Annotated in this window: 53 protein-coding genes, 1 pseudogene and 1 other annotated feature (2 of these 55 cut by a window edge); of the genes and pseudogenes, 29 read left to right on the top strand and 25 right to left on the bottom strand. The window is 38.8% G+C overall.

All coding sequences use genetic code 11. The features are described from left to right. Positions 1–912: the 3' portion of an SLAP domain-containing protein gene (locus tag FC27_RS04585; protein ID WP_010625272.1), read on the top strand. 90 nt of this gene lie to the left of the window's left edge; 912 of the gene's 1,002 nt are visible here — the last part of the coding sequence; its start codon lies beyond the left edge, outside the window; the stop codon is at positions 910–912. 60 nt (positions 913–972) lie between these two features. Here the strand turns inward: FC27_RS04585 and FC27_RS04590 are convergent, their stop codons facing one another. Next, a complete protein-coding gene (locus FC27_RS04590) occupies positions 973–2,259 on the bottom strand; it encodes a uracil-xanthine permease family protein (RefSeq protein ID WP_010625271.1) in 1,287 nt (428 codons plus the stop codon). 324 nt (positions 2,260–2,583) lie between these two features. Between FC27_RS04590 and FC27_RS04595 the strand changes: the two genes are divergently transcribed. Beyond that, positions 2,584–3,192, top strand: coding sequence for a histidine phosphatase family protein (locus FC27_RS04595; RefSeq protein WP_010625270.1), 609 nt, complete (start codon positions 2,584–2,586; stop codon positions 3,190–3,192). A 71-nt stretch (positions 3,193–3,263) separates the two neighbouring features. Next, on the top strand, positions 3,264–3,977 hold the full coding sequence (locus FC27_RS04600) for a demethylmenaquinone methyltransferase (RefSeq protein ID WP_010625269.1): 714 nt from the start codon (positions 3,264–3,266) through the stop codon (positions 3,975–3,977). A 997-nt stretch (positions 3,978–4,974) separates the two neighbouring features. On the opposite strand, the gene FC27_RS04610 is transcribed toward FC27_RS04600, so the two are convergent. The 6 genes from FC27_RS04610 to FC27_RS04635 all read right to left on the bottom strand — a co-directional run bounded on the left by FC27_RS04610 (position 4,975) and on the right by FC27_RS04635 (position 10,279). Further along, the gene (locus FC27_RS04610; protein WP_010625268.1) at positions 4,975–5,802 is read right to left on the bottom strand and encodes a hypothetical protein; all 828 of its coding nucleotides are present in this window, start codon (positions 5,800–5,802) and stop codon (positions 4,975–4,977) included. A gap of 520 nt (positions 5,803–6,322) precedes the next feature. Next, positions 6,323–6,760 (bottom strand): Hsp20/alpha crystallin family protein, encoded by a 438-nt coding sequence (locus tag FC27_RS04615; RefSeq protein ID WP_029508233.1) that lies wholly within the window; start codon positions 6,758–6,760, stop codon positions 6,323–6,325. 93 nt (positions 6,761–6,853) lie between these two features. Beyond that, positions 6,854–7,522: an ABC transporter permease gene (locus FC27_RS04620; RefSeq protein ID WP_010625266.1), complete on the bottom strand. Its 669-nt coding sequence runs from the start codon at positions 7,520–7,522 to the stop codon at positions 6,854–6,856. After that, on the bottom strand, positions 7,522–8,445 hold the full coding sequence (locus tag FC27_RS04625; protein WP_010625265.1) for an osmoprotectant ABC transporter substrate-binding protein: 924 nt from the start codon (positions 8,443–8,445) through the stop codon (positions 7,522–7,524). The genes FC27_RS04620 and FC27_RS04625 overlap by 1 nt, the downstream gene beginning before the upstream one ends. Positions 8,446–8,447: 2 nt before the next feature. Beyond that, a complete protein-coding gene (locus FC27_RS04630) occupies positions 8,448–9,083 on the bottom strand; it encodes an ABC transporter permease (RefSeq protein WP_010625264.1) in 636 nt (211 codons plus the stop codon). Beyond that, complete coding sequence (locus tag FC27_RS04635; protein ID WP_010625263.1) at positions 9,080–10,279, bottom strand: betaine/proline/choline family ABC transporter ATP-binding protein; 1,200 nt, start codon at positions 10,277–10,279, stop codon at positions 9,080–9,082. Before FC27_RS04635 ends, FC27_RS04630 begins: the two co-directional genes overlap by 4 nt. Positions 10,280–10,357: 78 nt before the next feature. On the opposite strand from FC27_RS04635, the gene FC27_RS04640 reads away from it, so the two are divergent. The 3 genes from FC27_RS04640 to FC27_RS04650 all read left to right on the top strand — a co-directional run bounded on the left by FC27_RS04640 (position 10,358) and on the right by FC27_RS04650 (position 12,946). Continuing rightward, on the top strand, positions 10,358–10,720 hold the full coding sequence (locus FC27_RS04640; RefSeq protein ID WP_010625262.1) for a DUF488 domain-containing protein: 363 nt from the start codon (positions 10,358–10,360) through the stop codon (positions 10,718–10,720). Between the two features lie 82 nt (positions 10,721–10,802). Then, entirely contained in the window at positions 10,803–11,657 is an 855-nt protein-coding gene (locus FC27_RS04645; RefSeq protein WP_010625261.1) for a helix-turn-helix domain-containing protein, read from the top strand. A 65-nt stretch (positions 11,658–11,722) separates the two neighbouring features. After that, positions 11,723–12,946: a DUF2075 domain-containing protein gene (locus FC27_RS04650; RefSeq protein ID WP_010625260.1), complete on the top strand. Its 1,224-nt coding sequence runs from the start codon at positions 11,723–11,725 to the stop codon at positions 12,944–12,946. Positions 12,947–12,995: 49 nt separating this feature from the next. Here the strand turns inward: FC27_RS04650 and FC27_RS04655 are convergent, their stop codons facing one another. Next, on the bottom strand, positions 12,996–13,769 hold the full coding sequence (locus FC27_RS04655) for a TerC family protein (RefSeq protein WP_010625259.1): 774 nt from the start codon (positions 13,767–13,769) through the stop codon (positions 12,996–12,998). A gap of 130 nt (positions 13,770–13,899) precedes the next feature. Then, entirely contained in the window at positions 13,900–14,673 is a 774-nt protein-coding gene (locus FC27_RS04660; protein ID WP_155802166.1) for a TerC family protein, read from the bottom strand. 260 nt (positions 14,674–14,933) lie between these two features. Here FC27_RS04660 and FC27_RS04665 point away from each other — a divergent pair, with 260 nt between their 5' ends. From FC27_RS04665 to FC27_RS04680, 4 genes are read left to right on the top strand one after another with little or no spacing between them, the layout of a single operon-like run. Further along, positions 14,934–16,022: an ABC transporter ATP-binding protein gene (locus tag FC27_RS04665; RefSeq protein WP_010625257.1), complete on the top strand. Its 1,089-nt coding sequence runs from the start codon at positions 14,934–14,936 to the stop codon at positions 16,020–16,022. Next, complete coding sequence (locus tag FC27_RS04670; protein WP_010625256.1) at positions 16,015–16,959, top strand: carbohydrate ABC transporter permease; 945 nt, start codon at positions 16,015–16,017, stop codon at positions 16,957–16,959. The genes FC27_RS04665 and FC27_RS04670 overlap by 8 nt, the downstream gene beginning before the upstream one ends. Next, on the top strand, positions 16,959–17,789 hold the full coding sequence (locus FC27_RS04675; RefSeq protein WP_010625255.1) for a carbohydrate ABC transporter permease: 831 nt from the start codon (positions 16,959–16,961) through the stop codon (positions 17,787–17,789). The genes FC27_RS04670 and FC27_RS04675 overlap by 1 nt, the downstream gene beginning before the upstream one ends. Then, positions 17,789–19,141 carry an ABC transporter substrate-binding protein gene (locus FC27_RS04680; RefSeq protein WP_010625254.1) on the top strand — a complete coding sequence of 451 codons (1,353 nt, stop codon included), beginning with the start codon at positions 17,789–17,791 and terminating at the stop codon, positions 19,139–19,141. Before FC27_RS04675 ends, FC27_RS04680 begins: the two co-directional genes overlap by 1 nt. Before the next feature lie 60 nt (positions 19,142–19,201). Here the strand turns inward: FC27_RS04680 and FC27_RS04685 are convergent, their stop codons facing one another. Beyond that, positions 19,202–20,371, bottom strand: a complete 1,170-nt coding sequence (locus tag FC27_RS04685) for an iron-containing alcohol dehydrogenase (protein WP_010625253.1) — start codon at positions 20,369–20,371, stop codon at positions 19,202–19,204. A gap of 498 nt (positions 20,372–20,869) precedes the next feature. Here FC27_RS04685 and FC27_RS04690 point away from each other — a divergent pair, with 498 nt between their 5' ends. The 8 genes from FC27_RS04690 to FC27_RS04725 all read left to right on the top strand — a co-directional run bounded on the left by FC27_RS04690 (position 20,870) and on the right by FC27_RS04725 (position 30,744). Beyond that, entirely contained in the window at positions 20,870–21,337 is a 468-nt protein-coding gene (locus FC27_RS04690) for a hypothetical protein (protein ID WP_010625252.1), read from the top strand. 189 nt (positions 21,338–21,526) lie between these two features. Then, positions 21,527–22,723, top strand: coding sequence for an NADH-dependent flavin oxidoreductase (locus FC27_RS04695; protein WP_010625251.1), 1,197 nt, complete (start codon positions 21,527–21,529; stop codon positions 22,721–22,723). 209 nt (positions 22,724–22,932) lie between these two features. Then, positions 22,933–23,481, top strand: a complete 549-nt coding sequence (locus FC27_RS04700) for an SLAP domain-containing protein (protein WP_010625250.1) — start codon at positions 22,933–22,935, stop codon at positions 23,479–23,481. 35 nt (positions 23,482–23,516) lie between these two features. Continuing rightward, positions 23,517–24,167 (top strand): signal peptidase I, encoded by a 651-nt coding sequence (gene lepB, locus FC27_RS04705; protein ID WP_010625249.1) that lies wholly within the window; start codon positions 23,517–23,519, stop codon positions 24,165–24,167. Between the two features lie 132 nt (positions 24,168–24,299). Continuing rightward, complete coding sequence (locus FC27_RS04710; RefSeq protein ID WP_010625248.1) at positions 24,300–26,408, top strand: M13 family metallopeptidase; 2,109 nt, start codon at positions 24,300–24,302, stop codon at positions 26,406–26,408. 129 nt (positions 26,409–26,537) lie between these two features. Beyond that, positions 26,538–27,818 (top strand): cation:dicarboxylate symporter family transporter, encoded by a 1,281-nt coding sequence (locus FC27_RS04715; RefSeq protein ID WP_010625247.1) that lies wholly within the window; start codon positions 26,538–26,540, stop codon positions 27,816–27,818. Positions 27,819–28,005: 187 nt separating this feature from the next. Beyond that, positions 28,006–29,238 carry a C39 family peptidase gene (locus FC27_RS04720; protein ID WP_010625246.1) on the top strand — a complete coding sequence of 411 codons (1,233 nt, stop codon included), beginning with the start codon at positions 28,006–28,008 and terminating at the stop codon, positions 29,236–29,238. A gap of 15 nt (positions 29,239–29,253) precedes the next feature. Then, positions 29,254–30,744 carry a peptidoglycan-binding protein gene (locus FC27_RS04725; protein ID WP_010625245.1) on the top strand — a complete coding sequence of 497 codons (1,491 nt, stop codon included), beginning with the start codon at positions 29,254–29,256 and terminating at the stop codon, positions 30,742–30,744. A gap of 59 nt (positions 30,745–30,803) precedes the next feature. On the opposite strand, the gene FC27_RS04730 is transcribed toward FC27_RS04725, so the two are convergent. The 3 genes from FC27_RS04730 to FC27_RS04740 form a co-directional block, all read right to left on the bottom strand. Beyond that, positions 30,804–31,433, bottom strand: a complete 630-nt coding sequence (locus tag FC27_RS04730; RefSeq protein ID WP_010625244.1) for an endonuclease III domain-containing protein — start codon at positions 31,431–31,433, stop codon at positions 30,804–30,806. A 110-nt stretch (positions 31,434–31,543) separates the two neighbouring features. Further along, positions 31,544–32,815 carry a threonine ammonia-lyase IlvA gene (gene ilvA / locus FC27_RS04735; RefSeq protein ID WP_010625243.1) on the bottom strand — a complete coding sequence of 424 codons (1,272 nt, stop codon included), beginning with the start codon at positions 32,813–32,815 and terminating at the stop codon, positions 31,544–31,546. A gap of 90 nt (positions 32,816–32,905) precedes the next feature. Then, positions 32,906–33,586: a hypothetical protein gene (locus tag FC27_RS04740; RefSeq protein ID WP_010625242.1), complete on the bottom strand. Its 681-nt coding sequence runs from the start codon at positions 33,584–33,586 to the stop codon at positions 32,906–32,908. Between the two features lie 562 nt (positions 33,587–34,148). Here FC27_RS04740 and ilvB point away from each other — a divergent pair. The 9 genes and pseudogenes from ilvB to FC27_RS04785 all read left to right on the top strand — a co-directional run bounded on the left by ilvB (position 34,149) and on the right by FC27_RS04785 (position 43,661). Then, positions 34,149–35,858 carry a biosynthetic-type acetolactate synthase large subunit gene (gene ilvB, locus FC27_RS04745; protein WP_010625241.1) on the top strand — a complete coding sequence of 570 codons (1,710 nt, stop codon included), beginning with the start codon at positions 34,149–34,151 and terminating at the stop codon, positions 35,856–35,858. Between the two features lie 29 nt (positions 35,859–35,887). Further along, positions 35,888–36,910, top strand: coding sequence for a ketol-acid reductoisomerase (gene ilvC / locus FC27_RS04750; protein WP_010625240.1), 1,023 nt, complete (start codon positions 35,888–35,890; stop codon positions 36,908–36,910). Between the two features lie 95 nt (positions 36,911–37,005). Beyond that, positions 37,006–37,800 (top strand): ABC transporter ATP-binding protein, encoded by a 795-nt coding sequence (locus FC27_RS04755; RefSeq protein WP_010625239.1) that lies wholly within the window; start codon positions 37,006–37,008, stop codon positions 37,798–37,800. Between the two features lie 18 nt (positions 37,801–37,818). After that, positions 37,819–39,588: a dihydroxy-acid dehydratase gene (gene ilvD / locus FC27_RS04760; RefSeq protein WP_010625238.1), complete on the top strand. Its 1,770-nt coding sequence runs from the start codon at positions 37,819–37,821 to the stop codon at positions 39,586–39,588. A gap of 5 nt (positions 39,589–39,593) precedes the next feature. Continuing rightward, positions 39,594–39,938 carry a metal-sulfur cluster assembly factor gene (locus tag FC27_RS04765; RefSeq protein WP_010625237.1) on the top strand — a complete coding sequence of 115 codons (345 nt, stop codon included), beginning with the start codon at positions 39,594–39,596 and terminating at the stop codon, positions 39,936–39,938. A gap of 27 nt (positions 39,939–39,965) precedes the next feature. Continuing rightward, positions 39,966–40,928, top strand: a complete 963-nt coding sequence (locus FC27_RS04770) for a bile acid:sodium symporter family protein (protein ID WP_010625236.1) — start codon at positions 39,966–39,968, stop codon at positions 40,926–40,928. 224 nt (positions 40,929–41,152) lie between these two features. After that, positions 41,153–41,425: a hypothetical protein gene (locus FC27_RS04775; protein ID WP_010625235.1), complete on the top strand. Its 273-nt coding sequence runs from the start codon at positions 41,153–41,155 to the stop codon at positions 41,423–41,425. 206 nt (positions 41,426–41,631) lie between these two features. Then, a pseudogene (locus tag FC27_RS04780) lies at positions 41,632–43,224 on the top strand (Nramp family divalent metal transporter). After that, positions 43,224–43,661, top strand: a complete 438-nt coding sequence (locus FC27_RS04785) for a universal stress protein (protein WP_010625234.1) — start codon at positions 43,224–43,226, stop codon at positions 43,659–43,661. The pseudogene FC27_RS04780 and the gene FC27_RS04785 overlap by 1 nt, the downstream one beginning before the upstream one ends. 42 nt (positions 43,662–43,703) lie before the next feature. Here the strand turns inward: FC27_RS04785 and cls are convergent, their stop codons facing one another. The 11 genes from cls to FC27_RS04840 all read right to left on the bottom strand — a co-directional run bounded on the left by cls (position 43,704) and on the right by FC27_RS04840 (position 54,667). After that, positions 43,704–45,173, bottom strand: a complete 1,470-nt coding sequence (cls, locus tag FC27_RS04790; protein ID WP_010625233.1) for a cardiolipin synthase — start codon at positions 45,171–45,173, stop codon at positions 43,704–43,706. 102 nt (positions 45,174–45,275) lie between these two features. Then, positions 45,276–46,061 (bottom strand): tryptophan synthase subunit alpha, encoded by a 786-nt coding sequence (gene trpA, locus FC27_RS04795; protein WP_010625232.1) that lies wholly within the window; start codon positions 46,059–46,061, stop codon positions 45,276–45,278. Next, positions 46,054–47,259, bottom strand: coding sequence for a tryptophan synthase subunit beta (gene trpB, locus FC27_RS04800; RefSeq protein ID WP_010625231.1), 1,206 nt, complete (start codon positions 47,257–47,259; stop codon positions 46,054–46,056). The genes trpA and trpB overlap by 8 nt, the downstream gene beginning before the upstream one ends. Positions 47,260–47,287: 28 nt before the next feature. Further along, positions 47,288–47,866 (bottom strand): phosphoribosylanthranilate isomerase, encoded by a 579-nt coding sequence (locus tag FC27_RS04805; RefSeq protein WP_010625230.1) that lies wholly within the window; start codon positions 47,864–47,866, stop codon positions 47,288–47,290. A gap of 2 nt (positions 47,867–47,868) precedes the next feature. Further along, positions 47,869–48,648 carry an indole-3-glycerol phosphate synthase TrpC gene (gene trpC / locus FC27_RS04810; protein ID WP_010625229.1) on the bottom strand — a complete coding sequence of 260 codons (780 nt, stop codon included), beginning with the start codon at positions 48,646–48,648 and terminating at the stop codon, positions 47,869–47,871. Next, positions 48,645–49,664, bottom strand: coding sequence for an anthranilate phosphoribosyltransferase (trpD, locus tag FC27_RS04815; RefSeq protein ID WP_010625228.1), 1,020 nt, complete (start codon positions 49,662–49,664; stop codon positions 48,645–48,647). The genes trpC and trpD overlap by 4 nt, the downstream gene beginning before the upstream one ends. A 472-nt stretch (positions 49,665–50,136) precedes the next feature. Beyond that, on the bottom strand, positions 50,137–50,715 hold the full coding sequence (locus FC27_RS04820) for an anthranilate synthase component II (RefSeq protein ID WP_010625227.1): 579 nt from the start codon (positions 50,713–50,715) through the stop codon (positions 50,137–50,139). After that, positions 50,712–52,172, bottom strand: a complete 1,461-nt coding sequence (locus FC27_RS04825; protein ID WP_010625226.1) for an anthranilate synthase component I family protein — start codon at positions 52,170–52,172, stop codon at positions 50,712–50,714. Before FC27_RS04825 ends, FC27_RS04820 begins: the two co-directional genes overlap by 4 nt. Positions 52,173–52,268: 96 nt before the next feature. Next, positions 52,269–52,524 (bottom strand) — a binding site (T-box leader). Between the two features lie 132 nt (positions 52,525–52,656). Next, on the bottom strand, positions 52,657–53,355 hold the full coding sequence (locus FC27_RS04830) for a zinc metallopeptidase (RefSeq protein ID WP_010625225.1): 699 nt from the start codon (positions 53,353–53,355) through the stop codon (positions 52,657–52,659). Positions 53,356–53,359: 4 nt separating this feature from the next. Continuing rightward, positions 53,360–53,803, bottom strand: a complete 444-nt coding sequence (locus FC27_RS04835; RefSeq protein ID WP_155802161.1) for a hypothetical protein — start codon at positions 53,801–53,803, stop codon at positions 53,360–53,362. Between the two features lie 105 nt (positions 53,804–53,908). After that, complete coding sequence (locus FC27_RS04840; protein ID WP_010625223.1) at positions 53,909–54,667, bottom strand: alpha/beta hydrolase; 759 nt, start codon at positions 54,665–54,667, stop codon at positions 53,909–53,911. Positions 54,668–54,748: 81 nt separating this feature from the next. Between FC27_RS04840 and FC27_RS04845 the strand changes: the two genes are divergently transcribed. After that, positions 54,749–55,432 carry a ribonuclease H family protein gene (locus tag FC27_RS04845; RefSeq protein ID WP_010625222.1) on the top strand — a complete coding sequence of 228 codons (684 nt, stop codon included), beginning with the start codon at positions 54,749–54,751 and terminating at the stop codon, positions 55,430–55,432. A gap of 50 nt (positions 55,433–55,482) precedes the next feature. Here FC27_RS04845 and FC27_RS04850 read toward each other — a convergent pair whose 3' ends face one another. Next, entirely contained in the window at positions 55,483–56,439 is a 957-nt protein-coding gene (locus tag FC27_RS04850) for a DUF1002 domain-containing protein (RefSeq protein WP_010625221.1), read from the bottom strand. Positions 56,440–56,641: 202 nt separating this feature from the next. Between FC27_RS04850 and FC27_RS04855 the strand changes: the two genes are divergently transcribed. Continuing rightward, positions 56,642–57,671, top strand: the 5' portion of a protein-coding gene (locus FC27_RS04855) for a D-alanine--D-alanine ligase (RefSeq protein ID WP_010625220.1). Its footprint extends 32 nt past the window's final position; only the first 1,030 of its 1,062 coding nucleotides appear in the window; its start codon is at positions 56,642–56,644; its stop codon lies beyond the right edge, outside the window.

Below are 57,671 nucleotides of genomic sequence, written 5' to 3' on the forward strand. Positions count from 1 at the left end.
ACTGTTAAGGCTGCGACTACAACAAACATTAATAGTTTCAAAAATCCCGTTGGAACGGTGGATCTAGGTGGTGCCTACACAGTTGATGCAGATGGTAACCAAACTAGTCTCTTTCTTCCAGGTCAGTCAGCTTGGAAACTAGGTCCATCCATTCTTATCAATGGGGAAACATATTATGAAGTAGCAACAAATAACTATATTGGTTCTGATCGTATTACTGTCTCAGATGGAGTTCCTTTCTATACGATTATCCATTCAGCTGTTCCTAACCAAGTTGGTACCTTAACAACTGATAGCCAGGTAGTTGATAGTTATGGAAACGATACAGGTACAGTTTTACCTGCTGGTTCTTCATGGAAACTGGGTCAATTGATAAAAATAAGTGGTCTCGCTTATTATCAAGTGTCAGCTAATGGATATGTTTTGGCTGCATTTTTGACAACTGACACAGCTCCTGCCACAGACGGGAATGACACAATCACCCTAAATAATGCGTCTGAGGTCCTTGATGACAATGGCAGTCGGACTGGTCGAATATTACCAGCCTATTCATCTTGGAAAACAGATCAAACGAAGACTCTTAATGGTCTAACATATTATCGAGTCGGCACTAATCAATGGGTATCCAATGTCCCAATTGCCGATTACTCATTAACAGCCAAGCTGAAAAATAGTCAATCGGTATATAACAGCAAAACAAATTCCATGACGAGAAGTTTACCCGCAGGTTCTTCATGGGAGATCAACAAAGTTGTTCGCAATAAAAATAACCAATTCTGGGGCAAAGTCTCCAACGATGAATGGTTGTTGATTGATGCTAATAACGTAGTGATGTCGTACGGAGATTCAGATACTGTACCAAATGTTGCAATTAGTGAACCCGATTTTGCGACAAATATTAATAATCAATAAAAAAAATCCTCTGAATTTTCTTAGAAAACTTAGAGGATTTTTTATTGCAATGAATTTTGATTATTCTTCAGAGAGAGCTTCTCTTGGCAAAATCAAGTTAAGGAGGATGCCCATAACAGTGGCGACACCAATACCAGTGAATTGAAAACTGCCAATTTGTAGGTAGGCGTTCCCGATACCAATTACTAGGATAACTGAAGCAATCATTAGGTTACGTTTACGATTGAAATCGACTTTGTTGTCGACTAAGATCCGCAATCCACTTGAGGCAATGACCCCAAACAAGATGAAACTGATACCACCAATAACTGGTCCAGGAATCGTTTGAATCAAAGCACTTAATTTACCAACGAAACCAAACAGAGCAGCGAACACGGCCGCACCAATAATTACGTAAACTGAGAAAATTTTATTAACGGCCATAACACCGATGTTTTCACCATAAGATGTGATCGGTGGTCCACCAACTAATCCAGCAAAGATCGAAGCAGTACCATCACCAGCTAAAGTCCGATGCAACCCAGGATTTTTAAAGAAGTTTCGGTGAGTCAATTCATCAAGGACCATGATATGTCCCAAATGTTCAGCCATCGTAACAAAGGCAATCGGCGCAAAACTCAATATTGCATCCCAGTATATCTTCTTAGGAGTGTAACTAATGTATGGGAATTCAAAAGCAGGTAATTTCAACCAAGGTGTTGAGATGACTTTTGAGAAATCAACGATACCTAGAGCAACAGATAGGACGTAACCACAAACTATTCCCAGCAAGATGGCAATGTTGCTCCAAAAACCCTTTAAATACATATTGAATAAAACTGTGACCAGCAGCGTAAAAATAGCTACACCAAAATAAGTTAAATCATAATGCTTGCCGTTCATCATGGCATTGTCAGCAGCCGAACTAGCAACTGAAAGTCCGATAACGATAACAATCGGTCCGACGACGATTGGTGGTAAAGCCCGGTCGATCCAGCCAGAACCGGCGATACCAACGATGGTGGCAACGACTAGGTAAACTAGCCCGACGGCGATAGTCCCTTGGGCAACTCCAGCGTAACCAGCGGTCTTCATCAGTGCCACACTTGGGACGATGAAGGAAAAACTGGAACTCATATATGCTGGGATGCGTCCCTTAGTGATCAAGATGTGCAAAATCGTTCCGATACCAGAACTGAATAGCGCAATACTTGGGTCCAGGCCGACTAAAAGTGGCACGAGAACAGTAGCACCAAACATTGAGAATAAGTGCTGTAAAGAAAGCAATGGCCAAGTTGCCAAAGGTGGACGTTCATATAAGTCTAAGACAGCTTCGGGATTGCGATAATGTTTATCATTTGTATCCAATATTCTAACCCCCAGAATTTGCCCAAAAAAATAGTCCTTTATCCCGTGTATGTCGAAATAAAAGACTTCAATAAAAGACTTAAGCGTTCCTTATTAGCCTCACGGGACTAAGATTAAAGGCAATTCAATTTTCTATACTATATTAAATTTGAAAACAGATGTCAATAATGATCCTAAAGCTATCGGAGAAAAATATCCTTGCGAAAAGCTTTTCAGCTTGCGTTTTCTTGATGTTTTCACTTACTATAAAAAAGGTTGGAGAAGCTGCTATTTGAACTGGATAAACATCAGGATTAAACGACTTAGAATACAAAGGAGTACAAGATGGTTGAATTATATGTAGTTCGTCACGGCGAAACAGATACAAATTACGAGATGCGAGTCAATGGTCGATCGACTGATATGCCTTTGAACCAAACTGGTATCGAACAGGCTCGAGCATTAAGAAATGAGATCGATATGACTACCTTCGATATTGTTTATACTAGCCCCCTGAAACGTGCTAAAGAAACAGCTCAAATTTTAAATAACGGTATCCATGATGCTTTGATCGTCGATGATCGTTTGGCCGAAGCTGATTACGGAACCTGGGATGGCGTATCGGAAAAAGAGCTGTATCAAGAACATCCTGAGACTTTTGATGAGAATGGATTCCTATTACCGAGTTTTATCGAGTATGCCGAAAACGCTGAAAGCTATCAATCAGTATATCGCCGTGTCGAGAGTTTCTTACAAGATATCTCAACACTTGGTGATCAACGAGTTATGGCAGTTTGCCACGGTTTTATTAGTCGGGCTATCTTACGACAAGTGTTGGAGATCAATGATCTTTCTAAAATTGTGCAACCGGCCAATGGTGGCGTTTCAAAATATCAATTAACTGAAAAAAATCGTTACTTAAGATTTTATGCTCGGAAGAAATTTATTGAGTAAATGACTAACGCTCAACGCAATTTTAATATATACTTATATATAAGTATTTCATTGATTGTTAGGGTGAGTAGATGGCAAATTTAACTAATAAAGTACCAGAAAAAGATGTTCAAAATGTTTTTGATTCCATAGCAGGCAATTATGACAAATTGAACTCGATTATGAGTTTAGGTACTCATAACAAATGGCGTATGCAAGCAACTAATATGATCAAGGGTAATCCAATGGATATCCTTGACCTTTGTTGTGGTACGGCCGATTGGAGTTTATTGTTAGCTAGCAAATTTGAACGAGCCCATGTTATTGGATTGGATTTTAGCAGTGAGATGCTAAAAATTGGTCAAAAGAAGATCAACGAATCTGGGCTTGATAACGTCCAATTAAAACAAGGTGACGCTATGAAGTTGGCTTACCCGGATAATACTTTTGACGTGATTACGATTGGTTTTGGTCTGCGCAACGTTCCAGATGCCAATCAGGTACTGAAGGAGATTTTCCGGATCTTGAAGCCTAATGGGCAATTACTTTGCCTTGAAGCTTTCAAGGTGGAGACTCCGGTGGTCAAATGGGGCTGGAAACTTTACTTTAATGAGATCATGCCGACTATGGGCAAGGTTTTTGCTTCGCACAAGCCTGAGTATCAATACCTGGATGATTCGGTCAACAAGTTTGTTAGTATCAAAAAATTGGTGCGGATGTATCGTGATGCTGGTTTTATCAACATCCGGGTTCGCAATTTGATGATGAAGTCGGCGGCGATTCATTATGGTGTTAAGCCGGCTTGATGATTTTATTTTTGTAATGTAAAAAAACCATCCTGGGGAAGGATGGCTTTTTTTATGGGATTATATTTATATGCACTTTTTATGTGTTATAGGGGGGATGTAGTAAAAGGACTCTCTGTTCCTTCTCATCTACAAGTTATATACTAATGGTTTTTATTGAATTATTTGTTTTCTATTTGTGATTTTTCTTTGAAGGTTTTTTTTGGGTGGGGGTTCACTGCCGGCTCCGGATAAATAATTTTTTGGGCTGGAACGTGGTGGACGCCACTTGGAGCCTCCCTTTGGGGGTCTTCAAGCTGGGTCTTGTTCTAAGCTCACTTCGTTCACTAAGAACAATTTCACCACTGAGCCCAAAAATTATTTATCCCTCCGCCTGGGTTGGTCTATCAAATTTTTTTTGGTGGGCTGTTGCTGCTGTGGTAGTTGGATGCGGTATTTCTCTATATTGCGGTGAAGTTCAAGGCCTAATGCTGCAGTTTTCTTCTGTCGCGGAGGCGTGTCAGCCTTGCTGCCTCTTTCCGCAATTGCAGTATTTTTCTATACTGCAGTGAAGTTTGAGTCCTAATGTTGCAATATTCTTCTATATTTCTAGAATTTTCTATTTAACTGCTGCAGTTTTCTTCTGTCGCGGAGGCGTGACGGCTTTGCCGCCTCTTTCAGCTATTGCAGTATTCTTCAATATTGCAGTGAAGTTCGGGATCAAACGTTGCATATTTTTATCCAGCTATAACGTTTCAGATTAATTGATCCAGCTTTTTTCATACAAAAAAATAACACTCTGGGGAGGAGTGTTATTTCAAGGGATTATATATACTTAGGGGATTAAGAATATATTTATATTATGTTATAGGGGGGATTAGAGAAGAGATTGTTCATCTCTCATCTACAAGTACTATGATAAACAATAACAATGAATAAATTATTTTGGAAATGTGAATTAATTGTGAAGTTTCATTTGTTTTCAAGCAGTTTTGAAACGTTACGCCACAGTTTTCTTTCATCTGTAGACTTTTACTCCTAATATTCCGCTGCGTGCTATTTTTGTTCCATTCTGTGTTTTTACTTGAATTGTGGGAATATCCAAATTTTCGGCATTGGCGAATAATCCTACTCGATCATTGATTGGATTAATATAATTTTTCTTTTCTGATTTATTCATTGAGGCTGTTTTGTTGGGGACGATGAATTGGGCTATTTTGTTTTTATTGTCATAAGTGAATGATATTTCTGGATACTTGTTATTCAGATATGCATCCATATCATCCGTGAATCCATTGATTGCATCTTGGCCGTTTTTCTTGTTGGTTATATCGCTTGTATCAGTATTATGGGATTTAGTTTTTTTCTGGTCTGCTTTTTCAAATTTAGTGGTTTCTTTGTTATTGGGTGAGATCCTGATACTTTCTGGTGTGGAGTCCCAATAATTTAAGCTGATGTCATAAGTTTTTTCGGCACTGAGGTTCTTGAATTGGAAATTTCCTGAACTGTTGGCGTGGGTATCTTGGTCGACTTTTGCTGTGTCATCTGAAATGTTTACGCTGGCGTTTGGTTTTGTCTTACCTTTTATGGCCACTTTGTCATTACTGTCGGCATTTGGTGTGGTATCTACGACTTTTAATGGTTGATTGGGCAGGGCACTTTGAACTCCGAACATTAGTAGGCCGATTGCTTTGGGTAAGATCAAAAAAGCGGCGATTATGCCGATTACTAATCTTAATTTATATTTCAGTGCATGTTTTCTAAGTAAATATGCTGGATATATTACTAGGTAAAGTAGATAGATAATCCCTAAAAATATTGCGGTATAAAGTATTGCTGATATCAAAAAAATCCCCCTGGATAAAGTGAAAGCAATGTGAATTGTTTTCATCACTAATTAAAATGCTATCAGAAACATATCTTACTGTCTAACTTGTAGTGAAGTTGGGAATTTTTTGAATTTGGCTAAATCATTCATAAGTAGTTTTTTGTGCATCTCTAAAATTTAGTGGGCAAAATAAAATAACACTCTGGGGAGGAGTGTTATTTTTAAGGGATTATATTTTAGGGGATTAAAATATATTTGTATATTATGTTATAGGGGGAGAGATGAAAGGCTGTTCCTCTCATCAACAAGTAATATACTAACGGATAAAGATGAATGAATTATTTTGAAAATGTGAACTATTTATGAAGTTTTCGCTTATCGCTTATCTCTTTTTGAATGGTGAAAACTAGTTGACGTCAAAAGGGCCAACCATTCGGTTTGAATGGTTGGTCCTTTTGGTTTGGCTTCAACAAATGTTTTTTTATTTGAGGGGTTTCGGTTTTATTTGCTGGAGTCGTATTTTTGATTTTTTGAGATTTTAGTTGATCTCGATGTGATGACTGGAATCTTTATTTTCGGCTAACTTTGGCAAAGTGATTTTCAAGACACCATTATCATAGTTGGCTTTGACATTATCTTGATCAACAGCTGGTAGGTGATATTGTCTTGAGAAACGACCGCTTGAACGTTCGCTCATAATTACGTCACCGTTCTTGTTGTTTTGATCGGCAAAGTTGTCTCTATGTCCGCTGATCGTCAATGTGTTGTTATTGTAACTTACATTGATATTCTTCTTATCAAAATCGGGCATATCAACCTTTACTGAATAATCTTTATCTGATTCTTTGATGTCTGTTTTGAGTGTATCATTTGTTGGGAAATTATCTCCGAATAATGATGAGAAACCATTCATCCAAGGATCATTGTTCATCCAGTCTCTAATATCGTTACGACGATCCATAATTTCGTTTGTCATATTCATACTTCCTTTCCTCATTACAAATACAGTGTAGTTTCTTCTTTTGATAAATGCAACAAAATAGCACTCGAAATATTCGAGTGCTAAAAATTAATTTTCTTCTTTAAAATAACCCGTTGGTTCAAAGCGTTTTTGCAGGAATCCGATGATCAGATCTGTCAAAATTGCCATGACTGCAGTTGGTAAAGCTCCGGCTAAAATTAGGGGAGCTCCATCTGTTGCGTTGGTTCCACGGATAATCAAATCACCCAGTCCACCGGCACCAACAAAGGCACCAATGGCGGTATTCCCGATGGACACGACCATGGCGGTCCTGATTCCTGACATGATGACTGACATGGCTAAGGGTAATTTGACCATGTAGAGCATCTGAAATGAAGTCATTCCCATTCCTCGTGCTGAATCGATCGTATTAGGATCGACGCTTTTCATACCTGTGTAAGTATTCTTCAAAATTGGTAAGAGTGAATACAAGAATATCGTTACGATAACGGTATTTACTCCTAGTCCTAACCATAACATGATTATTGATAACATGGCTAAGGAAGGAATCGTTTGAATAACGTTGGCGATACTGATAATGAAATCTCCTAGATGAAAATGATTGGCCATATAGATTCCTAACGGAATACCGACAACGGCTGCAATTAAGACACCGTAGAAGGAGATCAAAAAGTGACGACCAAATTGTTCCAGTATGTACATCCCATTATGGGTGAAGTAAAAAACTAATTGGCTCCACAAGGGCTGATCGACCATTATTTATCACCTCTAAAGTAGTTGTGTTGGGTCAGAAATTGTTTAGCAACGTCAGCTGGTTCGCGTAAGTTGTTATCAACTTCATAATTCATAGTTTGCATTTGATCAACAGAAATTTTTCCGTCTAGTCGATGCAGTAATGGTTTCAATTCAGGATATTTTTTGAAGGTCGAATTATTAACGACCATACTTGTATCGTAAGGTGGGAAAAAGTTTTTATCGTCAGGTAGCACTTTAAGGTTGTAACTCTTGATCCGACCATCAGTTGAATAACCTAGGACAGCTGACATTTTGCCAGCAGCTACGGCCGAATAAACTAGTCCAATCTGCATTGGATAAACCCGTTTGAATTTGAAACCATAAGCTTGAGAAAAGGCATCGTATCCGTCATCTGGACGATTCATCCAAATGTTATCGGCACCGATATCTATCTTCGGAGCGATTTTTTTCAGGTCACTGATCTTATTCAAATGATATTTTTTAGCAGTTTCTTGAGTAACCAGCATATTGTAAGTATCAGCGAAACCGTAAGTAGGCATCCAAGTTTCATCAAAGCGTTGCTTATAGAGCCGCTTAACAGTCGCGTTGGCTTTTTTCTCGTTCTTGATTGGGGCATGATTCAAAGTCGTGATCAATTCGTTACCAGTAAAGTTGGCAGAAGCAATATCAGCATCACCGTTGACTAATGCTTGGTGAACTAATTGACCCGATCCTAAATTATTAACGATCTCGGTATTATGATTAGTTTCGTGAGAGATCAGTTGCATGATGATCTCAGCTAAAATCATTGATTCAGTGGTTGAAAGACTGGCAACACGGATCGTATCTTTGGAACTGCCGCTAAGACCAGGCCAACCACAGCCAGAAACGAAAATTAAGACTGAGAGGCATAATAGTGTAATAAATTTTTTGAAAGTCTTCATGATCACACCTCACTTCTTTTAGTAGTTGGAGTAAGATGTTTTTCCAATTTACCTAATAAATAATCAGCTAAAATCGCTAGCAATGTTACGGGGATAGTACCGCCGATGATCAAACTAGGGTTGTACAAGTTCAGACCATTGAAGATGAAATCACCCAGGCCACCAGCTCCAATATAGGAAGCTAGAGTGGACCAAGAGATGACATAAATAGTCGACAAGCGGATCCCAGCCATGATGATCGGCATCGCCATTGGCACTTCGACGTGAATGATCGACTGCATAGTGGTCATTCCCATTCCCTTAGCTGCGTCAACTAAGTTGCGATTAACTTTCGACATACCAATGTAGGTATTCCTTAATATAGGTAATAATGAATAAATGAACAGCGCCACGATTGATGGCAAAGTCCCGATACCGAAGATTGGTATCATCAGTGCTAGTAAAGCTAGTGAAGGGATCGTTTGCAACATACTGCTGATCGACATGACATACTTAGCTGTCTTTGGAAAACGAGTCAACAGGATGCCTAGTGGAACAGCGACGACTACACCAAGTAAGATTGAAAAACCGGCAATGTAGATCTGTTCCCAGGTCTTGATGATAAGTTCTGAGCCGTGCTGATTGAGAAAGTCAATCATGCATTTTCACTTCCTTTAGAAATGGAAACTGGTAGATTGGCATCTTCAGGATTTTCAAGCTCTTCTTTACCCCAGATAGCGTCGTAGACGACGTTTACCAGCGAGGCACGGGTAACTATACCAATCAAGGTATTATCCTTGTCAACGACCGGTACGTACTTATAGCCTTGTTTCAAAATACGCTCACTAGTATCACGCAAGAAGGAATCCTTGCGGACCTTGATCAAATTGTTAGCGTAAATATCGCTGACACTCAAGTCCTTGGAATAGTGGTCGTTGATAGTTTCCAAGTCAATGTAACCTTTGAGCTTTTTACTATCATCAGTGACTAAGAGTGAGTCGACATGATGACGACTCATTTCCCAAATAGCCTCGGATAATGATCTGCCCAAAGTGATATGTGCGGGATTTTTTGACATGATGTCACCAACAGACAAAGTATTTTGCTGAGCCTGAAGTAAACGCTCTTCGCCTAATAGATCCTTAACGAAGTCATTTGCAGGATGCTGTAAAATATTGTCTGGTGTGTCATCTTGAATGATCTTTCCACTATCCATAATGACGATATGAGTTGCCAATTTTAAGGCTTCATCCATATCATGAGTAACGAAGACGATAGTTTTACCTAAGGTCTCTTGCAAGTTTTTAACTAAGTCTTGTAAGTTATCACGAGTGATTGGATCAAGCGCACCAAAGGGCTCATCCATCAAAATAATATCTTGATCGGCAGCTAAAGCCCGGACAACACCGATTCTTTGTTGTTGTCCACCAGAAAGTTCGGCGGGGAACATATCGAGATAGCTATCTGGCAATTCAGCTAGCTTGATCAGTTCATGCGCTTTTTTGTCCATTTTTTCTTGCGACCATTTTAATAATTTCGGTACGAGTGTAATGTTATCTTTAATAGTCATGTGGGGCATTAATCCATTGTTCTGAATCACATAACCGATGGTTCTGCGTAAACGAACAGGGTCATATTTACGAATGTTTTTACCTTTAAAGATAATAGTACCTTTAGTAGGTTCAAGCATCCGATTGATCATCCGCATCGTGGTAGTCTTTCCGGAACCGGAAGTACCGATGAAACAGACGAATTCCCCTTCTTTGATCGTGATGTTGACGTCAGAGACGGCAGGTCGTCCACGATAAATTTTCGCTACATCCCTAAAAGAGACGATTTCTTTAGTAGTAGCCATATATCCTCCTATAAATGTATTAACGTTTGCTATGATACAATTATGTTGTCATTAATTCAAAAGAGGGGTAGTTGTATTATGAGTAAAATAATTGTTAAACGTATATACGACAAGGAATTGCCGACAGGTTACAGAATTTTGATCGACCGTGTGTGGCCACGTGGAATGTCCAAAGTTCGTGCACAATTGGACCTTTGGGCAAAGCAAATCGCTCCCTCAGCTGATTTAAGAAAGTGGTTCTCACACGATCCAGAAAAGTTTCCCGAGTTTAAAAAACGTTATATAGCAGAAATCGAAGCAAACGATTATACGCCAGAATTTTTAAACACTATCAAAACTGCATTGGAAAATCAAGATGTATTGTTATTATTTGGTTCAAAAGAACAAAAATATAACAATGCGCAAGTCCTGATTGAGTATCTCAATAACAAAATTATATAAACAATATAATCGTAATGATTGAATTAACAATTTTTTGTCATTATAATATTAGTATTAATTGCAAAAAGTTGGGAAGATGTTTATGGAAGAATTCGACATTGAGGCACTACTATCTAGCAATGAAAAAACCTTGATCAGGCTACTAGAAACATACGCTTATACTAATCACGTGGTGCTGTATGTCGTTGACAATAGTGGCGATTTAAAGTCGTCCATTTTCGGTAATACTGCTCATGGAGATACTTTTTCTGAATTAGTTGAGATGAAGAATTTTAATGAGATTGCCGAAAACAGCGTCGATTACAACTTGGCTTACGCAGATGCGTCCATCAGGATATCATCGATTGGTCAGATCATCGGTAAGATCTGTTGTGTTCATCCACGACTAGATACTAAGTCAGTTGAAGACAATAACCTTTTAGTAGCCCAACTTCAGGAACATTGTGATTTTTTGAAACGAATGATTCAAAGTATCAGTCGCATTTTGATCGATAACCACGGTATCAGTTCGTTGATGATCAAATATCCAATCGAAGTAAATGATATCATCGACGAGTTGAATGATGATGATAATAACGCATTACAACAACTCAAAAAACTATCTACATCTAATGATGCGATAATCTCCGCCATCGAATATATCGATGAAAACCTTGATAAACATTTGACGCTTGACCAAGTTTCAAGCAAAGTCTTTCTATCAGACTATTACTTCAGCAAATTGTTTAAACGTGAGACCAAATTGAGTTTCTCTGTGTATTTGAATGCCCGGAAAGTCCAAAAGGCGATGATCATCTTGAAACAGACCGGCCACAGCATCAGTGAAGTTTCTGATGAATTAGGATTCACTCGCATCAGCTATTTCAGTCAGACCTTCAAAAAATATACCGGCTACACACCATCAGAATTTCGAAATGAAGATTATTTAGAAATATAACCATCAAGCGTTCAATTCATTCGTGGATTGGCGCTTTTTCTATTCTTAAAATTAATGGAGGCAACATGCTCGATTCAGTTTTACCAAATAAAAATTTAACCAGCCAACAAGAACAAGTCTTTCAACAAATCCTAAATTTTTGTCAGCAAAACTTGCAGGACAGGACGTCAGGGATTTTCCAATTGAACGGTGATGCTGGGACTGGCAAAAGCGTCATCTTGACCAAACTATTTTTGACTCTAGAACAAGCATCCAAAAAAGAATTCTCAAAATTTAATGGCACCAATAATTACTTTTTGGTCAATCATCCTGAGTTATTGAAAGTCTATCAAGATAATGCCGGGTACTTTTCAGATTTACGGAAAAATCATTTCTTGCGGCCGACTTCATTTATCAATCAAATGCATAAGCAACAAAAGAATGCAGATATCGTAGTTATTGATGAAGCTCATTTACTACTTAGTGAGAGCGATAAATACAATAATTTCGAACAAAATAATCAATTAGAAGAGATCATCAAACTTAGTAAAGTCGTTATCTTTGTTTACGATCAACGGCAAGTGCTTAAAATGAAAAGCTATTGGTCACAAGATATCATCAAACATTTAATCGATGAATTATCGCTGAACTATGATTCGGCCACGTTAAAAGTTCAGATGCGGATGCAAGCACCTGATACTATCATCAATTGGGTCGACCGTTTGACCAACGACCTAAAATTGTCGTCAGTAAATATTACGTCAAAAGATGATGATTATTTGGGTGGAATGCAAGAAGATTATGATTTTCGAGTTTTTAAAGATGCTGAGACGATGTATCAAAAATTACGTGAGAAAAATAATAATTTTGGACAAGCTAGAATTGTTTCAACAGCTGATTATCCTTCGATCTTAGATGGCAAAAAACATTTCGTTGACGAAGGGGAATTCCATTTACCTTGGGATCAATACAATTATTCCAAGACTACTTGGGCTCAAAAAGAGGATACTATCAACGAAATAGGTTCGATTTATACCGTTCAGGGATTTGATTTGAATTATGTTGCAGTCATCATCGGTCCTTCGATCGAGTATGCTGGTGATGGTAAGATCAAAGTCGATATTGCCAAGTATGAAGATCAGGAAGCCTTTAAAAAACGGCATCAGTCGGATTTGAAAGATGTTTCAGCCGTCAAAAAAGAAATTATCCTTAATTCGATGAATGTTTTATTGAAACGTGGTATCAAGGGATGTTTTGTCTACTTCCACGATCACGATATTTTTCAATATCTCAAAAAAATGTCCCAATAAAAATAACCAACGCTCCTTACAATAGGACCGTTGGTTATTTTGCGATAAATTATTCTTCTTTATTTTTAGCTTTTTTACTATTGTGATTGTGGACTAATAAAGTAATGACCACGGCGAAGATCAAGACAAAGACGAAGATGATATTTGGGATGTGGATATCGATTGCAGGAATGGTCAAGAGTAACTTGATTGAAATAAAGAGAATCAGGAAGTAAGCCATGTCCTGCAATTCGGGGATTCGTTGCATCAAACCCATGATAACACCAGCGATACCTCTCATTGCCAAGATGCCGATGATACCTCCAATCAAAACGATGACTGGGTTATCGGAAATCGCCAGAGCTGCTAAAACAGAATCAATAGAGAATACGATGTCCATCAATTCAATGGAGATGACGACTTTCCAAAAGTTAGAGATGTGCAAATATTTGCTCCAGCCAGTTGCTTGAGGTTTTTCGGTGGGAACTTCGGTGACTTTAGGTTGTTTCTTTTCATAGAAGAAAAATTTCAGAGCTAAGTAAAAGAGATAAATGGCACCGAGGGCTTTGATCCACCAGAAGTTGATCAAATAGATCCCAACTCCGATAACGATGACTCTAAATATATATGCGCCGACGAGCCCATAAAAAAGCGATTTTTCACGTTCGACTTTTGAGGTCAACGACTGGGTCTGGGCTGCTAGGACGACGGCGTTGTCGACTGACAAAATACATTCCATGACTACTAGCGATAGGATGATCAACCATCCGTCTGCTGAGGTCAAGACTGTGCGCCAATTATTTGGATCGAAAAAAGGACCATACAACTCGATTAGTGTATTCATGGTCGTGACACCTCACCTTGTCTATAAGTTAACCGTATTATAAAATATTTATCGTTTGGATACGATAGTTGATACTTATAAAAATTCAAATAATACAAATTTATTTAGAAATAAAAAGCGGCAATTCCGATTAGGAATTGTCGTTTTGATTTGCGGTTTTTTGTTCAGCTTTTTTAACATTCCGGAAGTGAACCACCAGAGTGATGATGATTGCAGCAATCAAGACGAAGACGAAAGCTGTATTTGGAATGTGAATATTGATCAATGGAATCGACAAGAAAAGCTTAATGGCGATAAATAAAATCAAGAAGTAAGCCATATCTTGTAATTCGGGGATCTTATTCATGAAGTTCATGATGATCTCAGCGATACCTCTCATAGCTAAGATACCGATCATACCACCGATCAATACGATTACGGGGTTTTCAGAAATAGCCAGTGATGCCAAAACTGAATCAATTGAGAATACGATGTCCATCAATTCAATGGAGATGACTACTTGCCAAAAAGTCGAGATCCGTAAATGTTTTTTCCAGCCTTTAGGCTCAGGCTTTTTCTCGGGAACTTTGACTGTTCTATCTTTCTTTTTATCAATAAAGAAAAACTTGATAGCTAAGTAGAGTAGGTAAATTGCTCCTAAAGCTTTGATCAGCCAAAAGTTGATTAGATAAACACCTAATCCAATTACGATGAATCGGAAGATATATGCACCGATAAGTCCGTAAAATAGGGATTTTTCCTGTTGGACCTTGTCAGGCAGAGTTTGAGTCTGCGCGGCTAAAACAACAGCATTGTCGACTGACAAGATACATTCCATCACGACTAGAGAAAGGATGATCATCCAGTCGCTCCCAGATTCAATAACAGTTTCCCAATTGTGGAGATCGAAAAACGGTCCATACATGCTAATTAGTGCATTCAATCAGAATTATTCCTCACTTTATTTTTATTTTGTTGTCTAATAACAACATCTTTATACTCTTATAATACTAAAAAAATTTTAATTTGGTCAATAAATGCCCAAACTTAATAATTAAATTGCTATTTTTTTGGAAACTTTATTGAAAATATACAGTAATTTTACAATTTATTTACATTAAATAGATTAGATATATACAACTCTTTTCCATAATCAGACTATTGAATGTTATGGAGGAATTATTTATGCCAACTATTTTAAAAAACGTATCGAAAGAATACGCTCAGGGGAAAAAAGTTTTGGATAATGTTTCTGCTGAGATCAAAACTGGGGAATTTTTTGTCATCGTTGGACCATCAGGTTGTGGTAAAAGTACTTTGCTACGAATGATTGCTGGTCTGACTGAGATCTCTGACGGAACGATCAAGATCGAGGATCGAGTTGTTAATGATTTGCCACCTAAGGATCGTAATTTAACGATGGTTTTCCAAAGCTACGCCTTGTTCCCATTTTTAAGTGTTTGGGATAATGTCGCTTTTGGGCTGAAAGCTCGTCAAAATGATGCAGCAAAGATCAAAGAACGGGTCGATAATGCTTTGAAAATGGTCAACTTAGAAGAGTTCAGTGACCGTAAACCTCGAGAATTGTCCGGTGGTCAACGTCAACGTGTTGCCTTAGCTCGAGCAGTAGCGAGCGATGCCAAGATCTGTTTAATGGATGAACCATTATCAAACTTAGATGCCCAATTGCGGATCAAAATGCACCAAGAGATCTATGCTTTGCAACGCAAGTTAGGTTTGACGCTGATCTATGTGACCCATGATCAAGTGGAAGCAATGACAATGGCTGATCATATCATGGTCTTGAATGATTCAAAGATCCAACAAGTTGGTACACCTACAGAAATTTATAATCATCCAGCGAATGAATTCGTAGCTAGTTTCTTCGGAGTTCCACCAATCAATTTGATGAATGCTAAAAAAGTTTCTGAAAATATTGCACTGGTCAACAAGGATTTCGAAGTTGAATTAGCTCAGACAATCGAAGAAGAAAACTTCCGTATCGGTATCCGTCCTAACCAATTACAAGTGAATAAGGCTGATGAATTACATGCTAATGCAACGATCAAAGCAGTTGAATTCTTAGGTGATGAAAAAATCGTTCACACGGAAATGAATCATGGCGGTGTCATCTCTGTGATAGTGGCCAGCGAGGCAGTTTTCGATCCGTTTGAAAGTATTGAGATCACCTGCGATGACAGCAGTAAAGCTTTATTATTTGATCTCGATGGTAACAATATCACCGAGACACAGGGGGTAGCTTATAATGCTTAAAACGCCGGCTACTTCAGAGGTTGCTTCAGAAAAGAAGTCAGTTTCGAAGAAAAAGTTTGTCTTTCGTTTGAATGCAAATGATAAATACTTTTCAATGTTCTTTCTCGGTCCATCGTTATTACTATTAGGCTTGTTTGTTTTTTATCCATTGTTCAAAACTCTTTATATCAGTATGTTTTTGACAGATACTTTTGGAAACACGACCGTTTTCACCGGTTTGCAAAATTATGTAAATTTGATCAGCTCAGCTGATTTTATGAATAGTTTGTTCGTTACTTTGATCTATGTTTTGGCGGTAACGGTCTTGACTATCACGATGGGCTTGTTATTAGCCAACTTAGCAAGTAAGAAATTACCAGGGATCGGGATCTTTCGAACTTTATACTCGATGACTATGGGTGTTTCAGTAGCGGTCGCAGCGATTTTTTGGTTATTCATGTTCAACCCTTCAACTGGATTCTTTGCCTTAGTAAGTAATGCACTTAAATTAACACCAATCAATTGGTTGACTGATCCTAAGAATGCCATGCTAGCAGTTATTATCACGACGGTTTGGATGAATCTTGGTTTTACTTTCTTGATTTTATTAGGTTCGATCGAATCTGTACCACGTTCACTTTATGAAGCAGCTGAAGTTGAGGGAGCATCATCAAGTCGACAATTTTTCAAAATTACTTTGCCAATGATCTCACCAACATTATTCTTTGTTTCAACTATTACTATTATTGATGCCTTCAAGAGTTTTGGCTTGATCGATTTGATCACTAAAGGTGGTCCGACTAATGCAACGAACATGTTAGTTTATCGGATCTATAAGGATGCCTTTTACAGTGGTAATTATGCCAAATCTAGTACAGAAGCAATCATCCTGACAGTGATCATTGCCTTCTTTACCTTGATTCAATTCAAATTCTTAGAAAAGAAGGTCAATTATTAATGCAAAATATAGACGAAAAAGCAGTCTTGAAGCGTTTGATGACTTATGTAGTATTGATCGCTCTCGCGCTAGTTATCCTAGCACCATTTTTCATTGGTATTTGGACTAGTTTCTTACCAACTATGTCGATTGCCAAAGGTGATCTGTTCAACACGAACTTATCTTTAGACAACTATATCGCCGCTTTAACTAAAACACCGATTTTACGTTATTTAGCTAATAGTTTGGTAATTTCAACGATTACAATGATTGCTCAATTGATCTTCTGTTCGATGAGTGCATATGCCTTCGTATTTTTGAAGTTCAAGTATCGAAAATTATTCTTCGCCCTGTTTTTAGTAACGATGATGTTACCTTTTGAAGCTCAAATCATTCCTAATTTTCAAACTATCAAAAGTTTAGGCTTATTAGATAATTACGCAGCTTTAATCGTTCCGTTTTTGACTTCTGCTTTTGGAACTTTTATGTTGCGACAATCATTTAAACAAACACCTAAGGAGTTAAAAGAGGCTGCTGATATCGAAGGCTTGAACCATTTCCAATTTTATTCACGGATCGTTTTGCCTTACAACAAGATCAGCTTGATCACCTTAGGTGCTTATAGTTTCTTAGGTGCTTGGAATCAATATTTATGGCCAATGTTGACGACTTTTAGTAATAATTCACGAATTATCCAAAATGGTTTGAAACAATTGCAATCTGAAGAGACTTTCAATGATTGGGGGATGATTCAAGCTAGTGCGGCAATCATCGTTATCCCAACGATCATTGTCTTATTTATTGGACAACATTATTTCAAATCAGGTATGAATGAAGGGGCGGTCAAGTAATGAAATACACCAAAAAATTAATTTTGCCACTGGTCCTAGTTTTGGGAATCTTGGCAGTGGCTATCTTTACGAGTATCAATGCAGTTCGTTCGCAAGCTAGTGATAAGCGGACGGAAATTGTTTTCTGGCACGAGATGGGTGGTCCATCTGAAGATGCTTTGGAAAAAGTCGTCGATGGTTTCAATAAATCCCAGACTAAATACAAAGTGGTGCCAAAATATCAAGGTTCCTATGATGAAGCGATTCAAAAAATCTTACAAACCCATGGGACTAGTACTTCACCGGCAGTTTTCCAAGCGTTTGATATCTCAGCTGCCCAAATGATCCACAGTGGATTCACGACACCCGTGCAAAAATTCATCGACCAGGATCATTATGATGTAAGTAAAATTGCTCCTGGTGCGAGGGCCTTTTATTCAAGTAATGGCGTACAACAAGGGATGCCTTTTAATACTTCCCAACCAGTTTTGTATTATAATGCGACTTTGCTTGAAAAATATGGGATTGAGAAACCACCAGTTTCTCCTTCATATAGCGACATCACCCGTGTTGCTCAACAATTGTATGAGAAATCTGGTCATAAGACTAAAGGGATGACTGTCCAAGTTTATGGATGGTTGTTGGAACAGGCGTTAGCTAATTCCAAAACTTCTCTAGCTAACAACAATGACGGCCACACAGGCAATCCAACGAAGGTCGATTTGAACAATCCACAAACAGTTGAATTTTTGAAGTGGATCCGTGAAAATATCAAATCAGGCGACTTTATTGACTATGGTTCAGGTGCTAGTGCTGGCGCCAACCAAACAGCTGGCTTCTTGTCAGACAAGGTTGGTATCTTTATTCAATCTTCAGCAAGTATTGGTCAATTGACAGCTAACAATACTAACAAACTAGGTATCACTTATTTCCCACACCCAGACGGACAAAAAGCTAATGGTGTTGCCATTGGTGGAGCTGCTTTGTGGATCTCAAATGACAAACCCAAAGATATTCAAAAAGGTGCTTATGAATTCATCAAGTATTCTTTGAAACCAGAAGTTCAAGCACAGTGGCAAAAGGATACAGGTTACTTAGCACTTAATAAAGACTCTCAAAAGAGCAAAATCTTAAAAGATCTCTATAAGAAGAGTCCTGAATCTAAGGTTCCTGGCCAACAATTAGCGACGGCTAAACCGAATAATTTTAACTCCGGTATTTTGATGGAAGGTATGCAGTTGACACGACAGCTTGAAGAAGTTGCCATGGAAACCGTTTATAACGGTGGCGATATTGGCAAAGCACTTGATATCGCCGATAAAAGTATTAATGAAAATCTTCAAACTTCTAACCGTGCTAATGGCTATAAATAAGAATTAAGGGTATAAAAAAGGACTGACAATCATAGTTGTCAGTCCTTTTGCATATCTTAATTATTCTGCATCATAAGCTTCTTGGAATAATTTAACGATTTCTTCTTTAGTACCTTTACGTGGATTTGAGAAGGCATTTCCGTCTTTCAAAGCGTTGCCAGCCATTAATTCGAAATCTTCTGGTTTGGCACCGATGGCTTTGATTGAACGTGGGATACCGACATCGTCACACATTTGTCTCATGGCTTTGATCGATAGTTCAGCAGCATCACGAGTTGACAAACCAGTTGTATCTTCACCCATAGCAACAGCTAATTGGGCAAATCTTTCTGGGTTAGAAACGATGTTGTACTTTTCAACGATAGGTAACAAGATAGCACAACATACACCATGTGGAGCATCGTATTGACCACCAAGTTGGTGAGCCATGGCGTGGACATAGCCAAGATCAGCATTATTGAAGGCCATACCACCAAGCATTTCAGCTTCGACCATCTTAGTACGAGCATCAACATCATGGCCATTGGCATAAGCTTCACGTAAACTAGTTTCAACTAATTTGATACCTTCAAGACATTGAGCATCTGTGATTTCGTTACGGTTAGTAGAAACGTATGGTTCGATCAATTGAACGAAAGTATCCATACCAGTTGCAGCAGTTAACTTCTTAGGAACGTCTAACATCAACATTGGATCATTGAATGATACCAAGGGGATGTTTCTCCATGAAACGACTACGAACTTGAGATGTGTTTCAGTGTTAGTGATAACACAGTGTCTTGTAAGTTCTGAACCAGTTCCGGCAGTGGTATTAACAGCCATCAATGGTGGTAGCGCATTTTCAAGAGTTTCGATACCAGCTAATTTAGTGATGTCATCACCGTTAGTCAAAATAATACCAGTACCCTTACCAGTATCATGGGCTGAACCACCACCAACAGTAATAATACCGTCACAGTTGTTATCTAAGTAAACCTTTTTAGCAGCTTGAATATTGTGTACTTTAGGGTTAGGTTCAACACCGTTATAAATAGTGTATTTAACGCCAGCGTTCTTTAATGAATCCAATGTTTGGGCTACAGGACCATTATCTACGCTTTCCAAAAACTTATCAGTTACGACTAATGGGTTAGTCATATTTAACATTTTGGCACGGTCACCAATTTTTTTAATAACACCAGCGCCGAAAAAGTTAACACTAGGCATTAAGAAGTCAAAATTTTCTTTCATGAGAGCTCCTCCTCTTTACAACCATAATCATATAGATTTATGAAAGGCTTTTCAACATCATTGTTAAATATGTAACAAATTAGACAAAATATTATAACTGATTATCAAATTGTTTTTGAGTTACTAAATTGGACACAATTTTGCAATAATTTATTTAGATATTTTAAGTGAAGCAAGGGCCTACATGTCAATAGTGACAGTTAGCACATGAATAGAAACAATAAATCTTATTTTTATGCATCAAAAATTTGTCCCAATAAGAATTTTTTGGGGATGGGAATTTGTTTAATAGCCGAAATATTTTCGCGAATAATTGGCCGATTTTTCTGTAAATAGAGGTAGATTGTGAAAAAGTAATCAGTCATTATTGACGACTACTGTCATGATATATTTTCAAAATTTAAGTCGATTTTTTTTGAATAAAAAACTGTTCGATAAGTTTGAATTCCTTGTGAAGGTAACATACAATACAGGTACAAGAAAGGAACGGTGAAGATTATGGATGCAGTAATAATTTTTATCGACGTTGTGTTCCTGATAGGGGCCATATTCAGTATTTATTGGCAATCACAAATTGAGATCAAAGCTACATACAAACTTTCAACCTTAATATTTGCGGTGTTCGTAGGTGCTTGGTTGATGGTTACACCCGTTAACCGTCTTCCTTATATAATTATGGTCGCAGAATTTGTTACCTTAACCATCATGAATGGCGTCGGTGGTATCGGATCTAAGAAAATTGTTTTGAGTGGTTTTTATTCAGGTGTGCTTGATTATTCACAAATTGTCCATGTGACATTGATCCCAATCGAGATTCCTGGCCAAGGAGAACGTGTGGCAGTGATTTTCAACACTAAGAGACCTCAACAGATCGAGTTGAATTTCAAACGTTCTTATAAAGAAATTGAAAAATATTTACATGATAAATTATCCAAAGATGTTCAAGTGGAAATCGGTCAAGTTTAGTTTCATGAACTAGGCGAATTTTTAAAAGTCGTTAGCTTCTAGTAATTAGTACTAGAAGCTTTTTTTATGCCCGCAAAAACTTGCTATTCCAATTCTCAATAGCATGATAATCAAATGATAAACAAACCAAATGTTTCACAATCTTTCATGATATCTGTATCATAATTATATTCGAATGGAGGGTTTTTAATGGCAGATTATAAATTTCTAGAACCATATACATTTTCAAAGAAAGGTATTACGGTCAAAAATCGGATTGTTATTCCACCAATGACCGAAATGATGAGTTTCGCTAATGGTGAAGTTACTCGTGATGAATTACGTTATTATCGGATTCATACTGGTGGCGCCGGAATGTTTATCACTGCCGTTGCCAATGTCAATGATGAAGGAAAAGGTTTCGAGGGTGAACTGAGTGCCGCTGATGATAAATTTATTCCTAGTTTGACGAGTTTAGCCAACGCCATCCATCAAAATGGTACTAAAGCTATTTTACAGATTTTCAGTGCTGGACGGATGACTTTCTCAACTGTTTTGCGTGGTAAGAAACCAGTTAGTGCTAGTGCTGTGAAAGCTCCTCGTGAAAATTCCGAGGAACCTAGAGCTTTGACAGAAGCAGAGGTTGAACAAACAATCAAAGATTTCGGTCAAGCCACTAAGCGGGCTATCTTAGCTGGCTTTGATGGTGTTGAGATCCACGGAGCTAACACTTATTTGATCCAACAATTCTTCTCACCACACAGTAATCGTCGTGATGACAAGTGGGGTGGCAGTCTCGAAAAGAGAATGAATTTCCCATTTGCCGTTATCGATGAAGCCCAAAAAGCTATCAATAAATATGCTAAGAAACCATTTATCTTGGGCTACCGTCTTTCACCCGAAGAAGTTGAAAAGCCAGGTATCACTTTTGAAGATACCTTAGCCTTTGTCGATGGAATCAAGAACAAGCCAATCGACTATTTGCACGTCTCAATGGGTGACGTTTGGAGAAAATCACTCAATGATGACTCAATCAAAACACCATTGAACGTTACGATCAAAGAACATCTTGGCAATGATATTCCATTGATCGGTGTCGGCGATATCCAATCACCTGCTGATGCAGAAAAAGTTCTCGATAAAGGTATCGAATTTGCTGCCCTCGGTCGTGAAAGCTTGCGTGAGCCAAACTGGGTCGAAAAAGTTGAGAATGACGACGAGGACGCCATTCGTTATACTATTTCCGAATCAGACCATGAATCACTCGGACTTACCGGCATGTTCTGGGATTTCTTAATGGCATCATTTAAGCCAGGTCTGCAGATGAGTACCGATAAAAACATTGATAGAAGCTTGTTTAACAATACCTTGGATAAAATCTTTGGTGGCGATAAACTCGGAGTTTAAAGTTAATTGATAAATTTTCAAATGATGGCATATCCTGATTCAGTGGATATGTCATTTTTGCGTTGATTGAGAAAGGAGCATCACTGACGAAATTGGCAGATTTTCGGAAAATATGAAGTAAAAAAATCCGTCAAGATAGCCCGAGTAAATCGCTTTTTCTGGTTGAATTGGGTAAACGCTTACGTTAACCTTAAGTCGAGGTGAAGAATATGAAAAAAGTCATTATTGGTTTGTTAGCATCATCGTTGCTTTTTTCGGCGGCTTTAGTTACAGGGACTCAATCTGTTCAAGCTAGTTCAGAAAATCAAACTGAAGAAACCAGTGATAATTTCATTGCCTTCATGATTACAGGCAATGCACCTGTTTATAGTCCTTCAGGAATGGACTTGAAGATGCTGGCACCAGTCAGCAATCACACTTATCAAGTTTCGACTCAAGATATTATCAAACTTGCTGATGGGACTTTACTTTATCCGATCAATTCAGAAAATCAGTATGTAAAATCTACCGATGTTACTCAAGCGGTCAATAGTGACCCACTGCCAGTCTTTAAGGTGACACCTTTAAATGAGATCATCCATACTAAAAATCTGATCGGTATCCCGCTCTATGATGAAACAGGAAATATTATTGAACGGCGTGCGCTAGCTGCTGACAGTTATTGGTACGCCAATGGTAAAAAAGAGAACTTACAAACTGGCGAGATATTTTACCGAGTCTCGACACATGAATATGTTAGCTCCGTCGATATTTTGTGATTGAAGTAGTGACTAATTAAATTGAGGCAAAGAAAATGGCAACCAAGAAAAATCGACTTTGGGAGAAAATCAACTGGAAAACCTTGGGTTGGGCTTGTCTGATCGTGGTGTTAATTGTTTGTTTAATCAATTTTATCTTCGAATACATTTTTTCCAAAAATTTTGTGACAGGACCTTCGATGCAGCCTAGTTTCGAAACTGGTGACCAGGTTATTTCGGTACGTAATTCAGCAATCAAGCGGGGCGATATTATAATCTTGAAAGCTCCTGATAAAAAAGACAAATTATATATCAAACGGGTTATCGGTTTGCCTGGTGATGTGATCAAATCCCAAGAAGATGGGATGTATATCAATCATAAAATTTTTCATGAAGATTTTCTAAAACCGGGATCTAAATTACGAGAACCTCTGAATGGCTTATATGCAGGGATGCCTTATACCTATACATATACTTTTAATATCCGTAGTTTAGCCCAGACGCCAGATTGGCAGAGATTTTATAGTAAGAAATATTTAAAGAAATTACAAAAGGCTAACCGAGTCCCCAAAGACGATTATTTCGTTTTAGGTGACCATCGGACCGTTTCTAAAGACAGCCGGATGATCGGCTTCATCAAGAAAAAAGCTATCGTTGGTCGGGTTGCTTTACGATATTGGCCTTTATCTGAATTTACAGTTTACTAAAAAGCTTAAAAAGCAAATTGCTCCGTTATGGATCAATTTGCTTTTTTTGTATTTTTTTATTAGAAAACGTAACGCTGTTAATTTATAAAATGATATCCTATTTATGAAATGTTTTTTGTGCGGAGGTATCTTATGAAATTAAGAAGTAGCATCTTTGTTTGTACAACGGTTTTGACAGTCTTAGTCGGCCTGAATATGGAAACACAAACTGCGCAAGCGACGACTGCTACTAGTTCAAGCACAACTGAAACGACTTCTCAAAGCGCCGTTACAAATAGCAACCAAAAGGCGGCTGCTACTGATCAGACAAGTACAACTGATCAGAAACAAGCTGGTGGCCAATGGGGTATCGACCCAACAAAATCAACTGCTAAACAAAATTTATATTATTCAGTCAATGGAGATTGGGTCAATCAGACTGATGCTAACGATAGTAATGGCGGAGTTGTCAGCTACCAAACAACTCAGGGTCAACAAGCTTTAAAGGACGTTCAGCAAGACGTGGACGATTTAGCTACGGGAACTGATCAGACCAATGTGCCACAGATCAATCAAGCAGCTGATTATTATCAACGTTATAAAGAAACTTTGGATTCACAACAAGCTGATACCGGTTCCTTGAAAGCTGATATTGAAAAGGTCCAAAATTTTCAGGATTACTCACAAGTGAATGACAATTTAACGGAATTATACAATGAAGGATTTAGTCTGCCATTTAACTTGAAATCTAGTACTGACCTTGACGATAACCGGAAATCCAATCTTTCATTTAATTTGAATGCTTCAGCAATGCCTTATTTAGATGATAATGCTCAAACTAAAACTGATTTTACTAATGGAATGACTACATTATTAGGATCGTTAGATATTGATCAACAAACTGCCAGTGATATGGTTGCACGAGCTTTGAATTTTCAAGCGGATTTAACTAGTATTTTGGCTCAGACTCCTAGTAACGATGGAACAAATTTGGACAATTTAAAAGAAGTCGATGCACAAACTTTTAGTCAGGGACAAACGGGACTTAATTTGGCCAACTTGTTAACAGACACCTATCCAACTGCCGAGACCGTTTTGGTCCCAACTAATTTTGATAGTGATTTGTATAATCAAATTTTCGGACAAAGTAATTTCCAAAGTTTCAAGGATTGGTTGGTAGTTTCACAAGTTTATCAAAATTCAGAACTTTTCGGGCGTTCTGGTCAAGCTGCATTGTCACTATTTGATAGCGATGCTAATTTACAGGCTTCGACTGATCAATCTTCGCAAACGAAGGCTTTTGATGCTGCTGAGGATTATTTCCAAACGGAATTTAGTATGTATTATGGTATGAAACATTTGGGTTCTTCGGCTCGAGTTGAAGTCCAAGAGATGGCGGAAAATATTCGTGATGCCTACGAGACTAAATTGCAGAAAAATACTTGGTTGAGCGAATCTACCAAGCAGGCAGCAATCAACAAATTAGAAAATATTGTCATTTTGGCAGGCTATCCTGAATCTATTCCAACGGAATCGGATTATACTAGTGTCAAATTTGGAGATAACGAGAGTATTTATGATATCAACAAGCAATTGAACAATTATCGTAATCAAGTTACGCAGTCAGATTTTGGCAAAGGGTTGAATCGTAACCTGTGGACAAAGCCTAGTTATGAGTGGGGTTCTACTTACTATCCGACTTCCAATAGTATTACTATTGATGCTGCGATGTTACAGGCACCATATTTTTCAACTAAACAGACAAGTAGTGAAAATTATGGTGGTATCGGTGCAGTCATCGGTCATGAGATTACTCATGCTTTTGATGGCACTGGTTCTCAGTATGATGCTACCGGTATTAAAAAGGATTGGTGGACAGACGCTGATAAAGCGGCATTCAAAGAGCTTAGTCAAAAAATGTTACGTGAATATGATGGCATTAAATTTGACTGGGGAACTATCAACGGGCAATATAGTTTAAATGAGAATATGGCTGATAATGGTGGCTTAAGTGTTGCTCTACAAGTTGCTAAGGACCAACCCAACTATAATGCACGAGAATTCTTCAATACTTGGGCTAACGCTTGGCGGATCAAGGTAGCATCAGACGCAGAATCCGGGATGTTGATGGAAGTTCACGCACCATTTCCAATTCGAGTCAACGTTACAGCTCAAAATCAACCTGAATTTTACCAGGCTTACAACGTTTTACCTGGTGATCCTATGTGGCTTGCTCCGAGTCAACGAGTAACGATTTGGTAGTAAAAAGTGATAGAATTTCATAGGTTGATTTTATAAAATTAAATCTATTCTTAAATGATTAAATCGTACTAACCATGAGCTATATTTTTGATATAATCATAGCAGTGAGCTTTTTAAGGAGTGTCTAAATTGCAGAAAAAACGTTTTTTTAGAGTTAGTCTAGGATGGCAAATCATCATTGGTTTGATCCTAGGTATTATCTTGGGGCAGGTTTTTTACCATAATAAGGGTGCCATCCAAGTAATGCAAAACATTGGTACGATGTTCATCAGTTTGATTCAGATGATCGTACTACCAATCGTTATTTCCTGTTTAACGGTTGGAATCGCCAATATGGGCGATATTAAAAAGCTCGGCCGGATCGGTGCCAAGACCTTGATTTACTTCGAGGTCATGACGACGTTAGCTATCATCATTGGTATTATCGTTGCTAATGTGACTCATCCGGGTACTTATATTAATGTCCATGACTTACAAAGTTCTGATATTTCTCAATATACCGCTTCGGCTAAAACAGCTCAGCACGACGGTATTTGGTCAGTCTTAATGAGTATTATCCCGACAAACATTTTTTCGGCAATGGGTAAAGGTGACATGTTACCAGTCATCTTTTTCTCAGTTATGTTTGGACTAGGTACCGCAGCTATCGGTAAGCAAGGAGAAATCATTACTCAATTCCTTGATGCGACAGCTAACGTAATGTTCAAGGTTACTAACTGGGTAATGCGCGTCGCTCCAATTGGTGTCTGTGCTTTGATTGGTGTAACGGTCGGTGAGATGGGCTTTGAAGCCTTGAAGCCGTTAGGATTATTTATCGTCATTGCCTATGCAACTATGGCATTTTTCGTCTTCGTTGTCATGGCAATCGTTGGAAAAATTTTCCATGTGAAATTCTTTGAATTATTCAGAATTATTGAAAATGAAGTTGTCCTAGCCTTCACAACGGCGAGTTCAGAAGCTGCACTTCCCAAAATGATTGATAAAATGCAAAAGTATGGTGCTACTAAGGGTATCGTTTCCTTCGTTATCCCCACAGGCTATACCTTCAATCTTGATGGTTCAGCTATTTATCAATCTCTAGCGGCCTTGTTCTTAGCCCAAGCTTACAATATCAACCTTTCATTGGGACAACAGATCACTTTAGTCGTGGTCTTGATGTTAACTTCAAAAGGTATGGCTGGTGTTCCTGGTGCATCCTTTGTTGTCTTGTTAGCAACTGTTTCAACTATTGGTGTACCAATGCAAGGTTTGACCTTTATTGCCGGTATCGACCGGCTAGTCGATATGGGTCGGACAGCGGTAAACGTTGTTGGTAATTCTTTAGCAACCATCATTATCGCTAAGAGTGAGAATGAATTCGATGAAAAAGAAAGTAAAAAATACGTGGCATCTTATACGCGTGGTGACTAGATTTTAAAATCAAATAGTAACCAACAGAAAGCACTGACCTAATAATGGTCGGTGCTTTTTTTTGGTCAAATAATCCAAAGTATCCTTTTAAATTTTATTGACAAATATATTAGTTAAAACGTATTCTTTTTATATATTAATGTTTTAAAGTTATAGGGAAGTTTAATTTTTTATAGGGAGGGATATAGTGAGAACGAGTTTGAAATATTCACTCTGTGCTAGTTTTTTGCTTTCATTAGGCATACTGACGGTCCCGTCGGTGGCTCATGCCAGTGATAGTATCGTTAATGCTAGTCTAACGGTGGAAAATAATAAGGAACAAGCAACGGTCAATAATGTTTTATCAGATGAACCACAATCATCTAAGACCGAATCGATTAATCAAGTTGAGGAAAATGATTCAAGGATATCTAATCAGGAAATGACACCAACTCAGATAACGACTCAACCGGAAGCACAGGCAACTGTCCAAGATCAAGTTAACAATAATCCTGTTAACGAGACTGCAGTTGATGGTGTCTTTACAGTTGGTGACCAAAATGCACAATTGACTGATCAAAATGGTAATGTCGGCACTCGTAGTTTAGCTGCCAATACAGCTTGGTATACTGATAAATTAACTACTTCCCAAAACGGGGACTCTTATTATCGAGTCTCAACTTTGGAATATGTTAATGCTAGTGCAGGTAGTTTTACTAGCAACATTCAAGATTACGATGCCACAGCTACAGTAGCTTATAAAAAAGGTGCAAGTGTCCATACTTTTACTGGTTACGGTAATAATGCTGTTTATACTGGTACTAATCAAAACACTGGGACTGCTTGGAAAGTCAGTCAGCGAGCCAACCAAAATGGCAAATATTGGTATGAGATCGGCAATAACGTCTGGGTACCTCAAGATTATGTAGTTGTATCTGATGCTCCTGACATGAAGACGGCCAATTGGATCAGTGGGGTTCCTTTGATATCGCAACGTCCAGAATTACCAAATGGATGTGAGATCACTGCCGTGACGATGATGCTCCAATACGCTGGTGCGAAGGTCGACAAGATGCAATTAGCACGCGAAATGCCACGTAGCAGTAATCCTGAATATGGATATATTGGTCAACCATGGGATTCTACGGGGATAACTATTTTTCCCAATGCTTTAATGAGCTTGGTCGAAAAATATGCTGGTTCTGCCAAGGATCTTTCGGGGATGGATTTCAATGCTATCAAGTATCAAATCGACTTGGGTCATCCGGTCGTTACCTGGAATACTTTGCATGGTTTTCCTTATCATGCGTTGACGGTCACTGGTTATGATAGCCAATACGTTTATTACAACGATTGCTGGACTAATCAGACCACTCAAATGGGAATAGATCAATTTATTAGTAATTGGAATACTCAAAATAGACGTGCCATTAGTTATTAAAAAATAGGGGAAATTATGAAAACTAAATACAGATATATCATCTTGAGCAATTTTATCTTGGCTGGTCTTTCAGTCGGTATGATGCAAAATAATGCCAAAGCTGATACGACACAGGCTGATCAAAGTGATCAAACTGCCCAAGTTCAAGCTACACAAGTCGCTACTCAACAAGCTACAACTGATGCAGATATTTCTGCTCAAAATACTGCCACAACACAGGCGGCATCGGAAACTGAAGATCAGTGGAATCCGGTCCAGGTCAATGATCCTGAAACAACGACTCCTGATACTTCAACTGGTTCAACGGGGACAACTGGTTCAGATGTTCAAGTCAGTCAAGGTGAAGAGACACCGATCACTAATGGTTTAGTGACAGTTGGTGATTCATTGGCACCATTATACGATCATAATGGGACACAATTAACAGTTAGCTTGCAGGCTAACACTGGTTGGTATACTGACCGCCAATTGGCTGGTCAAGCTGGTGAAAGTTATTATCGTGTAAGTACTGATGCTTATGTAAGTAGTAGTTATGCTACTTTATCTTATGGACATGATGAAAATGGGACTGTCCGTGTTAAAGGTTGGGGTGCTAAGACTTATACACGTTCAAATGGAGGCTTTGCTGATTCTGGTGCAGCTAATTTAGGAGCTAACACTTCTTGGCAATATAGCAAGACTGACAGTGAGACAGGTTTGAATTACTGGCAAGTGGGTAATAATCTTTGGATCAATTCAAACGATGCTACTACTGCGCCAGCTTATTCAAATCCAGCTGGATATCTTCAAATTTCAAATACCCAAATCCAGCCAGATACTTCTTTAGCCTCACCAGGTTATAATCTTTATAATGGTGTTGAAGGTATCAAAGTTTACTTAGTTAGACAATATTTCGGTTTTTCAAATAGCCACACTATTTATGATGGTAATGTAGCTAATGCAGTTAGAAACTTCCAATCACGTAATGGCTTAAATCCTACTGGTATCACTGATCAAGCAACCTGGGAAGCCATGGGCTTTTCTTCAGCTGATTGGACAGGTATCGATTCTTACGTTGCTCCTTTAAGAACTAATGAGAACAGCACTCGCTCAGATCACGTTGAAGCAATGATCGCTCAAGCCATGGAATACCGTGGTCAACCTTGGGTCTCAGGTGCTGCAAGTTCACCGGCTTATGGACTGGATTGTTCAGGATTAGTGACTCAAGCAATGTACGCTTCCGGCGTTTCCCCATTGCCAGTTTCAGCTATTCAACATGCCCAACCAGGACATGAATGGAATAGTCGTGATATGTGGGCTGACTGGAGAATGCCTCATGTCTCATCTGCTGACAGACAACGCGGGTACTTGGTTTTCTTCACTGACCCATCTACAGGAATCATTTGGCATGTTGGTATTTTATTAGATGCCAATACGATGATTGATTCTTGGCCAGGAGTAGTTGGCGTTTCGTCAATCTATGCTGGTAAAGGTAATATTGCTGGTTTTGCTAGAGTATTCGCATAAATTGTAATCAAATAAGGTATCAATTCATTAAATGAATTGATACCTTATTTAGTGTGCTCTTAAATTTTCGTAGGTAAAACGAGTTGATAATCCTTAAAGAAATCACTCTTCAGTTTTCCAAATTCATCCAATAAAGCATGGAACTCACTAGCTTCATCAGGTGTGAAATGAAAGTCGCTCTCGACAGAGTTCTTAAGTTTCATATAGGTAGGTTTTTGCTCAAAAGCATTCATCTGTTGAAACAGTCGCATCGTATAGTGATCAGCAACGAAGGTCGAACGCTTGAAATAATAAAGCAGTAAAACGTCAGCCGTCTCATTGCCGATACCTTTGAGTGTTAACAATTGTTTACGCAATTTTGGTGTCGCAAGTGTTGCCCAATCTGCAAAATCATTTTTATATGCGCTCAAAAGAGAATGAAGATAGATTGCCTTATTATTGAAGAAATCACTAGGTTGAATCAATTCCTTCAATTCATCCGGTGACAATGATAGCAAGGCATTTAAGTCAAAATGAGTCCGTTTTTCTAAGTTGGCCAATGACTTATCAACATTTTTCCAATTAGTATTTTGGATCAAGACCATCCCAGTCAACATTTCCTCAGTACTATTGGCTGGCCACCAGTTTTGACGACCAAGAGCATTTTGCAGGATTTCGAATAATTTGCGAACATCGATTTGTTTAGCCAAATTAATATCTCCTCTAAAAGTGATGAAAAAACACTTCTTATTTTAGGAAATATTCTAATAAAATGCCAATAAAATATTTTTTCTACTATTATATATAAATAAACCGTGGCTTAAACAAGCATCCGATATAACTGCGGATTATTTTGTAAATTAGTATATTGAGGGTCGAACTTAGTCAAGCGCTGTAAAAATGGATCCAGATTTTCAACTTTACCCAAACGGACTCCAATCAGAACGGGACCATTACTACTGTTGACCTTTTTGGTGTATTCAAATTTAGTGATATCATCATCAGGATTCAAAACGACATTGACGAATTCACGCAAGGTTCCCGCTCTTTGAGCAAAACTGACCAAGAAATAATGTTGTAATCCTTGATATACCAAGGACTTTTCTTCCATTTCCTGCATTCGATTGATGTCATTGTTGCCACCAGAGACGACGCAAACGACTGTTTTTCCAGGAAGCTGATCTTTATAGACCTCCAAAGCAGCAATACTCAAGGCTCCAGCTGGTTCTGCGACCAAAGCTAGTTTGCTATAAACTTCTAGGATAGTCTGGCTATCCAATCCTTCAGGAACAGATACCAAACGATCAACGTATTTTTGACAAGTATTGTAAGTCAATTGACCAACTTTTCTGACCGCAGCACCATCGACAAAAGTGTCGACCGATTCCAATCTGACCGGTCCACCGACCGCAAAAGCCTGTGCCATCGACATTGCCCCTTGAGGTTCCACTCCGACGACAGTCGTTTCAGGACTGACTGCTTTGGTATGAGTACTGACGCCACTGATCAAGCCACCACCACCGATTGCTGCAAATAAGTAATCGACCGACAAATCCTTCTCATTGGCGTCGTCAAAAATTTCAACAGCTAGGGAACCTTGGCCGGCCATAGTATTCAAATTGTCGAAAGGGGCAATGAAAGTTTGCGAATGTTCACTACAAAATTGTTTAGCAGCGGCATCGGCTTCGTCAAAAGTATCGCCAATTAATTCGATGGTGGTATTTTGACCGCCAAAAAATTTTACTTGATCGATCTTTTGCTGAGGTGTGGTCGTTGGCATGAAGATAGTAGCTGGGATGTCCATCTGATGACTGGTCCAAGCAACACCCTGAGCGTGATTTCCAGCACTAGCGCAGACTACACCACGTTTTCGCTCGGCAACGGGAGTTTTTGAAATGGCATAATAAGCTCCACGGATTTTGAATGAACGGACTTGTTGAAGATCTTCTCGTTTCAAATAGACGTTACAGTGATATTTTTGCGATAAATATTCGCAATGTTGCAAAGGGGTATGTTCCACCACTGGTTTCAAGACTTGATAAGCATCTTTTACTTGTTGATCAGTTAATACGGTTCTCGTTTTAGTAGTCATGATAAATATTCTCCTCGAAATTTGTATTTTAAAATTAAAAAAAGGGTTACCCGCTAAGCAGGTAACCCTTTTTCGTGGTCCATCTTACGATCAACCGATGAATAACTTTAAGATCATGTTTCGGCTAATACTACCCGCCGATTGGACCAAGCCCTGGTAAACATGATAAGTATCCAAAATGAATTTGGGATTAAACTGTCTAGCGCTGTAATAAGAAATTTTGGCGTTGTCGATAATAAGACTAATCACGGCCGTGTTTTGGACGGCCTTAATAATGACCAAGTCGTCATCAGTAATATTACTGATAATAATGTGGTCTATACCATTGTCTTTAGCAATCCCGATTCTTGTTTCTAGTTCATTCAGGCCATACTTAACAAAGCCTTCCAATTTGACGATCAGTTCCAATTCGTCAGTTGGGAAAGCTTTGCTGATGTTTAGTAAAACTTGGTTCAAAAGAGTTGTATTAGTAATTCCAGCATCACTTACGACTACAGCAGTGCAACCTGAATTTTTCAAGGCAGTCAATTGGCAAGAAAAATCTGCAGTTTCGTCAAGGCAGAGATCAGCAATAACATTCATGCTCGTTGAGGCAGACAAAGTTTGGACGTAGTGTAAGTACAATGATGCACTGAGCAAAGCTGTATCACGAGTTCCCAAAAGTTGTGTACTCAAAAGGCGATTGTCTAAATAGACAGAATCAAAGCCTTCACTGGCTAAATGCTTAAGCATTAAAGCATTTGATGCTGCTGGTACCAAGCGTGCTGACATAATATACATCCCTTTCTTAAACAAAAAAACTCTTTGGTGATTGGCCAGAGGGTATGACAAGTACTGCGATGGAGTTCAAGTGAACCCTAATCCAGAGTTGACTTGTTCTAATTTGTTTTTAATTTACTTTAAATTAACACTTTCAGGAATCTTGTCAGCCTTAAATATTAATTTTATTTTTAAAAAATAAATTTTTATATATTTTGCTTGATTAAAACTACCTATATAGCGACAGAAAAAAGTGATGAATTATTTCACATTTGCTCAAAAAATCTTCTTGACAGATTTTTGGAAGGCGTATAAGTTAATGGACATCAGCAATACAGGCTGTCTATTAAACAATTGTATCCGTCATTTAGATATTTGAAATGATGTATTTAAAGTCAGAAATGATTTAAAAAAAGCAATATTGTTTAATACTGAACAATGATTTAACAACCATTGGCTTGCTGAAATTACAGAGATTAATTTGATTGACTAGTACCCCCCGAGATTAAAACTTTCTAATTTTATATCCGGGTGATTCTAATTTAGTCATCGATTAAGAAAGGGGGATCTATCGATGTTAGCAAAACAGTCGGAAACTGAACCAAATCCAATTAGCGGAGCTGAATCTTTGATTAAGTCGTTACTTGATCATCAGGTCGACTTACTTTTTGGATATCCAGGTGGAGCTGTTTTACCAATTTACGACACGCTACTTACTTCATCGTTTCAAAATATTTTGACACGGCATGAACAAGGCGCAGCTCACGCTGCTGAAGGTTATGCCAAAGTCACAGGGAGGACAGGTGTCATTTTGGTCACAAGTGGACCTGGAGCATCTAATGCTATTACTGGTATCGCTGACGCAATGATGGATTCGACTCCTCTAGTAGTTTTGACTGGCCAAGTTGGAACTAGTGCGATTGGCACCCAAGCTTTTCAAGAATTAGATATCGTTAGCATGACAAAGGCTGTCACGAAAGCTAATTTCCAGATTAAGCGTAATGAAGAAGTGGCAGATACATTGGATCAGGCTTTTACAATCGCACAAACAGGTCGTAAAGGACCAGTTTTAGTCGATTTACCCAAAGATATCATGGCATCTGTGATCGATAATAATCGACAAGTTGTACTCAGAAGACCAGCTGACAAGAGTTTGTCAGCAGTACAACAAAAACAGTTGGATGTGATTCTGGAAAGATTGAGTAAAGCAAAAAGACCATTGTTGTTGCTCGGTGCAGGCGTTAGCTCCGCTAATGCAGGTGATCTGGCTCAACAATTTGCTCATCAGTGGAACTTGCCAACAGTTTCGACTTTATTAGGCTTAGGGATCTTGAAAAGTGAGGATCCTTTGTTTTTAGGAATGGGCGGTATGCACGGTTCATATGCTGCCAACATTGCCTTTCAGGAATGCGATTTCTTGTTGAATGTCGGGTCAAGATTTGATGATCGACTAGTACCTAATGCCAAGAAATTTGCCCCAAAGGCAGAAATTGCTCATATCGATATTGATCCTGATGAGATTGGCCATATTGTCAGAACACAATATTCAGTTGTGGCTGATGCCAAAAAAGCCTTGGAATATTTGACTACCAAAAAAGTCTCAGGTCATATTTCTTCGAATTGGCTGGAAAGGATTCAAGCTAATAAGACTGAACACGCATTTTCTTATCAAAAATCAGCAACAGATTTAAAACCACAAGAGGTTATCCAGGCAGTCGGGGAAGTCACAAAGGGCGAAGCCGTGATCGTAACGGATGTTGGTCAACACCAAATGTGGGTCGCACAATATTACCCATTTCAATATCCTCGTCAATTGATTACATCGGGTGGTCTGGGAACGATGGGGTTCGGCTTACCAGCAGCCATTGGTGCCAAATATGCCACCCCGGAAAAAGAAGTTGTCTTGTTTGTTGGTGATGGTGGTATTCAAATGACTAGTGAAGAATTAGAAGTAATGGCGGCGGAAAACCTTGATATCAAAGTCATCTTGTTGAACAACAAAACTTTGGGCATGGTGCGGCAATGGCAAGATGAGTTTTATGACAAGCGACGCGCCCAGACCGTTTTTGATCATCAACCAAATTTTGAAAAGCTCGCTCAAGCCTATAACGTGGCATATTACCAACTGAAAAAAACTGACGATTTAAAAGATAAACTAACAAAAATTTTTCAAAAAAAGGGTCCAGCATTGATCGATGTGACTATTCCAAGTTTTGAACAAGTCTATCCGATGATTGCCCCGGGTTCAGCTAACGACGAAATGTTAGGTATAAATAAACAGTAAAAAAATAAACTAAAAAATGGAGAATGATTATGAAAGTAGAGATGTTATACGACAAAGATGTTACAACTAATTATTTACAAGGAAAGACACTAGCTTTTGTTGGCTATGGATCGCAGGGCCATGCTCAAGCTAATAATTTACGCGACTCTGGGTATGACGTTGTAGTTGGCGTTCGTCCTGGGAAATCTTTTGAGGCTGCTAAAACTGATGGATTCCGCGTTATGTCGGTTGCTGAAGCAGCTCAACAGGCAGATTGGGTGCAAATGTTGACACCTGATGAAGTCATGTCAGATGTTTATAAAAATGAAGTCGAACCATATTTGAAGCCAGGGGATGTTTTAGGATTCTCTCATGGTTTCAATGTCCACTATAAGGAGATCGTGCCACCAGATTTCGTTGATGTCGTTATGATGGCGCCTAAAGGTCCAGGTAACTTGTGTCGTAGAACATATAAAGAAGGCTTTGGTGTTCCAGCATTGTATGGATATTTCCAAGACTATTCTGGACATGCAGAAGACTTATCGAAAGAGTTTGCCAAAGGCAATGGTGCAGCCCGTGCTGGTTTGTTGAAGACTAGCTTCAAAGAAGAGACTGAAGAGGATCTTTTCGGTGAACAAAATGTTCTGATGGGTGGCGTTACAGCTTTGATCGAAACTGGCTTTGAAGTCTTGACTGAAGCTGGCTATTCTCCACAATTAGCTTATTTTGAAGTTGAACATGAGATGAAACTGATCTGTGATTTAATCTACGAAGGTGGTTTCAACAAGATGTACGCTGATTGCTCCAACACCTCTGAATACGGCTCATATGTAGTTGGACCTAAGGTCGTTGGTGCCGAGTCGAAACAAGCGATGAAAGATGCTTTGGAAAATATTCAAAATGGTAAATTCGCCAAAGAATTCATGGATGATTATCGAAATGGATTCAAGAATCTTTATAAGATGCGTGAACGTTCAGCTAATTCACTACTTTCAGAAGTTGGTGAACAATTACGAGAAAGAATGCCTTTTGTTAAGGAAGCTGATAAATACAGCACGCCACAAAGTGCATAATTTTTGAGTAAAAATAATCGTTAAATTGAATAGGCCTATCGAAAAAATGATATTTTGCTTGGGCCTTTTCTTTAACGATTTGGAAGGGATAGTTCATGTCAAAAATTTTAGAATTTAAAAATGTTTCAGTGCGACGTGGTCATAAACAGATATTGAAAGATATTTCTTGGCGTGTCGACAGTGATCAAAATTGGGCTATCTTGGGTTTAAATGGTGCTGGTAAAACAACGCTATTAAAGATGATCCACGGTGATCTTTGGCCAACGTCTGGATCATTGGAAGTTTTAGGCGGGATCTTTGGTCAGACTAACATCCCTGAACTGAAAACTAAGATCGGCTGGGTCAGCAATGCTTTACAAGACGAACTTCATCAGGTAGATGTCGTTGACGAAATAGTACTTTCCGGAAAGTTTGCCAGCATTGGGATTTATCAAGAATATCTTGAAACAGATCTACAAAATGCCCGACAATTATTGGTCGATCTTGGGGGAGAGAATTTACTGGGGAAGCCGTATGCTGTGTTGTCTCAGGGGGAACGTCAGTTAGTATTGATAGCTCGAGCATTGATGGCAAAGCCTGAATTATTGATTTTAGATGAACCTTGTAATGGCTTGGATCTGTTTGCTAGAGAAGAATTATTGAAAAGAGTTGCACAAATAGCCAAACAGCCTCGTAGTCCAGCTTTATTATTAGTGTCCCATTATACCGAAGAGATACTGCCCTTATTTGAACATGTTTTACTATTACGGGCTGGACAGGTCGTCGATCAGGGTCAGCGTCAAAAATTATTATCGGCTGAGAATTTGAATGCTTTTTATCAAAAACCAATATCGATCCAAAAAATCGATTCAGAAAGAGTCGCGGTCTACCCGCAGACAGGATTGAAATAAAGGAAAGAGGGAATAAAGATGAGTGACACGTTAAATTTCAGCGTCAGTGGCAAAGATATGCAAAAAAGAAGTGATGAGATCAAGGTTGGTGTTGATCGAGCACCTGGACGAAGCTTGCTTTATGCAACTGGACAAGTTAAGGATCCTGATGATATGAAGAAGCCATTTATTGCTATTTGTAATTCATATATCGAGATCGTTCCTGGACATGTCCACTTACGTGAATTAGCGGAAGTGGCTAAAGAAGAAATTAGAAAAATGGGTGGGATCCCCTTTGAATTCAATACTATTGGTGTTGATGATGGAATCGCCATGGGACATATCGGGATGCGTTATTCCTTACCAAGTCGTGAGATTATCGCTGACTCTGCTGAAACTGTCATTAATGCTCATTGGTTCGATGGTGTCTTATACATGCCTAATTGTGACAAGATCACGCCTGGTATGTTGATGGCATCGGTCAGAACTAATGTCCCTTGTGCCTTTGTTTCAGGTGGTCCGATGAAAGCTGGAGTCGATCCTAACGGGAAAGCTGCTACTTTATCGAGCGTTTTTGAGGCTGTTGGAGCTTTTAAAGACGGCAAAATGAACAAAGATGATTTTATGGAACTGGAAAGGAATGCTTGTCCAAGCTGTGGGTCTTGTTCAGGGATGTATACAGCTAATTCGATGAATTCATTGATGGAAGCTTTTGGTTTAGCCTTACCATACAACGGGACAGCACTTGCTGTTTCTGATGAACGTCGAGAATTAGTCAGAAAAGCTGCTCGTCGAGTTATGGAAAATGTTAAGAATAATTTGAAACCACGCGACATCATGACTAAAGAAGCTTTTGATGATACCTTTGCACTTGATATGGCCATGGGTGGTTCAACCAATACAGTTTTACATGGCTTGGCAATTGCTCACGAAGCAGGGGTCGATTACAGCGAAGAGGAGATCAATAAGATTGCTAAAAAGACACCCCATTTGGCTAAAATTGCTCCTTCATCTTCCTGGACGATGCAAGATGTTCACGAGGCTGGTGGTATTCCAGCTCTGATGAATGAGTTGATCGAAAAAGGAGTTTTACATCCTGATCGGATGACCGTTACAGGTAAAACAATCCGTGAAAACGTTGCTGGAAAAAATACTTTGAATCCTGAAGTAATCCGTCCATTGGATAATCCTTATTCAGAAGAAGGTGGCCTTTCGATTTTGTATGGCAATGTCGCTAAGCAAGGTTCAGTTATCAAAGTGGCTGGAGTTGATCCAGATATCCATAAATTCACTGGTACAGCAATCTGTTTTGATTCACACGATGATGCGGTTGAAGGGATCGACAATGGGACCGTTAAAGCGGGCAATGTCGTAGTCATTCGTTATGAAGGACCAAAGGGAGGTCCTGGGATGCCAGAAATATTGAATCCAACTTCAGATATCATCGGTCGCGGTCTTGGTAGAACTGTTGCTTTGATCACTGACGGCAGATTTTCCGGTGCGACTCACGGTATCTGCGTTGGTCACGTTTCACCGGAAGCCGCCTCTGGTGGTGAGATCGGTTTGATTCACGACGGTGATGAGATCACTATCGATCTGACCAATCGCACACTTGATGTCAATGTTTCAGAAGCAGAATTTGATGCCCGCCGTGGTGAATTGAAACCGTTTCAACCAAAAGTTAGATTTGGTTATTTAGCTAGATATCAATACTTAGTTACGTCAGCTAATACTGGTGGAGTCATGCTAGGAGCGGATCAACTTTTTGGAAAAGTGGATGCAACTAAAGCCGAAAGCGGAAAGCAGTGATAAATATGGTAGATGAAATGAAAAAAACTGAATCAACTGATGAATTGGAAAGTTTACAGGACCGGATCCTAGGACAGTTGTCTAAAGTGATCGATCCTGAATTACGAGTCGATCTAGTTAATTTAGGATTGATCTATGGAGTTAGTTTGGAAGATAAAATCTGCACTGTAAAAATGACTTTAACAACGATGGGCTGTCCAATTTCACAAATGCTGGAACAATTGATTCAATCAGCTTTAGAACAGTTGCCAGAGATTGACCAAGTGAAAATCAATTTAGTTTGGTATCCAGCTTGGTCGCCAGAAAAAATGAGTCGTACCGCACGGATGGCTCTGGGATTTTATCGATAAGTCGGAAATAAAAGGGGATAGATTAAATTGGAGAGAGCAGAAGCACTTGGAAAATGGGTTGGTAGATGGTTTACAGTTTTAGTAGTCATCTGGGCAGTTTTTAATTATTTATTGCCACAAACGAGTCAGTGGGTAATTCCCAATACGTCATATTTATTAGGGATCATTTTATTCGGAATGGGACTAACTTTACGGGGAGAAGATTTTGTCTGTATTGCCAAACGACCTTTGCCAGTTATTTTGGGGACCGTGGCACACTATGTCATCATGCCGACGATTGCCTGGTTGTTATGTCAAATATTCCATTTAACCGGTGCAACTGCTGTTGGTGTCATATTAGTTGGTTCATGTCCTAGTGGAACTTCGTCAAGTGTTATGGCATATCTAGCAGGTGGGGATGTTGCTTTGGATGTATCAATTGAAACTTTGTCGACAATTTTAGCACCACTGGCTTTACCAGGATTGTTAATGTTTTACGCCGGACAGTATGTCACTATCCCAACGACTTCATTATTTTTAAGTACTATCAGGATCGTGTTGATTCCGATTATCTTAGGTGTAGTTATCCATACGATTTTCAAAAAACATATTGATTACATTACGCGAGCTTTACCGTTGATTTCTCAAACTGCTATTTTACTGATCATCGGAGCAGTTATTTCCGCCAATCATGCAGAATTATTTACGGCTACGACTGCTTTAGTTATCCCGGTAGTTGTTCTTCATAATTTATCAGGATATGGTATAGGATTTTTATTCTCAATTTTGATCAGACTAAAAGATCCTCAACGAAAAGCAATTACTTTTGAAGTCGGAATGCAAGACTCAAGTTTAGGAGCTACTTTAGCAATGATGTTCTTCTCACCTGCAGCTGCAATCCCATCGACGATTTTTAGTGTCTGGCACAATATTTCAGGTTCGGTCTTATCTTCATATTGGAGATCGCATACTGAACGTAAAATGGCCGCTGCTGGAACAGTTGCTGGATAAAAATTTTAATGTAAAGCTAAATGAAAAAATCCAAGTGTTATTAAAATATCTGGATTTTTTAGTTTTAATTATTTGAAAATTTTGATTTTGGTCAATTAACTAAACGAAATTTTTAACGATTGAGTTAACTCTAAAATTGTTGGAAAGATTTTCGTTTATCGTACATATGTTTGCCTTTTTGTGGTACGATAGCTCTTGTCAAAAAGTTGTGGGCGGGGGAAAATATGCAAATCGTTTTATTCTTGATCGGTTCAGTATTCGCACTATTGCTTGAAAAATATATTTTTGCTAATAATAAACATGCTTGGGTTGGTGCCATTATACCGCTGATGTCAGTCTTTTTAGTGGTCTGGTTGCTTGTCAGTGCTAGGATGACTTGGGGAATCACTGATCTCATCATCGGCGCCTTGTTCGTTTTCTTCAATTTCATTTTTTGGAGTCAGGGATTAGGCTTATATCATCGACGTCAACAGATGAAAAGAACAGGCAAAGCATAATTATATACGTTAGGATCAAAGGAAAACTTTGATCCTTTTTTGTTCCTTTGTGAGTAGGATCTGCAAAATATTATTGAGTTTAAAATTATCATAATGATTTATTAATTTAGTCATTTGTTAACAAGAGAAATATTTAAATTCGAAAAATCGTCCTCTTTTTCTGGTGTTAGTATTCTTGCGGACTTAGGAAACGGAGGCACGGAAAAATGAGTAAAGAAGATCAACCACGTAAACGTAAATTGATCGAATATGCCAATGGTCCTTCACTAGAAGAAATTAACAGTACGGTCAAAGTTCCTAAAAATAAGAGCTTTCTCCACACATTATTTATTTATTCTGGTCCCGGTGCATTAGTTGCTGTCGGTTATATGGATCCAGGTAATTGGTCAACGTCTATCACTGGTGGACAAAATTTTGAGTATTTATTGATGTCTGTGATTCTTCTTTCTAGTTTAGTTGCTATGTTATTGCAATATATGGCTGCTAAACTAGGAATTGTAACCCAGATGGATCTAGCTCAAGCCATTAGAGCTAGAACAGGAAAAGCTTTAGGAATAGTTTTATGGATCATGACAGAATTCGCCATTATGGCGACAGATATCGCCGAGGTCATCGGTGCCGCCATCGCGCTCTACTTACTATTCCATATCCCTTTGATCATTGCAGTATTCATTACTGTATTTGATGTTTTGCTATTATTACTTTTGACTAAGATCGGCTTTAGAAAAATTGAAGCTATTGTTGTTTGTTTGATCTTGGTCATTATTGTGGTCTTTAGTTATCAAGTTGCTTTGTCAGATCCTAACTGGGCTGGCGTTATGAAAGGCTTGATCCCAGTTAAAGAGACCTTCTCACAAAGCCCAACAGTCGCTGGTATGACACCATTGAGTGGTGCTTTGGGTATCATTGGTGCCACAGTTATGCCTCACAATTTGTATTTGCACTCAGCAATTTCTCAAACCAGAAAAATCGATCACAAAGATCCTGAACAAGTTGCTATGTCAGTTAAATTTACTGCTTGGGATTCCAATATCCAATTGACATTTGCTTTCTTCGTCAATGCTTTGCTACTGATCATGGGTGTTGCTGTCTTCAAGAGTGGTGCCGTCAAAGACCCATCATTCTTTGGCTTGTTCCAAGCTTTGTCAGATACTAAAACGATGAGCAATGGTGTTTTAGCAAGCGTTGCCCGGACAGGTATCCTTTCAACCTTGTTTGCTGTAGCATTGTTAGCATCAGGTCAAAATTCAACTATTACTGGAACTTTGACTGGACAAGTCATTATGGAAGGTTTCGTTCATATGAGAATGCCATTATGGCTCCGTCGATTAGTAACACGTTTGATCTCAGTTATTCCAGTTTTGATCTGCGTTTAAATGACAAGCGGAAAGAGCGCCATTGATGAGCACGTTGCCTTAAATGACCTGATGAATAATTCTCAGGTATTCTTAGCCTTTGCTTTGCCATTCTCAATGCTGCCACTATTGTTGATGACAGATAGCAAAGCCGAAATGGGCCAAAGATTTAAAAATTCATTCTTGATCAAACTGTTTGGTTGGGTGTCAGTCATTGCTTTGACCTATCTGAATATGATGGGCTTGCCTGATCAAATCGAAGGTTTCTTTGGCGATAACCCAAGTGAAGCCCAGACAGTTTTAGCCGACAATATCGCCTATGTTTTGATCGTCTTAGTCATTGCTTTATTAGTTTGGACTATCGTCGAAATGTATCGCGGCAATAAACGAGTTGCTAAAATTGAATCTGAAAGAAAGTCGCAAATCGACGAGAGTGAAAAATAATGACAAAAAAATATCGAAAAATTCTTGTGGCAGTAGATAATTCCGATGATGCTCAATTGGCCTTCGAATATGCAATTTATCGTTCTAAATTAGCTGATTGTGCACTGACTATTGCTACCATCATGGAAGACAATGATTTTAACTCTTTTGAAGTTTTATCCAAAGATTATATGGAAGATAAACGACATGCCTTAGAAGCTGATCTTTTAAAATTTAAAAAAGTGGCTGAAGAAAGTGGCGTTCGTCAAGTCGATACTTTTTTGACTGAAGATGATCAAGAAGCTGGAGAAACGATTGTCAAGAAACTTATCCCTGATCTTAAACCAGATCTATTAGTCATTGGTTCACGTTCAAAAAAGGGTGTCGGTAAATATTTTGGTAGCCAAGCTAGTTATATGGTCCGACATGCGCCTATCTCAGTAGTTGTTGTCAGATAAATAATAAATAAAGCCAACTCGTAAGAGTTGGCTTTTTGATTGCTATAGAATTGGTGATAATAGACGTGAGAAACGTTGCTTAAAATGCATCCACCAACCTTGACTGTCGATAACTTCTTGAGTGATCAAAGTTGATTGATCTATATCTCTTTCAAATGAGCGTTTGATCCGATTAGCTATTTGTGAGTCATAAATGAAAGCATTGGCTTCAAAATTCAAAGAATAGCTACGGAAATCATGATTCATTGAACCGACTGAACAAATCTTGTCATCGATGATCGATGTTTTGGCATGCATGAAGCCATTTTCGTAACTGTAAATCTTGATGCCAAAGTTAGTCAGCAGATTTGAATAGTACTGAGTAGCCCGGTAAATAAAGGGATGATCAGGCATGCATGGGACCATGATCCTGACGTCGACACCAGACCGTGAAGCAATCGTTAAGGCTGTAAACATAGGATCATCGGGGATCAAATAAGGTGTCTGGATCCAGACGCTCTTTTTGGCATTGATGATCATATCGATGAAACCGTCTTTTAAAATCTCTTGGCGTGAATCGGGGCCATCGGTCACGATTTGGATTGGTAAATTGGTATTAACATTGAAACGGTCAGCAGGGAAATACTTTTCCATAAAGACCAATGGCTTGGTTTTACGATCCACTGAGGCATTCCAATCTTGGAAGAATCTTTCCTGCATCAACAGCGCAGCAGTACCTTTGATCCGAATGTGTTCATCACGCCAATAACCAAATTTTTTTGATTTACCAACGTATTGATCACCAACATTGAATCCACCGATCCAACCGGCGCTACCATCGATGATGACTAATTTTCTATGCAAATGGTAGTTTAAACGAGTTTTATAAATAACGTTTTTTGAAGTGATGAAAGGTAAGACTTGGCCACCTGCTACTTCAAATTCTTTGAACCAACGTTTATTAGTACCGCCTGAACCCCAAGGATCATATAAGATTCTAACCTCTAATCCTTGTTTAGCTTTTTCAGTCAAGATATCCAAAAATTCTTGACCGATCTCACTTTTGATGAACGCATAATATTCGACATGGACGGTTTCTTTAGCTCGTTTCACATCGTCAAACAAACGTTCAAATTTCTTTTCCCCATCGTCAAAAAGTTCAATTTCGTTGTGACGAGTCAAAGGTGTCTCTTCAGTTCGGTTGAAGAAACTGATCACGTGACGAGCATAATAGGTCTCATCGTATCTTGAACTACGTCGTCCTCGAAATCTTTCCTGCTCAGCAATTTTCTTCAATTGGTTGAGTCCAATGTGTTCCTGATTGCTAATATTAAAGATCTTTTCTTGGGCGATCCCTCGGCCGAAGAAAGCGTAAATCAAGAATCCTAAAATTGGTAATAGTAATAAGACTAGTATCCAAGCCCAAGTTGTAACGATATTTCTTGGTCTATGAAAAACCGTTATCAGAGCGGAAATTGTATTTAATAGTAGAATTACGATTACTGCCCAAAATATCCAGTGATCTAATATCATAATAATCTCCCCAAAAATCAATTCGATAATATAAAAAAAGTGTACGTCAAATCATTTATAAAATCTATTTTTACAAATAAAATAATCGTACACTTTTTTTTATTAGGCTGTAATAGTTATCGCATTTTTAATTTCTTGGGCGTAATTTGCTAATTTGGACTGTAGTTCAGTTGAGTCTGCTGTTTCGTCGACCATTTTAACGACAGCACTACCAATAATGATCCCATCAGATATCTCGGATAACTTAGCGGCTTGTTCAGGGGAGTGGATACCAAAACCGATTGCTACCGGAACCTGGGTCACTTGTTTGATTCGTTCGATAGTTTTAGTCAATTGCTCAGAAAAACTATTTCTGACTCCAGTGACACCAAGAGAAGAAACCATGTAAATAAAGCCACTAGCACTAGCTGCAATTTCTTCAATTCGATCACCAGAAGCAGGCGAGATCAATGGGATCAAATCGATTTGATATTGGTCAGCGATGGGACGTAATTCTCCTTGTTCTTCCATTGGTAAATCAGGAATGACTAATCCTGAAATATTTAAATCTTGGCATCTCTGACAAAATTTTTCGTAGCCGTATTTGAAGACGATATTCAAATAAGTTAAAAAGACGATTGGTACGTCAGTCTTTTGACGGACATTTTCGACGATTTCGAAGACTACGTCAGTATTGACGCCTGCATCGAAGGCTCGTAAGTCGGCAGCTTGAATGACTGGACCGTCAGCTACTGGGTCAGAAAAGGGGATACCTAGTTCCACGATATCAGCGCCGTTTTCGGCTAAGGTCACTACATTGTCGATAGTTGTCTGAGCATTCGGATCATCGGCGACTAAAAAGGGAATGAAAGCTTTTTTATTTTGAAAAATCTCAGTTAATTTACTCATCAATATCTACTCCTCTATATTTAGCAATTGAGGCCACGTCTTTGTCACCACGGCCTGATAAGGTACAAATGATAACTTGGTCTTTACTCATCTTAGGTGCGATTTTTTCCACGTAAGCGACCGCATGACAGCTTTCGATGGCTGCAACGATACCTTCAGTTTTAGCAATGTACTCAAAAGCTTGTACTGCTTCTTCATCGGTTACACCGACATATTGAGCTCGCTTCAATTCAGCTAATTGGGCGTGTTCAGGACCAACACCTGGATAATCAAGTCCAGCAGAGATCGAATAAACTTTATCGATCTGACCATCGTTATTTTGTAAGAAGAGTGACTTCATACCATGGAAAATCCCAACTGAACCCCGTTCGATTGTAGCTGCCGTTTGGTCAGTATTGACTCCTTTACCAGCAGCCTCGCAACCAATCAGCTTGACGTCTGGATCATTGATATATTCAGCAAAACTACCGATAGCATTGCTACCGCCACCAACACAGGCAACGACCATATCAGGGAGTTTGCCCTCAGCCTCTAAGATCTGTTGTTTGGATTCCTTACTGATGACACTTTGAAAATCGTGGACCATTTTTGGGAACGGATAAGGACCGACCGCAGAACCCATCACATAAAAAGTGTCGTCGATCCGTGAAGTCCACTCCTGCAAAGCAGCGTTAACAGCGTCCTTGAGCACCATCGAACCAGTCGTCACCGGATGCACCTTCGCACCCAATAATTCCATCCGGTAGACATTCAACTTTTGACGTTCTGTATCCACCTTGCCCATGAAAATCTCACAGTCCATCTTGAACAAAGCAGCAATCGTAGCGGTGGCGACACCGTGTTGACCAGCTCCAGTTTCCGCAATCAGACGAGTTTTACCCATCCGCTTGGCTAAGAGCGCTTGTCCGATAACATTATTGATCTTGTGGGCGCCCGTATGATTGAGATCTTCACGTTTCAAATAAATTTTGGCACCGCCTAAGTCTTCGGTCATTTGTTTTGCGTAATATAACAATGAAGGACGATTAGCATAGTTGTTTAACAAATCATCTAACTCCTTCACAAAATCTGGATCATTGCGATATTTGTCATAGGCGTCAGCCACACGCTGTAATTCAGCCATCAACGTTTCAGGGATGTATTGACCACCAAATTGGCCATAATGGCGAGTATCTGTTTTAGCTTGCATTTCTTTCATGGTAATTCTCCTTTTGATAATTTGATTTTTAAATTGAATGAACTAAATTGACTATTTGAGAAATTTTCTGTGGATCTTTTTTGCCATCTGTTTCAACGCCACGCGAGAGGTCAACGATAGTTGGCTTAACTTGTTTTATGGCGATTTGAACGTTTCTGCTATCGATAGAACTGGCGATGATCAATGGTTTGTTGGTTTTGACGGTGATTTTTTGCCAATCAATTAATTTTCCGTTGCCTGCGCCGCTGTCGATCATGATGAAGTCAGCTGAAGTTTTACGGATAGTATTTGGTTTAAAAACTTTGATGACCGGGACGTGTTTGGCATGTAAGGCTTTGATGGCCCCTTCTGATTCATTTCCGTGAAGCTGGATCAAAGAGATTGCTCCACTATCGAAAGCTTGAAGCATTTCTTCAAGAGGTGCGTCCATAAAGACGCCAACACTTGGAATATGACTATCCAAATGCTGCCTTAGCTTCAAAGCCTGTTTCAAAGAGAGCTGATGACGTCCTGGGGCAAAGATGAACCCTGCATAATCAGCTTGAGCTTGATTGACCGCTTGGACATCTTCGACTTTCATCAGTCCGCAAATTTTTATTTTTGTCATGATCACACGACCTTAAATTGTTTGATAAGTTCAGTTTTATCAGTTGATCTCATCAATGTTTCACCAATCAAAACGCCATTTATCCCAGCATCTTTCAGCTTTTTGGCGTCGGCAGTTGTTTTAATGCCGCTTTCGGCTATCATCGGGATATCTTGAGGGATCAAGTTTCTCAGTCGTAAACTGTTGTTCAAATCAACGCTGAAGTCATTTAAATTACGATTATTGACTCCCAATAATTCAACTTCTTGGTTCAAAGCACGCTTAAGTTCAGATTCATCATGGACTTCAACTAAAGCTGTTAGACCTAGTCGTTTTGCGAGTTTCAAATAATCAGCTAGTTGTCGCTCACTCAGGATGGCGACGATCAATAAGATCAAACTTGCTCCAGCCGATTTTGCTTGGTAAATCATGTATGGGTCAATCGTGAAATCCTTGCGTAAAAGTGGAGTCCGTACCTGTTTGCTGATTTCTTGTAAATATTTGAGGTCACCTTTAAAGTAGTCAGGCTCAGTCAGAACGGAGATTGCGTCAACGTTTGCAGCTTGGTATTCTGTGGCAATCTGCAAATAAGGAAAATCATTGACGATAGTACCTTTAGAAGGTGAAGAATGTTTAACTTCACCAATGATGTGAAGACCTGGTTGAAGAAATCTTTTTGACAATGAACTATGTTTTTGGACGGGAAGTTGCTCAGCTTTTGCTTGTAACTTTGATAATGGTATTTGTGCTTTTTCTGCTGCGATCCGTTTAGTAGTTACTTTGACTAAATCGTCTAAAATCATGCAGCCACACCCGCTTGCGTCAATTTGATAAAGCTTTGTAATCTGTTTAAAGCTGAACCATTATCAATTGTTTCTGTTGCCATTTTTACAGCTGTAGGTAAGTCGATATTAGGACGAGCAGTGTGGATAGCTATGGCTGAATTTAAAATTATTACGTCGCGTTTAGGTCCAAGCTGGCCGGTTAAAACATCTAAAGTAATCTGAGCATTTTCTTCTGGTGTACCACCGATAATGTCTGACTTGTTAGCTCTTGGTAGACCTAGCTGTTCAGGAGTTAATTCATATTTAGTAAATTCACCTTGGTGGATCTCCATGATTGTAGTTGCATCGGAGATAGAAGCTTCATCAAAACCATCTTGTCCATGAATGACTGCTGCATCTTGAACACCAATCTGTTGAAGGACTTGAGCCATTGGTTCGACCAACTCCTCGGAATAAACACCTAAGACTTGTTGGCTGGCATGAGCGGGATTGGCAAGTGGTCCTAAGACATTGAAGAGGGTCCGAATACCTAATTCTGAACGAACCGGAGCAACGTACTTCATGGCTTTGTGATATTCCTGTGCAAACAAGAAACAGATACCGATTTTATTTAGAATAGCTTCGCTTTCTTTAGGATCGAGTTGAATCTTAACACCTAATGATTCTAAAACATCGGCTGCACCACTTTTTGAAGAAGCAGCTCGATTGCCATGTTTAGCAACGGGAATGCCACTAGCAGCTACCACTAAGGCTGAAGTGGTAGAAATGTTGAATGAGTTCGAGTGGTCGCCACCAGTTCCAACAATTTCTAAGACTGGTTCATCCGCTTGAAAAGTTAAAGCGTGAGAACGCATGGCACTAGCTGCACCGGCAATTTCTGCAACAGTCTCTTTTTTTACTGAGAGAGCAGTTAAGAAGCTGGCAATTTGAATCGCTGAAGTTTTTCCAGACATGATCTCGTCGATCACTTTATTAGTTTCATCAAAAGATAAGTCATTATTTTCAGTTAATTTTTTAATAGCATTTTCAATCATGGTAAGTTCCTCCAAATTTTTTTGTTTTTTAAAGTAAATTTGAGGACTGCCATCGTAATTGTTTGAACATAAGATAACCCCCTGAGATAAAAAAAATCCGCCCATAAACGCATAGCGTTTAAGGACGGATATACCGCGGTGCCACCTTATTTTAACGGATGAAAATAGTTTTTGAGTATCACAAATCATACTCAAATATTTTCGATCCATTACTCTTAGCGAAGGACTAACATCCTCCCGACAACTTACGTATGCATAACGTTCTTTCGTACTCATTACTTTTCGGAAAGACCCTCGATGGTCCATTTAATTACCTGCGTTCGATCGTATTCTCAGCAATGGCGACTCTCTTTGCGTGCACGATAATCTTGACTTCCATCTCATTGGTTTATGGACGAATTTATTTGTTGTATAGAGATTAAAGCTAGAAATTAGCTTTGTCAAGGATAAAATTAATATTTGTCTAATTAATTTAAATCATTTTAAGAAAATTGTGAACGATCTGTTGGCCAACTTGGGTGTCAGTCATGATAGATTCAGGATGGAACTGAACACCATAAACTTTTTGTGATTCATCAGAGAGCGCCATGATTTCTCCATCGTTGGTTTCAGCCGTTACACTAAGATTCTTGGGTAAGGAATTTCGATCAACGATCAAAGAATGATAACGAGCAGCCATAAAATCATTTGGACAATCAGAAAAAAACTTGGAAGTCCGTTTTAAGTGCATCTCTGAAGCTTTACCATGCATTAAGTGATCAGCGTGAACGACTTTGCCACCATAAATTTCAGCAATTGCTTGTTCACCTAGACAAACACCCAGAATAGGGATTTTGCCTTGAAAATAATTAAGATATTCTATCATCCTGCCGGCATCTTCAGGACGACCAGGCCCTGGTGAGAAAATCAAGCCAGTTGGTTTTTTATCGATCAGCTCCTGTAAGGTGAGTTGATCATTTTTGATTACCGTTATCGGCTGAAGCGCTTGTTTGCCAACTAGTTGGTAGAGATTATAAGTAAAACTGTCATAGTTATCGATCAAATAAATCATTTTATGACCTCCGAAGCTTGCAATTTTTGGATCGCGTCAATGACATTCTTAGCTTTATTGTTGAATTCCTGATATTCATTTTTAGCCACGCTATCAGCAACGATACCGGCACCAGAGTGGACGACCAAATGATTATTCTGGCGATAAGCTAGCCGTATCCCAATACAAAAATCTAGTTCACCAGAAAAATCAAAGTAACCCAGACAGCCGCCATAAATTCCCCGTTTTTGTTTTTCCAAATCGCTGATCAGTTGCATTGCTCGGATCTTTGGAGCACCGGACAGAGTTCCGGCGGGCATTAAGGATTCAACAATTTGAACTGGGGTGACATTTTTGGCAACTTGGCTTTCGACGGTCGACCCCATATGCATCACATTGCTGAAGTAGCGTAGTTTTCTAGTTTGAGTGACTTCAACGGTGCCGAACTGACTGATTTTTCCGAGGTCATTGCGACCGAGATCAATCAGCATGTTGTGTTCAGCAACTTCCTTTGGACTGTGTGTCAATTCATAAGCCAGTCGTTGATCTTCAATGTCAGTTTTTCCACGTCTTCTGGTGCCAGCAAGTGGATAAGTGAACAGTTTTTGACCGTGTTTAGCAATCAAAGTTTCTGGAGATGAACCGACCGTCTCAAAGTTTCCATGTTGATAATAAAACTGATAGGGTGCAGGACTGTCGTGAAACAGTGTTTTTGTCAGTGGAAATAAACTGCCTGACATTTGAGCAGATTGGGGATTAGACAAGATCAATTGAAAAATATCGCCATCAACGATGTGTTGTTTAGTTTCACTGACTTTCTCAGCAAATTCTTGTGCATCGAATTTGAGCTTAAAATCAGATCTTAGCTCAAAATTCGGTAAAGTCGACTGATAATTGTTGTTGATCACGAGTTGTTTAAATTCTGATAGTTCTCTTTGAGTAGCTTGAAAATCTCCCGTGAAGTTTTCTGTGGGGACGATTTTTGAAAGCGTCACGGTCTGAGTTTTGTGATCATAAGCAATGACTTTATCGAACAATAAGAAGTCCGCATCGTTCAACTCATCGGGATCAGCCACTTCAGACAGACTGGTTTCAGCAAAACGAGCATAGTCATAAGCAAAATATCCAGCTAGTCCACCTAGAAATGGTGGTAGGCTAGGCAATCGAGGCGTTTTAAATTTGTTTAAAAGTTTTTCCAGATAGTTTTTTAGATTGGTGTCAATTTTTTTTATACCAGAAACATTTTGAATGGTCAGTTGACCATTTCGATAGGATAGTGATTCAACTGGGTCAACGCCAATAAAACTATAGCCATCTTCATCAGGTTTAGGATGTCCAGTGAATAAAAAGCAGGGTCCGATATCTGACTTTAAGTTATTGGTCAGAGCAACAGGGTCAAAGTCGGCCATTTTGAATTCAAGGGTGATCGGTACAGCCGGATATCCGATCGATGATTGTTGTAATTTTTCGATTTCCATAATTTTCTCCTTTAAATTTTTTGATTAAATTTAAAGGTTGCCATCGTCTAGTCATAATCTGCCTCCACAAAAAAATCCGCCCAAAACTTCAGAGAAGTTAAGGACGGATTTATCCGCGGTGCCACCTTGATTCGATCACAAAGAAACCCAAATCATGGGTGTTTCTCAACGATCGCGCTTAACGGAAAGCTAACACTTTCCTGACAACTGACGTATGTCTGAACGTTTCTCCGTACTTTATTCAGGAGAACCCTCGGTGGTCCATTTAATTGCTTGTGTTCGGTTGTATTCTCAGCAATAACAACTCTCTGGACGAGCATGACAATTTTTATCTCCACCTCATTGGTTTGGGCGAACTGTTTAATTGAGTTTGATAATAGGCTAGAAAAAATCACTTGTCAATTGAATTTTTCTAAATAAAAAGGCTCGTTCAAGGAGAAAACTTGAACGAGCCTTGAAATACCAAGTTATATAGCGCGACAAATTAATCGCGATTATTTCCAAAAATCAAAATCAGACGTAATAGTTGTAACGCAGTCGATAAAGCAGCAGCAACATAGGTCAAAGCCGCAGCAGTCAAGACTCGCTTGACCATTGGGACTTCATCACTATCAAGTAATCCGCCAGATGCTAGGATGCTAACAGCACGTCTTGAAGCGTTAAATTCAACTGGCAAAGTGACCACTTGAAACAGTACCACTAAGGCGAAGAGCCAGATCCCGATTGTGATCAATGTCTGGTTGCCCCCTAAGATCACACCCAATAAGATCATTGGGAAGGACAAGGTTGAACCAAGATTGACTGCAGGAACGATGGCTGAACGAACTCGCATTGGAAAATAATTCTTTTGGTCCTGGATTGCATGTCCACATTCATGGGCAGCTACACCAATGGCAGCGACAGAAGTGGAATCATGAGTTGATTGAGATAAATTCAAAGTTTTGTCTCCAGGATTATAGTTATCAGTTAATTTACCTTGAATTGGATTGATTTGGACATTTTGTAAGCCAGCTTGATCAAGGATGAAACGGGCTGCTTGAGAGCCACTGACGCCTTGACGGCTAGTTACTTGGTCATATTTTTTAAAGCTATGGTTTACATACCAGGAAGCCCACATACTGATCACCAAACCAATGATGATCAAGAAAATAGTCGGGTCCCAGAATAATCCGTATCCGGTCATTTATTTACTTCCTTTTTAATTTATTATTTAATAGATTATATCCGTTTAATGTGAAGAAATTGCAAATTTTGCTTGGAACATTTCCAATCGACAACTCAACTAGTTTGAGTTGCTCATTCACGAGCATGTATAAACGTTCAATGATCTCATCATAAAGATCATCGTTCAATTGGCAATCGAATTCAATCGACAAAGTAGCCGCATGCTTATCATGGTCGATATCTTTTAAAGTCACCAGTGAAACGATTTTTTGACTTTTTTTGTCTTCGATAAACCAGTAGGCACTCTGATTACTCATAGTTTCCTTAGCAGTCTGACTAATGAAGTCGGTCAGATCACTAAGATCTTCTTGCATGAAATCACTAGCAGTTTTTAGTTTAAAGCGTGAGGGAAAATCCCAAATTAGATTTTCAGTTACTAGTGGACGATAAGATTTTACTTTAATCATAGACAACATTCACTTCTTCTTGGATTTTTCGATCTGAATAACTTCATTATATAGAATCTAACAATAAAAAGCGAAAAGCTGAAAGAAAATTACCGATCATTGAGTTCAACTAAAGTCAGATGCGTGTGGCGCATAAATAAAGAGATTGATTTTTTGCAAAATATCAGAATCATTATGTAATAATGAGTGCTCTGCTTTGGAGCCATCAACTGGAAAATCGATAAATTCTTTGACACGAGCGGCTAGGATATAACTGATCGATTTAGCTGAGGTGACGGAAACATATTTGTCGCTGTTTGAATAGTCACCAACGTTTCCATAAATATTCAAAACTGATAGACTAGTCGAGATGTTGTTACGATTCATGTATATCCTAAAATAAGTTGGACTCATGAAGGCAGGTTTACCACTCGAGGTAAAACGGTTAATATTTGGTAAGTCATTTAAACCTAAAATACCGTTGAAAGGTCCAGCTATTAGGACTAAATGATTCATCTTGGGCAGGTAAGCGTGATGTTTTTCAAAGAGATTTGCGATCACTAAAGAAACGGCACCTAAAGAGTGACCAATGGCGTCATATTCGGTGAATTGATATTTATTACGCAAGTCAAAAATAAGCCGAGTTAACCAATGAGCAATTTGGTTTTCGCCGACCCATTTATTTTGAAAGACTACTTGAATGATCGGATGTTCATCCTGGGTCCAAGTTCCCTCGTAAGTAATTCTTCCCCGCCAATTTATCAAAGCTTTCAGAAATTCTGTTTTTCCAGTATAATTTAAACCTGATTTGACCATCTTTTCGGTTGTGTAATCCCCACCGCGAAAGCCATGGACATACAATACAGGTCGCTGATTTTTATTCATTTTCTCACCCTAACAACACTTAATTATAATATAGTTAATGATTATTTCCAGACAAAAACTATTTGAAATGAGGTAGAGCGTTTGCAAAAATATTATGCCGTCAGACGTGGTCGCAATCCCGGGATTTATCGGTCGTGGCCCGAATGTCAAAAACAAGTGAGTGGCTTCGAAAATGCTCGATACAAAAGTTTCATGACCGAAGCAGAAGCACAGGAGTTTCTAGAAGGACACGATGATTTTAAAAAAAGGTCGACCAAGACTAAGACAGCTCCTGTCGATCTAAAGGATTTTGAGATCGTCGTTTATACCGATGGCGGTTCGAGAAATCATGGTAATGTCAAAGGTGGACACGTCAAAACTACTGACAAAGCTGCTTGGGCTTATCATATCAATCATCAAGGTGAAACCTTTGAAGGAACATCTGGAGAATTTGGAGCAACCAATAATCGCATGGAGATCATGGCCTTGTTGGAAAGCATCCGCCGACTGAATGAACTTCAATTGAATAATGAAAAAATTATTTTTGTACTAGATTCACAATATGTTTTAAATGCTATCACGAAGGGCTGGCTGAATGGTTGGAAACGTCGTGGCTTTAAGAAAGCGGACGGGTCAGCACCTGTGAACGTGGAATTGTGGAAAGAGTTGGATAGTATCTTACCAACTATCAAAGATAAACATTTTAGTTGGACCAAAGGACATGCTCAAGATGCAGGTAATAATCGAGTCGATGCTTTATTGAATGAAACAATGGATAACATGTAAAAAAGAGCTGTAAATTCTTAAATGAATTTACAGCTTCTTTAGTTCACTGGTTATTTAAAGAGATTTTGGAAGAAGGAAACGATACTGTCCCAAATTTTTTGGACAAAATTGCGATTTTCCTGGGTATTGAGCTTGTTGAAGATATTTTTAGCTTTGCTAGTAATATCACTACTCAATTTTTGTGCTTGTTGTTTGAAATTGGAACTATTCAAAGCACCTGAATCTCTAATTTTGACCATTAAATTGATCAATTGAGTTTTTTGGTTATTGTTGATAATATTTTGCAAGTTATTTTGTTGCAAGTTGTTATTTACGATGTTAGTGATCTCAGTCTTTGACACATTGTTGCCTTGCTTAGCAAGATCAGCTTTCATGCCGGCAACGGCGCTGTTCAATTGCTTATCTGTATAGCCGTTGGTACCTTTATTGGCTTGAGTGATACCACTTAGAACACCCATTTCGTCTTGGGCAGCGTTGACTTGGCTTTGGTTCAGTGAATTACCATTTTTTGAATATGCAGCATAGATTCCAGCTAAAGCGCCTGATCCATCGATTGCTGTGGCAGAAGTGACGTAAATATTGGCATCAGAGATTCCGGCTGTTAAAGCAGCATTCCGATATTGATCGGCAGTGATGGAAGTGATGTTGTTTTTACCATTGTAGTCTACAATATTAACGTTGATTCCAGAGCCACTTGAAGTTGGTTCGATCAAGGCTGAGGACCATACTCCGGAATTACTAGTAAAATTGCTTCCACTAGGATTGAGATATTTGACTAAGGTATCTCCATTAACAGTGATAGTGTTGTAATTACTGCTGCTATCACTGAGTTGTCCTGACAACGCATCGATTGTTCCTTGTCTTTGACTAGAAGTTAATGAACTTCCTAACGTCATGACTGGTTGACTCAAATTATCATCAGCTTTAGCTACATTGAAGGATGAAGAAAAAATCCCTACGGCAACTAAAGATGCAATACCTAATAATATTACTTTTAGCTTTTTCACGATAAAGCCCTCCTTAAAGCCTATTAAAACAAAAAAGTGTGAAAAATTCGAGAAAATTAACAATAATTAACATTTTCACTGCTATATCAAGCTTGTCACGACGAAAATAGTAGAGAATCTATCAATTTTGTGCTATTCTGAAAGTTCTAGGAACACTCTTAAATCGTATCACAAACAAATAGAAAGAATAGGTAAACAACTAATGAAAATCGTTGTTCTCTCAGGCGGTAGAAGTACCGAAAGAAATGTCTCACTGTCTTCAGGTGTTAAAATTTCCAATGCCTTGCGTAGTAAAGGTTATGAAGTAGCTAATATTGATTCATTTTTAGGAATCGATGTTAAAGAAGATCAAATTGATGGACTTTTTAAAACTGAACCGGAAGATGAATCAAAATTAGTTATCGACGACGAAGTTTTGACTGATGATAAGATCAATGCCTTAAGAACTGATGGCACAAGAGGTTTGTTAGGAAAAAACGTTCTCAAAGTTTGCCAACATGCCGATATGGTCTACTTAGGTCTACACGGTGAAGATGGCGAAAATGGGAAGATGCAAGCTGTACTAGATGTTTTCGATATCCGTTATACAGGAAGTGGTACACTCGCTTCTGCCATTACTATGGACAAGAAATTCTCGAAAGAAGTTTTTGTCCAAAATAAAATCAAAACTGCTAAGTTTGTTGCTACTAAAACTAGCAAAATCACTAAAGAAGAGATTCCCTTTGGTTTCCCAATGGTCGTAAAACCTTCGAATGGTGGTTCTAGTGTCGGGACTCACATCATCAATGATGAGTCAGAACTACAAGCAATGACGGCTGATGCCCTTAGATTTGATAATGAAGCTTTGATCGAAGAATATATCAAAGGCCGTGAATTCTCAGTTGCGGTAGTTGATGGACAAGTATTGCCAGCTATCGAGATTGTTGTTGATACTGGTTGGTATGATTTCCAACATAAATTCACTGAAAACACTGTTACACATTTCGTGACACCACCTGAAAATCTCGATGAAGATATTCATCTTGAAATGCAAGAAGTCGCACTCAAGACTTTCGAATCATTGAGTATGACAAGTTATGGCCGGGTCGACTTCTTGGTACGTGACCGTGATATTTACGTCATGGAAGCTAATACCTTGCCAGGTATGACACCACTTTCACTGATGCCACGTGAAGCTGAGACCGTTGGGATCAGTTATCCTGACCTCTGCGATAAGATCATCAAAAGCAAAC

This window comes from Companilactobacillus versmoldensis DSM 14857 = KCTC 3814 (genome assembly GCF_001434295.1).
Classification (GTDB): Bacteria; Bacillota; Bacilli; order Lactobacillales; family Lactobacillaceae; genus Companilactobacillus; species Companilactobacillus versmoldensis.

Bases quoted from the DNA above. Each gene is read 5' to 3' on its own strand.
- FC27_RS04835 (WP_155802161.1), bottom strand. From the start codon at position 53,803: ATGATTAAAGTAAAATCTTATCGTCCACTAGTAACTGAAAATCTAATT.
- FC27_RS04685 (WP_010625253.1), bottom strand. From the start codon at position 20,371: ATGAAAGAAAATTTTGACTTCTTAATGCCTAGTGTTAACTTTTTCGGC.
- trpD (WP_010625228.1), bottom strand. From the start codon at position 49,664: ATGATTGAAAATGCTATTAAAAAATTAACTGAAAATAATGACTTATCT.
- FC27_RS04775 (WP_010625235.1), top strand. From the start codon at position 41,153: ATGCAAATCGTTTTATTCTTGATCGGTTCAGTATTCGCACTATTGCTT.
- FC27_RS04625 (WP_010625265.1), bottom strand. From the start codon at position 8,445: ATGAAGACTTTCAAAAAATTTATTACACTATTATGCCTCTCAGTCTTA.
- FC27_RS04725 (WP_010625245.1), top strand. From the start codon at position 29,254: ATGAAAACTAAATACAGATATATCATCTTGAGCAATTTTATCTTGGCT.
- FC27_RS04645 (WP_010625261.1), top strand. From the start codon at position 10,803: ATGGAAGAATTCGACATTGAGGCACTACTATCTAGCAATGAAAAAACC.
- FC27_RS04805 (WP_010625230.1), bottom strand. From the start codon at position 47,866: ATGACAAAAATAAAAATTTGCGGACTGATGAAAGTCGAAGATGTCCAA.
- FC27_RS04670 (WP_010625256.1), top strand. From the start codon at position 16,015: ATGCTTAAAACGCCGGCTACTTCAGAGGTTGCTTCAGAAAAGAAGTCA.
- trpC (WP_010625229.1), bottom strand. From the start codon at position 48,648: ATGATTTTAGACGATTTAGTCAAAGTAACTACTAAACGGATCGCAGCA.
- ilvC (WP_010625240.1), top strand. From the start codon at position 35,888: ATGAAAGTAGAGATGTTATACGACAAAGATGTTACAACTAATTATTTA.
- FC27_RS04620 (WP_010625266.1), bottom strand. From the start codon at position 7,522: ATGGTCGATCAGCCCTTGTGGAGCCAATTAGTTTTTTACTTCACCCAT.
- FC27_RS04650 (WP_010625260.1), top strand. From the start codon at position 11,723: ATGCTCGATTCAGTTTTACCAAATAAAAATTTAACCAGCCAACAAGAA.
- FC27_RS04755 (WP_010625239.1), top strand. From the start codon at position 37,006: ATGTCAAAAATTTTAGAATTTAAAAATGTTTCAGTGCGACGTGGTCAT.
- trpA (WP_010625232.1), bottom strand. From the start codon at position 46,061: ATGAGTAAATTAACTGAGATTTTTCAAAATAAAAAAGCTTTCATTCCC.
- FC27_RS04665 (WP_010625257.1), top strand. From the start codon at position 14,934: ATGCCAACTATTTTAAAAAACGTATCGAAAGAATACGCTCAGGGGAAA.
- ilvD (WP_010625238.1), top strand. From the start codon at position 37,819: ATGAGTGACACGTTAAATTTCAGCGTCAGTGGCAAAGATATGCAAAAA.
- FC27_RS04675 (WP_010625255.1), top strand. From the start codon at position 16,959: ATGCAAAATATAGACGAAAAAGCAGTCTTGAAGCGTTTGATGACTTAT.
- FC27_RS04655 (WP_010625259.1), bottom strand. From the start codon at position 13,769: ATGAATACACTAATCGAGTTGTATGGTCCTTTTTTCGATCCAAATAAT.
- FC27_RS04740 (WP_010625242.1), bottom strand. From the start codon at position 33,586: ATGTCAGCACGCTTGGTACCAGCAGCATCAAATGCTTTAATGCTTAAG.
- FC27_RS04690 (WP_010625252.1), top strand. From the start codon at position 20,870: ATGGATGCAGTAATAATTTTTATCGACGTTGTGTTCCTGATAGGGGCC.
- FC27_RS04635 (WP_010625263.1), bottom strand. From the start codon at position 10,279: ATGGCTACTACTAAAGAAATCGTCTCTTTTAGGGATGTAGCGAAAATT.
- FC27_RS04820 (WP_010625227.1), bottom strand. From the start codon at position 50,715: ATGATTTATTTGATCGATAACTATGACAGTTTTACTTATAATCTCTAC.
- FC27_RS04660 (WP_155802166.1), bottom strand. From the start codon at position 14,673: ATGTATGGACCGTTTTTCGATCTCCACAATTGGGAAACTGTTATTGAA.
- lepB (WP_010625249.1), top strand. From the start codon at position 23,517: ATGGCAACCAAGAAAAATCGACTTTGGGAGAAAATCAACTGGAAAACC.
- FC27_RS04615 (WP_029508233.1), bottom strand. From the start codon at position 6,760: ATGACAAACGAAATTATGGATCGTCGTAACGATATTAGAGACTGGATG.
- FC27_RS04595 (WP_010625270.1), top strand. From the start codon at position 2,584: ATGGTTGAATTATATGTAGTTCGTCACGGCGAAACAGATACAAATTAC.
- FC27_RS04710 (WP_010625248.1), top strand. From the start codon at position 24,300: ATGAAATTAAGAAGTAGCATCTTTGTTTGTACAACGGTTTTGACAGTC.
- FC27_RS04825 (WP_010625226.1), bottom strand. From the start codon at position 52,172: ATGGAAATCGAAAAATTACAACAATCATCGATCGGATATCCGGCTGTA.
- FC27_RS04640 (WP_010625262.1), top strand. From the start codon at position 10,358: ATGAGTAAAATAATTGTTAAACGTATATACGACAAGGAATTGCCGACA.
- FC27_RS04700 (WP_010625250.1), top strand. From the start codon at position 22,933: ATGAAAAAAGTCATTATTGGTTTGTTAGCATCATCGTTGCTTTTTTCG.
- cls (WP_010625233.1), bottom strand. From the start codon at position 45,173: ATGATATTAGATCACTGGATATTTTGGGCAGTAATCGTAATTCTACTA.
- ilvB (WP_010625241.1), top strand. From the start codon at position 34,149: ATGTTAGCAAAACAGTCGGAAACTGAACCAAATCCAATTAGCGGAGCT.
- FC27_RS04840 (WP_010625223.1), bottom strand. From the start codon at position 54,667: ATGAATAAAAATCAGCGACCTGTATTGTATGTCCATGGCTTTCGCGGT.
- FC27_RS04785 (WP_010625234.1), top strand. From the start codon at position 43,224: ATGACAAAAAAATATCGAAAAATTCTTGTGGCAGTAGATAATTCCGAT.
- FC27_RS04765 (WP_010625237.1), top strand. From the start codon at position 39,594: ATGGTAGATGAAATGAAAAAAACTGAATCAACTGATGAATTGGAAAGT.
- FC27_RS04695 (WP_010625251.1), top strand. From the start codon at position 21,527: ATGGCAGATTATAAATTTCTAGAACCATATACATTTTCAAAGAAAGGT.
- FC27_RS04680 (WP_010625254.1), top strand. From the start codon at position 17,789: ATGAAATACACCAAAAAATTAATTTTGCCACTGGTCCTAGTTTTGGGA.
- FC27_RS04600 (WP_010625269.1), top strand. From the start codon at position 3,264: ATGGCAAATTTAACTAATAAAGTACCAGAAAAAGATGTTCAAAATGTT.
- ilvA (WP_010625243.1), bottom strand. From the start codon at position 32,815: ATGACTACTAAAACGAGAACCGTATTAACTGATCAACAAGTAAAAGAT.
- FC27_RS04630 (WP_010625264.1), bottom strand. From the start codon at position 9,083: ATGATTGACTTTCTCAATCAGCACGGCTCAGAACTTATCATCAAGACC.
- FC27_RS04830 (WP_010625225.1), bottom strand. From the start codon at position 53,355: ATGACCGGATACGGATTATTCTGGGACCCGACTATTTTCTTGATCATC.
- trpB (WP_010625231.1), bottom strand. From the start codon at position 47,259: ATGAAAGAAATGCAAGCTAAAACAGATACTCGCCATTATGGCCAATTT.